We start from the raw sequence: 57,671 nt of genomic DNA, 5'->3' as shown, positions 1-57,671 counted from the left end.
GACCCGCAGCGGCTTCTTTGGTGAGCCAACAGAAAAATTCACGCAAGTGTTTAACATTGTGAATGAAGCTGTTGCCAAGGCATTGGCTGCAGCCAAGCCGGGTGTAAAGGCATGTGAAGTGGATCGTGCAGCGCGTGATCACATTACGCAGGCAGGTTTTGGCGCGTATTTTCTGCACCGTACCGGCCATGGTTTAGGGCTTGATGTGCATGAGCCACCATACATCACCGGCACATCTGATGTCGTTCTGGAAGAGGGTATGGTATTCTCGATTGAGCCGGGTATTTATCTGGCGAAAGAGTTTGGCGTGCGTCAGGAAGAGATCGTTATCATGCGCTCATCGGGCGCAGAAGTGCTCTCCGATATGCCACGCGATATGGTTGTGAAGTCAGCTTAACGATTAAGCTAACTAATTCTATTCATTAGATAATAATGCCGCTTTGCATCTGCATGGCGGCATTATTTTTTTGCTCATTAAAGCCTGAAACTCTGGCCTATACGGCTTTCCTTAACTGGAACTCTTTTGCACTTTCTCTTTCGGCTAGGCTTCCCGCGCCGGAGTGAAAAATGTCTGTGTGCAGACAATGCCGGCCAGTTTGGTTGTTATGCAAGGGAAGTGACCGTCATGAAGGGACAGCCCGCTCCGGAACTTAATATTGTACAATGGTTCAACACCACCACGCCGTTAGATTTAAAATCTCTGCGCGGAAAAGTGGTTGTGCTCCATACCTTTCAAATGCTTTGTCCGGGATGTGTTCAGCATGGTTTGCCGCAAACACAAAAGATAAGCCGCTTGTTTGCCGCACAGGATGTAGTGGTGATTGGCATCCACACGGTGTTTGAACATCATGCCGCGATGAGCCCCGTTTCGCTGGAAGCCTTCATCCATGAATATGGTTTGCGTTTCCCGATCGGCGTTGATCGTGCCGGCGAAGGCCATGCCATACCACAGACAATGGCTGCCTATAAGTTGCGCGGCACGCCAAGTCTGGTGCTGATTGATCGTCAAGGCATTATCCGCCATCACAGTATCGGTGCGGAAGACGACATGCAGATTGGTGCTGAAATTGCTTTGTTGCTTGCTGAAAAAAATAGCGGGCAGGAGGCAGCACAATGATTGCCAATATGACCGTTCTTCAGCGCAAATGGTCTGTCGCTATTCTCTTTGTCTTTGCTCTGTTGGGATTAGCCCTTGCGGTTGCCGGTCGCCATGATCCGCTGGCTGTACACGGCTTCATCATTTTAGCATTTTGTGTCGGATTTCTCTTTAAGGTTTTATCCGGTCTTTATGAGCCGGAACCATCTGCTGACAGTTTCAAACAATATTATGATGATCCAACGCGTGCCGGTATTGTGTTTTCTATTGCATGGGCGCTGCTTGGCATGTTTGTCGGTGTTTGGGTTGCAGCCCTTCTGGCATGGCCGGAACTAACCTTTGTGGAGCAGGCATGGGCAAGTTTTGGCCGTCTGCGTCCGATCCATACGACAGGGGTAATTTTCGGTTTTGGCGGTAATGGTTTGATTGCGACATCCTTCCATGTGCTGCAAAGAACTACCCGCGCGCGTCTGCCTGATCAGATCAGCCCGTGGTTTGTGCTGCTTGGTTACAATCTCTTCTGTATTCTGGCCGTAACCGGCTATCCGATCGGCATTACCCAGTCCAAAGAATATGCGGAACCTGAATGGTATGCCGATATTTTGCTGGTGATTGTCTGGGTTGTCTATTTCAGCATCTATCTCAGAACACTGCGCCGTCGTCAGGAGCCGCATATTTATGTCGCCAACTGGTATTATATGGCGTTCATTCTGGCTGTGGCCTTACTGCATATTGTCAATAATCTTGCTGTGCCGATTTCATGGGGACAGGCCAAAAGCTACTCGCTGTTTTCCGGCGTGCAGGATGCCATGACACAGTGGTGGTACGGACATAATGCGGTGGCCTTTTTCCTCACCGCCGGCTTTCTGGGGATGATGTATTATTACCTGCCCAAACGAGCGGAAAGGCCGGTTTATTCCTATCGTTTGTCGATCATCGGCTTCTGGGGCATCACCTTCCTTTATATGTGGGCAGGCTCGCATCACCTCCATTACACCGCTTTGCCGCATTGGGTGCAAACGCTCGGCATGACCTTTTCTATTGTGCTTCTGGTTCCCTCATGGGCATCGGCAGGCAATGCGCTGGCAACCCTTAATGGTGCCTGGGGCAAGGTTCGTGATGATGCAACATTGCGCTTTATGATGGTGTCGGCAGTTTTCTACGGGCTGACCACCTTTGAAGGCTCCTTCATGGCCATCCGTTCGGTCAATTCCCTGTCGCACTATACGGACTGGACTGTCGGGCATGTGCATGTGGGGGCGCTGGGCTGGGTCGCAATGATCACTTTCGGCTCGTTTTATGCACTGGTGCCATGGATGTGGAAGGTGAAAACCATGTATTCGCCCAAGCTCATTGAGGTGCATTTCTGGCTCGCGCTGACCGGCACCTTTATCTACATTTTTGCGATGTGGAATTCAGGCATTATTCAGGGTCTGATGTGGCGCACTTATAATGAAAGCGGCACGCTCAGCTATTCATTTATCGAGAGTATGGAAGCTATGCATCCTTATTACATTGCGCGTGCGGTGGGTGGTTTGTTCTTCCTCAGCGGTGCAGCCGTCTGTGCCTATAATATCTGGATGACGATCCGCATGGCGCGGCAGAATGCAGCAAGTGATCATTTGTCTGCCGATGTGCCAGCCCATGCCGTTTCCTTGCAGGCGGGGGAATGAACATGCCGAAACTGCATAAAAAACTGGAAAGAAGTGCCATCGGCTTTGTTGTCGCCATCATTGTTGTGGCCTCTATCGGTGGTTTTGTTGAAATCGCACCGCTTTTCACCATCAATGAAACGGTGGAAGACGTGCCTGATATGCGCGTTTACACACCACTGGAACTGGCAGGCCGTAATATTTACATCCGCGAAGGTTGCTATGCCTGCCACTCGCAAATGATCCGCACATTGCGCGATGAGGTGGAGCGTTACGGGCCTTATTCATTGGCGGTGGAATCTTCTTATGATCATCCGATGCTTTGGGGCTCAAAACGTACAGGCCCTGATCTGGCGCGGCTGGGAGACAAATACACCGATGCCTGGCATGTGGCGCATTTGATCAATCCGCGTGATGTGGTGCCGCAATCTGTGATGCCGCGTTATGGCTGGCTGATGAAAAATTCGCTGCGGATTGATGATCTATCCAACCATCTGGCGGCGCAGCGTGCAGTTGGCGTGCCTTATACGGATGCGATGATTGCCAATGCCGAAGCGGATGCTTACGGGCAGGCTCACCCAAATAGTTCGCGTGCTGAAGGCGTTGCCGAACGCTATGGCGAAAACACCAATATCCGTGTTTTTGACGGTGATGAAGAGCGCCTGACAGAGATGGATGCGCTTGTGGCTTACCTGCAAATCTTAGGCAAGCTGACAGATGCCGCGCATGTGGAAGCAGCGGAAAGATTGGAGGAAAATCATGGAAATTAGTCATGAGTTTTTCGTCGCCTTCTCGAAAAGCTGGGGTCTGTTTTATCTGATTGCGATGGGCATTGGCGTGCTGATCTACGCTTTGCGCCCGGCCAATCAGCAACAGTTTCAACGGGCAAAACACAGCATCCTAGATCAAGACGATCGTCCAAAGGCATAGTCGGGGCATTGTTATGGCAATTAAAAAACTGGATCCGGTGACTGGTCAGCACACGACCGGTCATGAGTGGAATGGTATTGAGGAATTGGATAATCCGGTTCCGCGTGTCGTAAAATTCTTTCTGATCGTGACGACGCTTTTTGGCATTGTTTATTGGGTGTTGATGCCTGCATGGCCGTTGGGTGTCACCTATACAAAAGGTCTGCTGGGCATTGATCAGCGCGATACGGTGACACAGAAAGTACAACAAGCAGCTGTTTCGCGCTCTGTCTGGATGAACCAGATCGCCGAAAAAGACTTTGCCGATATTTTGGCTGATACCGGTTTGATGGCTCATGTGGAGGCCACCGGCAGCACGCTTTTCGCTGATAACTGTTCGGTCTGCCATGGTACTGGCGGAACCGGGGGGCCCGGCTTTCCTAACCTCACGACTTCCAGCTGGTTGTGGGGCGGAGAGCCGGATGCCATTGCTGAGACAATTCGTGTCGGGATCAATTCCTCTCATCCTGAAACACGCATGTCTCAAATGTTGGCTTTTGGGCAGGATGATGTGTTGCAGCGCAGCGAAATTATGGATGTCGTTGCTTATGTGCGCTCATTATCCGGCTTGGAGCCAGCTGAAAAAGAGCCTGAAAAGATCAATGCCGGTGAGGCGATTTTTGCTGAAAATTGCGCCGCTTGTCACGGTGATGATGCGACAGGCAGCACCGATGTGGGTGCACCGGATCTGACAGATAAACACTGGATTTATGGCGGCGACCTGCAATCGGTTTATACGTCCGTTTCTTCCGGTCGTCAGGGACAGATGCCTGCTTGGGAAGGGCGTTTTACTCCGGTTGAAATCAAGCTTTTGACGGCCTATGTCAGCACGCTCAGATCGGCGGCACCATGACAATATTGGTGCCGAAAATCCGCAATCCATGGCGCGTAACAGGATTGTTGATCGCGCTCGCAGTGGTGGTGCTGTTTGTCGTCGCCAATGCGCATTTGATCCATGTTGCACAAAAATCGCAACCGGATTGTGTCCCTCATGCCAAATCAGGCAGCGACGGCGCGCATCGTGCCGCACGCTCCTCCTGTTGAAGGAGTAATCATTATGATGATTGAACAATTGGAGATGTCCGAACCGCCACTGGTTGGCAGTCGTAACCGTCATTTGCCCGTAAGTGCTGCGTTTGGCTGGCTTGCCGCCGGATGGCGCGATTTATGGCGATATCCAGTGGGTAGCCTGATTTATGGTGTGCTGGTGTTTGCCGTTTCCATTGCTGTTGTTTGGGGGCTGTTGCGCTTTCATCTGGATTACATCCTTTTTCCGGCCATCGCAGGTTTTATGGTCATCGGCCCTTTATTCGCGCTCGGACTTTATCAAAAGAGCCGTGATTTAGAGGAGGGCAAACCGGCAAGCTTTGCGAGTATGCTGATGGTGCGGGCGGCTTCCGGCTCACAGCTGTGGTTTACCGGTGTCATTTTATGCGGTCTTTTGCTGCTATGGATGCGCGCCGCGGTGATTATTTATGCGCTGTTTTTCGGTCTTAATCCTTTCCCGGGTGTGGAAGGTGTGGTGAAAATGCTTGCAACCACCCCTGAAGGCTGGGGTTTGCTGGTGACAGGCATCAGTGTTGGCGGGCTTTTTGCTGCTTTTGGTTTTGCCATCAGCATGTTTGCCATTCCGATGTTACTGGCAGAAGAAACAGATTGTTTTACCGCGATGGGCACCAGCATGTCGCTTGTCTGGAACAATTTGCACGTGATGCTGGTTTGGGGCGCGATTGTCGTTGCGCTTTTTCTGCTTAGCTTTGCCACCGGCTTTTTAGGCTTGATTGTGATTTTTCCGCTTTTGGGGCATGCCAGCTGGCATTGCTATAAGGCAATCAGATGACTTGTTGTTCGGCTGTTGATGCGGCCTCTTTACCAGATATAACAAGCGTGCTTGTTGAAGAGCAATTAATGGTCAGCCGCGAAGTGCGGCCGGGCGTTCGTGAAAGCGAATTGTCCGTCACAGGCATTCATTGCGCCAACTGCATCCGCGCTATTGAAAGCGGCATGATGAAGCTTAATGGCGTGGAAAGCGTGCGGGTCAACCTTTCCACCAAACGCGTCAATGTGCATTGGCAGGTCAAGCAAGCACCTGATCTGATAGCCGCTTTGACGCGGATCGGCTTTGCCGCCAATTTCACAGAACCGGAGCGCAAAGCGCGTGATCCAGAGCTCCGCCGTCTGGTCTTGGCGCTGGCGGTTGCCGGTTTTTGCTCAATGAATGTAATGATGTTTTCGGTTGGCGTCTGGGCGGGTGCAGATCCGGCCACTCGCCATGCATTTCATTGGATATCGGCATTTATCGCACTACCATGTGTGCTTTATTCGGGGCGCATTTATTTTCAATCGGCATGGGCTGCATTGCGTCACGGGCGCACCAATATGGATGTGCCAATTTCCATCGGCGTTATTCTGGCCTATCTGCTTAGCCTTTACGACACGATTTATAATGGCCCGCATGCCTATTTCGATGCAGCCACGTCGTTGCTTTTCTTTCTGCTGATCGGCCGCACATTGGATTATATGATGCGTGAAAAAGCACGCAGTGCGGTTGAAGGGCTGATGAGGCTGGTGCCCAATGGTGCGACCATTGAAAATGACGATGGCAGGCGTTCTTATCTGCCGATAGACCAGATCAAAACCGGTATGCGTATTGTGCTGGCGGCTGGCGACCGTGTGCCGGTTGACGGTGAAATTGTCGAAGGTGTTTCTGAATTGGATTGCGCAATTGCAACCGGTGAAAGCGCGCCCAGACATGTGGTTACGGGCATGAACGTTCAGGCAGGCATGCTTAATTTGAGCGCACCATTGATTGTCAAAGCAACGGCAACCGTCAAAACGTCATTTCTTGCCGAAATGGTTAGACTGATGGAAGCTGCCGAAGGTGGACGCGCGCGGTATCGGCGAATTGCTGACCGTGCGGCTGAGCTTTATTCGCCGGTTGTACATACGGTCGCCTTTGCTACTTTTCTTGGCTGGCTTATTGCTACGGGTGATTGGCATCAGGCAATTACGATTGCAATTGCAGTGCTGATTATCACTTGTCCTTGTGCGCTTGGCCTTGCAGTGCCTATTGTGCAGGTTGTTGCTGCGCGGCGTTTGTTTGAAAATGGCATTTTGGTTAAAGACGGCTCCGCCATTGAGCGGATGAATGCGATTGATACGGTTGTTTTTGACAAGACCGGCACGCTGACTTTGGGCAAGCCTGTTGCTGCTATTATGCCTGTGATGGCTGATAAGCTTCATATTGCAGCAGCAATGGCACGACAGTCCAGACATCCTTATTCAAAAGCGATAGCCGCACAACTTCACGCGGTGTCTGACAATATTTCTTTAGGGCAGATGAGCGAGCAATCAGGTTTGGGTATGGAAGCGCGCATTGGCGCTGACCTTTACCGTTTAGGGCGGGCAGAATGGGCGCTTGATGCTGAAGAGCTTGCGAATAATACCGGCACTGTTTTTTCATGTAATGGCAAACTGGCGGCCTCTTTTTTCTTTGAAGATATTTTGCGTCCTGATGCAGTGCAAACCGTTGAAATGCTGCAAAAAGCTAATGTAAAAATTGTGCTACTCTCTGGTGATGAAGAAAAAGCGGTTGCTCGTGTCAGTGATGATCTCGACATTGATGATTTTGCCGCGCGCTTATTGCCAGCGGACAAGGTCGCTCGCTTAAAGCACTTGGAAGAGCAAGGGCACCGCACATTGATGGTGGGGGATGGCCTCAATGATGCACCGGCTTTGGCGTCGGCTTATGTATCAATGGCGCCCGCCAGTGCGGCGGATATCGGACGCAATGCGGCTGATTTTGTTTTTCTGCACAAAAGTCTTGGTGCTGTGACTGCGGCTTTATCGATTGCACAAGGTGCTGCCAAACTGGTGCGGGAGAATTTCGCTTTGTCTATTCTTTACAATGCCATTGCTCTGCCGATTGCAATTGCTGGCTATGTCACGCCGCTGATTGCTGCCCTTGCTATGTCGGTTTCATCAATAATGGTGGTTGGTAATGCGCTGCGTTTGAAAACAGGGCGTGTGCAAAGAGTGACGAGGCAGACGAGCTCTGATGCCAAGGTTTTAAGATGAGCAGCCTTATTTTTCTGATCCCGATTGCATTGATTTTAGGCGGGGTCGCCTTGGCTGCTTTTTTCTGGACGCTCAATAATGGTCAATATGAAGATATGGAGGGTGCAGGCCACCGTATTTTTATTGATGATCAGGATGAAACAATTTCTAAGCCATGAGAAAAGCGCTGACGATAAATATGCAGGTTTTATGTTTAGGCTGTAATGGTTTTGGCTAATACTGATGTTTTCCTGATGCGTGCTATATTGGCCTTATTCATTGTTTGATCATTCAAAATATGACTTCACTGAGAATTAGTCACGCAGGAACTAATATTATCAGCTGTAAGCTGATTGTTTATCCATACGGATGTTTGGCTCAGAATAGCATTCATATGATTTTGACCCTTTAGGTCACTCATGCCATGATCATGGCCAGAGAGTTCCCAATAAGTCAGATTGCAACGGCTCTTCTGTTGAAAAGCTTCAACCGCTTGGCGGGCACTTTGAACCGGTGCAGACGTATCGGCACTACCATGCACCAATAAAATAGGTGCGTTGATCTTCAGCATGTCATCAAGTGCCTTATAATCAATGGAATTTGCCCAATATTTATAGCTGTAACCAAAAAGCATTTTATCGCTATTTTTGTTTTCTCGGACATCTTCGAATAGTGCATCAATATCAGGCCGTTGCGCAACTGGTACGTTATTTTGTTCCATATCCATCAAAATAGATGCTTTTACCTGTTCGCCAAAGGTCATGCCGCCGCCTGTTGAAATGAGGATGACACCATTGGCCGAAATGCGCGAGGCGACACGAGCGGCGATGTCGCCGCCTTCTGAACCGCCTAACAGAACAAAGCGGCCACTCCACCATTTCGCATCAGCCAATTCTTTGAAAACTTGTAAGTAATCAGCGACACGTTGATCATGCGTGCTGTTTTGATGGTATGCTTTAGGGCAGTTTTGAAAATATCCCTCTTCAGTTTTTGCCTGATAATTGGGATGAATGCCGTATTTTTCTACCGTAAGGCTGGCAAAGTTGCCAAAAGCAGAGCGTATCATCTGCATATTTTTATTGCGCGTTGTTGGTTCACAACCAGAACCTTGCATCAAAACAATCAGATCAACTTTACCCGATGATTTTTCGGGCATGTCCAAAGACCAGTAGATGGTGCTTTTATTAGGGCGCTTTGTTTCATGCATTTCAGCACTGGCATTGAGTGGGAACATCAACAGGCCAAAGGCTGCTGCCATGACTGTGCTGAAAATTTTAAAATGCATTGTAAAGCTCCTCAAGGATGCGTGAAGGCTCATCTAAAGTTACTGCGGCAATAATGTGTTTTCGCTTGCTAAAAAACGCCAAAATGACAAATCGCTCGACTATTATGCAAATTTAAAGCGTTTTAGAATAAGAAATAGTCAGCAATTTGTATTTCTTTATTTTTGTAAATCAACGCCTGTCAATGAAATCTCTTTTGGTTATAACCAACTGAAAAATAAGTAGATATTTCTATTCAAATTTATCATTCAGAAATGATTAAGTTAGACATTCTTCTATTTTGTAGAAAATAAAATGAATTAGTGAACTTAATTAAATAATTTTTAGCTTGATTTCTGCACTGTAGAATACTTCTATGAGCGCTATTGACTAATTGAATCGTGAGGTTTCGTGTTGTGCCTGGAGGAGGCAGATATCGTGATCTGACAAATAAACGTGGTGGCACAACAGTGCCCAGAATTTAAACAGCTATATTTTGCAACTGCCGTTTCAGAGAGGGAATTCTACACAAAATATCAGCTGAAATAACAAGCAACACGATATGGGAGGATATCATGAAGCCTGAACCGGGAGGAAACATCAATGCAGAAAGCCGAACTTTTACCTATGCCGATGCAACAACATTTGCTGGCGTAACTGCACCGCAACATAATAAATTACATCGTGTTCTGGGGCTGCCATCACTTGTATTTTTCGGCCTCGCCTATATGGTGCCACTGGCTATTTTTGATACTTATGGTATTGTAACACAAATAACTTTAGGCCATTTGCCTGCCGCTTATGTATTGACACTGGCTGCAATGTTTTTCACAGCCTATAGCTATGGCCGCATGGTTGAAGTTCTGCCGGCAGCAGGGTCTGCCTATAGCTATTCAAGGCATGCATTCGGCGGAAGAACCGGTTTTATGGTCGGCTGGACCCTGATGCTGGATTACATTTTCCTACCCATGCTGAACTATATTCTGATCGGCATTTATATGTCGGAATATTTCCCCGGCATTCCGGCTGCGTGGTGGATTATCGGTGCGATCTTGCTCGTAACAGTGCTGAATATTCTCGGCATTAAAGTTGTTGCGCGGATGAATTTCATCATTATCGGATTTCAGGTAATCTTTTTAGCTTTCTTTTTTACGCTCTTCTTTACCTCGATTGGACGTGAGGGTGCGCCCTCTTTATTGGCTCCTTTCTACAGTGAAAATATGAGAATCGGTGCCATTGTTTCGGGTGCTGCAATCCTCTGTTTGTCATTTCTTGGATTTGATGCCGTATCAACCCTGTCGGAAGAAACCAAAAATCCAAAGCGTGATATCCCGCGAGCAATCATGCTTTGTACTGTCGTGGGCGGATTGATTTTCATTCTGTCAGCATGGGCAGGGCATATTATCTTTCCTGACTGGCAAACCTTTGCTGATCCGGATGCGGCTGCGGTTGATGTTATGGGCAAAGCAGGCGGCGCCTTCATGGTAAGCTTTTTCACCGCCGCTTATATGACCGGAACCTTTGCCTCAACCATGGCCGCGCAAGCCAGTGTGTCGCGTATTCTTTACGCCATGGGGCGCGACCGTGTATTGCCTTACACCTTGTTTGGCACTGTGCACCGCACGCTTGGAACGCCTGTAAGAGCAACGATTTTCGTCGGGATTGTTTCGCTGATAGCTTTGGAAATTGATCTGGAACTGGCTGCCAGTATGATCAGTTTTGGAGCGCTGGCGGCTTTTTCTTTCGTCAATCTTTCAGTGATTAAAACCTATTTGTTTGATCAGGGAAAAAGACAGGGCAGCGATTTGTTGCGCTATGGTCTCTTGCCGGGCTTTGGCTTTTTGCTGACTGTGTGGCTGTGGACCGGACTTTCCAAAACGACCTTTACCGTCGGGATTATCTGGGTCGTTGTCGGGTTTTCTTATCTTTTATACCTGACACGGATGTTTAAAAAGCCGGTACCAAAACTGGATCTGGCAGACTAACTAAGCAGCTGACTTATAATATTTAATCAAGGTGCATTTGCTCACCGGGTTCTTGTCAGAATCCGGTGAGCCTTCTATAGTCAGGTCATGAGCGAAAAAGACAGCACTCTTCCTTCTTCTCCAACGGGGCCTAAGTTGAAAAACAACAAAGGTGCGCGTGGCTTATCGCGTGAGGCGATTGCCGAAGAGGCGCTGGCTTTAATGGAAGAAGGCGGAGATTCCGGTTTTACCATTCGCAAACTTGCAGCCCGCATGGGCTATGATCCGATGTCGATCCTCTATCATTTCAAGTCTAAAGACGGCGTATTACGCGCGATGGCTGACCGGATGGAAGGGCAAATTCGCCCCGCACCACCTGACAGGCCGTGGCGTGGCAGAATGCGCCATTTGGCCGATCAATATCGAAGCCTTGCCTTGCGCTATCCCAATAGTTTCTGGCTGATGCAGAAGTTTTTGCATACGGGGCACGCCGACTTTTTGCATATGGAAATGGTGCATGGCGCTTTGACCGAAGCCGGTATCAATGAGCGTGATATTCCGGCGCTTTGTCTTGGTTGGTATGGCTGCATTACCGGTCTGGCGGTAGGCGAAACCGGCGGCCTGATCCGTCCGGCAGAGGCTGTTGATATGGCTGAAGTGGCTGACTTGCCAGAAAAGACCTATCCGCTGCTTAAAAAAGCGATGCCGCTTTATAATGACCTCGCACCAAGCACGGTTTTCTCGCTCTCCGTTGAGGTTTTTCTCGACGGCATCAGAGAGAGAAGTAAGTTGCAAGGCGACTGATTAATCAGCTCATTAGAATGGAAGATTTTTCTTCGCTTTTGCGTCACTGATGTGTGGCATTTTACAAAGTTAAACATTTAAATCGTGGCAGATTTAACATCCGGTGCGCTTGTTTTCTCATCTTGTCCCGCGTGGCAGTAACGAGTTTTAACATTTATAATTGCCTGATAGTTGTTGCTTGACGTTATTATTTCTACACTGTAGGATTTAGTCAAGAAGACTGCATCGGAGGGATGAAATGAACATTTTAGCGGCAGCCAAGCCAGCAATCAAAAACGCAACTCAAGAGACTGACGTTCCGCGTTCCTTCTATGCAGCTATTTGCGATCTCAATGGTATTTTTCGTGGCAAGCGTTTGCCGGGTTCCAAATTATCCAGTGCGCTTGATGGTGGCACCCGTATGCCGATGTCATCCATTGGCGTGGATATTTGGGGGACGGATGTTGCAGGCACATGTCTGACCATGGAAAGAGGCGATCTTGATGGTATATGCCATCCGACAGGGCGGATTTTGTCTGATCTGGGCTGGGCAAAAGATGCAGACCAGCCGCTTTTGCATTTATGGATGAGCAAAGAAGACGGCAGTCCTTATTATGCCGATGCACGTCATATGCTTGCGGAAATTCTCAAGCGCTTTGCGGCACTTGAATTGCGCCCTGTAGTGGCAACAGAAGTGGAGTTTTATCTGCTTGATCCGGCCGCCGATCCTTCAAGTCCTGCATCCTTTAATGCGACAAACCGGTTAAGCAATTTCGACGATATTTATTCGATCTCAGAACTGGCAGAAACCTCTGCTTTTCTGGATGAAATTTATGCAAGGGCTGCTGCCTGTGATATTCAGGTGGAAGCGGCAACCGCAGAAGGTGCGCCACGGCAGTTTGAGTTTAATCTGCTGCATCAGGCAGATGCTTTAAAAGCTGCTGATGATACAATTCTTTTCAAGCAGATTATTCGCAATACTGCACAAAATCATGGATTCCGTGCCTGTTTCATGGCGAAGCCTTTCCAGTTTCATGCTGGCAGCGGCATGCATGTTCATTTTTCAATCATCGATAAAAATGGCCAGAATATTTTTGATGATGGCAGCGAAACCGGTTCTGATGCGCTGAAACATGCGGTTGGCGGGCTTTTGGACAGTATGGCCGAAATGACATTGGCCTTTGCGCCGCATTTAAATTCCTATCGCCGCTTATGTCCGGGTGGCTTAGCACCAACGACAGTGGCGTGGGGCTATGAAAACCGCACGAGTGCGCTGCGTATTCCGGCGGGGCCTTGCGTTGGCCGCCGTATTGAACATCGCGTTGCGGGTGCCGATGCCAATCCTTACATTGTGTTGGCAGCAATGCTGGGCGGCGCGCTTTATGGTTTGCAAAATAAAATGGCACCGGCAGCTCCTGTCAGCACCAATTCGCATGAACTGGATCTGCCATGCTTGGCACGCGACTGGAATGAGGCGCTCAGACAGTTTGAAAATTCCGCTAAAGTGAAGACAATTTTGCATCCGGAATTTGTCGAGGCCTTTGCAGCCTGCAAACAACAAGAGCAAGATATATTTGCAGCGCGAATTACGGAATTTGAATTACAAACTTATCGTACATCCGTCTAAGAGCATTGGTTAAGAGGAATAAATCATGACAGAATCTTACCCGCGCTCTTATTATGCTGCAACTGCCAACAAAACCGCACCTTTCCCTCGTTTGGATGGTGATCTGGATGTGGATGTCGCCATCATTGGCGGTGGTTTTACCGGTCTTGCCAGTGCTGTCGAACTGGCAGAACGGGGCATGCGTGTGGCTGTGCTGGAAGCCAATCACATTGGTTGGGGGGCTTCCGGCCGTAATGGCGGTCAGATTACCGGCTCGCTTTCCGGCGACAAAGCCATGGAGCGCGAATTTGCACGAACATTAGGCAAGGGTGCGCCGGAATTTGTGTGGAATTTGCGCTGGCGCGGTCATGATATTATTCGCAAGCGCATCGAAAAATATAATATTCAATGCCACCTGAAATTCGGCCATGTATTTGCCGCTTGGAAACCATCACATATTCCGGAACTGGAAGAGATGGAAAAGAATGCGCATTTGCATGGCATGGGCGATGATGTGCAGCTTTTACGTGGTGCGGATCTGGCGGAATATGTCGGCAGTGAAATTTACCATGCCGGTCTCATCAACCGGCGCAATATGCATATTCATTCACTGAATTTGTGCTTTGGTGAGGCTGATGCTGCCCGCAGTCTTGGTGCGCAGATATTTGAAGGCACACCGGTTGAAAAAATCATTTATGGCAAGCGTCCGGTGCTGCATACGGCCTTCGGGCGGGTCACTGCCGATAAAGTGCTGATTGCCGGTAACAGCTATCATAAACTGGCTAAAAGCAAGCTGTCGGGCATGTTGTTTCCGGCTTCTTTAGGCATTATTGCCACTGCTCCGTTAAGTGAAGAAATGGCTCGCAAGGTAAGTCCTAAGGATTTTTCAATTTATGATACGCGTTTTGTGCTGGATTATTATCGTCTGACAGCAGACAGGCGGATGATTTTTGGCAGCGGCACCAATTATAGCGGTCGTGACACAGATGGCTTAGCTGAATCTATGCGGCCGACAATTGAAAAAACACTGCCGCATTTGCGTGGTGTTGATATTGAATTTGCATGGCACGGGATGGATGGAATTTCGGTCAATCGTATTCCGCAGCTCGGCAATGTGACCGACAATGTTTATTATGCGCAAGGCTATTCCGGCCACGGTATTGCCACGTCACATATTGTCGGTGAAATCATGGCCAATGCCATTAGCGGTGATACCAGAGATTTGCAGGTTTTCGCCAATGTAAAACATTGGCGCTTTCCGGTTGGCCGCACATTGGGCAATATCGGTATGGCTGTCGGTATGTGGTATTTTCAAATGCTGGAAGCATGGAAAGACCGGGCAATTAAACGGCTCTAACTTGAGCCTCAACCATTAGACACATTCAAAATAACCACTGTTTTTGACAGGGGAGGAAACGATAATGAGCGCGCTGACATGTATTTCGCCGGTTGATAATCAGGTCTTTGCTACGCGTGAACCGGTTTCAATTGAAGTGGCGCGCGCTATGATCCGCCAAGGTAAAACGGCTGGTAAAGCATGGGCACAACGCCCGCTGAGTGAGCGCCGCGATATTGTGATGGCTGCAATACATCGTCTTGGCACCGAAAAAGACGATGCTGCCAATGAAATGGCGCATATGATGGGGCGGCCGATTCATCAGTTTTTTGAGTTTAATGGTTGTCTGGAACGCGCAACCTATATGGCATCGGTGGCTGAAGAAGCCTTGGCGCCAATCATTATTGAAAACAGCCTGCAATTTGAACGCCGTATTGAGAAAGAACCGCGCGGGCTTGTGCTGATTGTTGCGCCATGGAACTACCCTTATCTGACCACGATTAACTCACTTGTTCCGGCACTGATCTCTGGCAATGCCGTGCTGATGAAACATGCAACTCAAACGCTGCTGGTCGGGGAAAGATTAGAGCGTGTTTTCAAGCAAGCCGGTCTGCCGGACGGGGTTTTGCAAAATATCTATCTCGATCATGAAACCAGTTCGGCATTGATCAGTGAGGGGCATTTCGGCTTTGTCAATTTCACCGGCTCGGTGGGTGGCGGCAAAGCAATGGAACATGCCGCGGCTGGCACATTCACACCTGTTGGCACCGAGCTTGGCGGCAAAGATCCGGCCTATGTGATGGATGATGCCGATATGGATGCAGCGGTGGCAGCATTGATGGACGGGGCGTTTTTCAATGCAGGTCAATGTTGCTGTGGTATTGAACGCATCTATGTACATGAAACACGCTATGAGGAATTTATCGAAAAAGCGGTTGCAGAAGTTTTGCGCTTAAAGCTTGGAAATCCTTTCGATAAAGATACAACCATCGGCCCGATGGCTAATGTGCGTTTTGCGAATGAAATTCGCCAGCAAATTGCTGAGGCGGTTGAAGCAGGTGCCAAGCTTCACATTCCGGCTTCTGCTTTTCCGCTAGATGATGGCGCAGCTTATCTGGCACCACAGCTTTTAACCGATGTGACCCATGACATGCGGATTATGCAGGAAGAAAGCTTTGGCCCGGTGGTTGCAGTGATGAAAGTGGGTTCCGACGAAGAAGCGGTCAGGCTCATGAATGACAGTTCTTTTGGGCTGACTGTCAGCCTCTGGGGGCAAGATGCGGAGCGCGTCGCACATTTGGGAAAAATGCTGGAAACCGGCACTGTATTTATGAACCGTTGCGATTATCTTGATCCTGCCATTTGCTGGACAGGCTGCAAGGATACAGGTCACGGGGTGACGCTTTCTATTCTAGGCTATAATGCCTTGACCCGTCCGAAATCCTTTCACTTGCGCAAAAACTAAGGCGAAGGAAAAAAGAAATGCGGGTTTGTATTATTGAAACCGGTCTGCCGCCAGAAGAGTGTCAGACGGAATTTGGCACCTATCCGGTGATGATTGAAAATTGGTTGAAACCAGCATTGCCGGAAGCCAGTTTTGAGACAATATCGGTGGTTTCAGGTGAGAAACTGCCGGAAAATCCAGCTGGTTTTGATGCTTATGTGATCTCCGGCTCCAGACACGGTGTCTATGATGAGATTGAATGGATTGCGCAATTAGAGGCATTTTTAGTCCGTTTGCGTGATGCAAAAATGCCCTTATGCGGTATTTGTTTCGGTCATCAGATCATGGCGCAGGCCTATGGCGGCATTGTCGAAAAATCGGATAAAGGCTGGGGCTTCGGCACGCAAAAATATCAGCTTCATAATGAGGATAATCCGGTGCTTGTTTTGCATCAGGATCAGGTGGTGCAAGCGCCTGAAAGTGCCAAATCTGTTGGCGGTAATGAATTTTGCCCGCTTGGGGCATTGCGCTATGATTTTCCAGCACTTTCAGTGCAGTTTCACCCCGAATTTTCTCCAGCTTATATCGCCGATATGGCTAAGCGTTTTCGTGGCAGTCGTTTTCCGGAACATATCGCTGATGCTGCCTTGGCAGATTTGCAATCGCAAGCAAATACATCCGTAAAAATGGCAAATGAAGTGGCAGAGCTTTTCCGCCAAAATCAGCATTAAGTGCTGCGATTTAATCATTTAATCTGTGGCAAAGAGCAGCTTTCTGGTGCTCTTTGCTCCCATTGTTGACTTATCCGCATTATACTCTTTATTTGAAACATTGCTAATTATAGCGCCGATAAAAGTGAATGAAGAGATGCAGCATTAATGCCGGATAAAAATAGCATGTTGGGTGGCTTCATATCTGTTGGGCTGCATCTTGCTGTTCTTGCATTTTTGCTTTTGACATTGCCAATTCCTGCTTCAAATAATGTGCCTGACAATGTGCCGGTAGAGCTGGTGGAGCCACCAGCACCCCCAGCACCTGCTTCAGTTGAACAAATTATTGAAGAAAGCGCTGAAGCTTCACAAGCGCCACAAGCATTTGAATCTGCATCCAATACGGATGAAGAAAAGACCGAAGTCGAGGCTTTAACGCCTGTTGAAACGCCACAACCTGAAGCAAGTGAAACAGCTGAGGATAATGTGCCGCAACAGGAAGAACAGGCTCAGGTGAGCGAACCGGTTTTAAGTACTGAAAAATCTGACACTTCAGTCGGTAATCAGGAAAAACCAGCAAAAGCCATGAAAAAGGCTAAGAAAATTTATTCTGAGGGCGCACTTTCCGATCCGCGTGTAAAGCAGGCCTTGGGACAACTCTCATCGACAGAGCGGGTGAGCCAGATTTGCGGCATTGAAGCTTTGGAACAAATTCGTCATAACCGCCCGAATACGCCACCGGATATGATGGCGCGTAAAGGTGGAGTGCTGACAGAAACCAGTTTGAAAATGTCAGGCGGTGCATTTCGCAGCCATTCGAAATGGTATGAATTAGATTTCAACTGTGAAATTGATGCCGCTGAAATGAAAGTTTCCTCATTTCGTTATTCAATCGGCGATGCGATTGCTGCTGCTGAGTTGAAGAGCAGAGGTTTGCCGTTAGATTAAAATAGGCTGAGCTATTACGCCCATATAAGAATAGATAAATTATAGTTTGGGATGAGGGAACTATATGACGCTCATTGCGTTTTAAATCTATTACACTTTACATAATACCGGACTGGGCGTAGCCTTTGATTGCTTGTTTTTTGAGCAGATGCGGGCAAGAAATTTTAAAATGCAAATAGGTTATCGAGTTTTTGCCGGTAACCGTGGAGGATGAGATGTTGAAAGTTAGTTTGGCTTTGGCTGCTGTGCTTGCATTGGCGGCCTGTACCACAACAGAAAAAGATTTGAGCATCGGCACCGCTGCAGGTGCTGCAATCGGTGGTATTGCCGGTGGTGGCAAAGGCGCTTTGATTGGTGCGGCAGCAGGTGCGGGTACGGGTTATTTGGTACGTACTTTGCGTAACGGTAAATGCGAATATCGTGACAGAAACGGTCGTATTTACACAGCTTCCTGCAAACGATAATTTCTATAAAAATAAGCCCCGTTACATGATCTGTGACGGGGCTTATGATTTTTAAAATTCAATTTCTGTTTTCAAAACACAATATCGTCACTTGTCGTGCCCTATATTGAGCTTATGATTGCTTGCGGCTTTCATAATACAGGAGAACGATTATGACGAGCATACCAGTAAAGACGGCGAAACGTAGCGTTGTCGTGGATGGTTTTACCAATAGTATTCTGGACCCTGATGAGTCGATGCTCGGGCCTTTGCAAAGTGGTGGCACAATTATTGCCAACACCGCACCCGGCTGCTGGGGGCCGATGATTACGCCGCGTTTGCGTGGTGGGCATGAGGTGACAAAGCCGGTTTACATTGAGGGCGCCGAGATCGGTGACGGTATTGTTATCCGCATCCGGGATATTACTGTCACATCTTTGGCAACCGCCTCCGGCAATGATAGTGTTTCAAATGTTTATTGTTTAGGTGATCCTTTTGTCGCGGCCAAATGCCCGACCTGCGATGAGGTCTGGCCGGAAACCCATATTGAGGGTGTTGGGCAGGATTCCGTTCGCTGTAATAAATGTGGCAATCCGATTAAACCTTTCCATATGGAGCATGGTTACACGGTGGTTTTTGCGGAAACGCAGGATGTGGGGGTTACACTCCATCAGACAGCAGCTGAGCGTATTGCCAAGGACGCAAACCATTATGCTTCTCTTCCCGATCAATCGGTTCAGCACTCCATCCTCAATTATGCTCCGGCAGATCTGGTCGGCGCAATTGTGCGTATGCGTCCGTTTTTAGGGCAATTAGGCACAACGCCATCCAAAGCCATTCCGGATTCTCATAATGCCGGTGATTTTGGCTCGTTTTTGATTGGTGCTCCACACCCTTATGCCCTCAGCCAAGAGGAGCTTTTGCAGCATAAAACAGACGGCCATATGGATATTGATGCCGTGCGGGCAGGGGCAGTTTTAGTGTGCCCTGTCAAAGTGCAGGGTGCAGGTGTCTATATGGGCGATATGCATGCGTCCCAAGGCGATGGCGAGATTGCCGGCCACACAATGGATGTGGCAGGCAGCGCCACACTTCAGGTTGAGGTGATGAAGAATTACAATAATGACGGGCCTGTTTTATTCCCGCTTGTTGAGGATTTGCCACCACTTGCCAAGCCGTTCAGCACCGAAGAAAAGAAGCGCGCGGCTAAACTGGCTGAGCAATGGGGCGTGACAGAAGTGGAAGAGGTGGCTCCGATTTCTGTGATTGGCACTGCTGCTAATATGAATGATGCGATTGCTAATGGCTTGAAACGGGCGGCTAAACTTCTTGGCATGACTGTGCCGGAAGTAAAAAATCGTGCCACGATTAATGGTGGTATTGAGATCGGCCGCGATCCGGGTGTTATTCAGGTGACATTCCTTGCACCATTACGCGCACTTGATAAAGCAGGTTTAGGCGACATTGCCCGCCAGCAATATAATCTTTGAAATAAAAAAGCGGAGCTTCGGCTCCGCTTTTTTACCTCTTGCATGTATTTGATTATGCACCTTTTGCCAAAAACCGTGCGATCACAGCTTGGCTGCCTTCGTGCCATATAGCATTGAGACTTGCACTAAATGCTTCAACAACAGCAGCATTTTCACTCAAATCATCATAAATCTCACGCATTTCCAGCCATGCGACAGGATTGTTACGGGCTTCAATGGCGCATGCTTGCAAGCGATCCCAATTCGGATCATTGGGAGCAATATCTTTGCCATTTTCGCTCGTTCCAAAACAATAGCGACACCATAAAGCCGATAATAAAATCAAGCCTGATGCGTTGCCACCTTGAGCGATAACATCCCTGATTGACGGGATGATAAATTTGGGCTGGCGATTAGAACCGTCTAAGCAAAGCCGTCGTATGGTGTCACCAATATCCGGATTGGAAAACCGCTCTACGATCAGGTTTTGATAGGCTGCCAGATTTGTATCGGGTACAGGCGGCACAACCGGTAGAATTTCGGTGCTTTCAATATGGTCGAGGAAGGCGCAAATTTGATCATCCTGCATTGCCTCATGCACAAATTCAATGTCGCGCAAACCAGCCGGATAAGCGATAATCGCATGACCGCCGTTGAGAATGCGGATTTTCATCGTCTCGAAACGGTGCACCTGATCGGTAAAAGTAACGCCGACTTTTTCCAACGGCGGCCGGCCGGCCGGGAAATTGTCCTCCATCACCCATTGACGGAATGGCTCGCATGTCACCGGTGCTTTGTCGTCAACCCCAAGTGAATGGGCAAGTTCACGCTCACGCATGCCGGTTGCAGGCGTGATACGGTCCACCATACTGTTTGGAAAGGCCACATTATCAGCAATCCATTGCGCAAAATCCGGATCGGACAATGTCGCAAGTCCGACGACCGCATCGCGTGTGACATTGCCATTATGCGGAACATTATCGCAGCTCATGACGGTAAAGGGTTTATAACCGCGCTGAAAGCGCAGTTTTAATGCCGCAATGATGGCACCAAAAGCAGTTTCCGGTTGCTCAGGATGCGCACCATCATGAATAATATCAGCGTGACTTGCGGAAAAACTACCCGTTTTAGGGTCAATATAATAACCACCCTCCGTCACAGTCAGCGACACGATACGGATCGTTTCTGTTGCCATAGCTGCGATCAAGGATTGGTTCGCTTTTTCGACAGGTAAAAAGTCGATCATTGCACCGACAATGCGCGCATTCACACCGTCCGGATCAAGTTCGATGACCGATGACATGTAATCCTGCGTGGCCAAGTCTTCGCGCATCTGCGCATCATTGGCGCGCACGCCCGCGCCGATGATCGCCCATTCATGCCGTTCACCAAGATTGAAGAGGTCATCCAGATAAACAGCCATATGGGCACGATGGAAATTACCGCAACCAATATGGACAATCCCCGCTTTAAGTTCTGAGCGGTTATAATTCGGGCGTTGGATTTTTGCGGGCAGTTGATCAAGCGTTGCATTTGAAATTTTCATGTCAGCTCATCCAATTGCCGCCATCGACATTATATGTCTGGGAAACGATGTAATCGGCATCTTTTGAGGCAAGGAAAACCGCCATTCCGGTTAAGTCTTCTGCTTGCGCCATACGACCAAACGGTACTTCAGCGCCGACTATTTTTTTCTTTTCGCCAATAGGCCGGTTTTCAAATTTCGCGAATAGAGCATCGACCCCGTCCCAATGCTCGCCATCAACGACACCAGGGGCAATCGCGTTGACGTTAATGCCATGTTTGATGAGGTTCAAACCGGCCGATTGGGTCAAGGAAATGACTGCGGCCTTGGTGGCGCAATAAACAGCTACCAATGCTTCGCCGCGTCGCCCCGCCTGACTGGCCATATTAATGATTTTTCCGCCCTTGCCACGCTCAATCATCGAACGGGCGACAGCTTGCATCGTGAAAAGTGTTCCTGAAACATTGATCGCGAAAAGCTTGTCGTAACTTTCGCGAGTAATATCAACGATAGGGGCGAGATCAAAAAGCGCGGCATTATTGATCAAAATATCAATACCGCCCCGTTTTTCTTCAATAGTTTTAATCGCTTCATCAATGCTTTCTTGGCTTGTTACATCAAGATGAACAGCGAAAGCCTGCGGGCCTATTTCTTTGGCGGTGGCTTCGGCAGCAGCCAGATTGATATCGGCGATTGCCACATGTGCCCCTTCGGCCACGTAGCGTGCGGCAAAAGCCTTGCCGATGCCGCGTGCAGAACCGGTGATGATGGCGGTTTTATCTTTCAATCTCATGACAAGGCCAGTCCTTCGCTGTCAAAGCGGTGAATTTGATGTTCTTGCGGGCTTAAAAATACATGATCGCCGCTATGCGAGGTAAAAGCGCCATCAACGCGCACATTGACGAGGCCATGTTCTGTCTGGACATGCAGATAGGTATCGGAGCCCATATGCTCTGCGAGCGTGACAGTGCCTGACCATAAGCCCTCATCATTGCTGACGGTTATATGTTCAGGACGAATACCGATTGCATGTGCATCTTTGGTGCTGGCTGGCGCACCTTCAATGAAATTCATTTTAGGGCTGCCGATAAAACCGGCGACGAAGCGGTTTTTGGGTTTGTGATAAAGTTCAAGCGGAGTGCCGATTTGTTCAATACGGCCTGCCTGCATCACCACAATTTTGTCGGCGAGCGTCATCGCTTCAACCTGATCATGGGTGACATAGATCATGGTGGTTTTCAGTTTTTGGTGCAGTTCGGCAATCTCAAGGCGCATGTTGACGCGCAGAGCTGCGTCCAAATTTGATAATGGTTCGTCGAACAGAAAGGCAGAAGGTTCGCGCACAATGGCACGTCCAATTGCGACGCGCTGGCGCTGGCCACCGGAAAGCTGCCCCGGACGACGGTCAAGATAGGCTGTCAGGTTTAAGGTTTCAGCTGCACCTTCGACCCTTTTGGTAATCTCGCTTTGCGCCATTCCGGCCATTTTAAGCGGGAATGCAATGTTTTTGCGTACGCTCATATGCGGATAAAGCGCATAAGACTGAAACACCATAGCCAATCCGCGTTTGGCAGGTGCCAGATTGCTTGCATCTTTGCCATCAATTTGGATATTGCCTGATGATATATCTTCAAGGCCTGCAATAAGACGCAAAAGCGTGGATTTACCACAGCCGGAAGGCCCGACAAAAACGACAAACTCACCCTTATTAATGGCAAGATCCAATGGGTGGATAACCTGCGTGGAGCCAAAGCTTTTTGTGACGCTTTTGAGTTCGATCTGTCCCATATTTTGTTCCTTTAAACCGCTTATTTGACAGCGCCGAATGTCAGGCCGCGCACCAATTGTTTTTGGCTGAACCAGCCAAGAATAAGAATAGGGGCAATGGCGAGTGTAGAAGCCGCGGAAAGTTTGGCGTAAAATAGTCCTTCAGGACTGGAGTAGCTGGCAATAAAAGTTGTGAGCGGCCCCGCATTGGCGGTCGTCAGATTGAGCGTCCAGAAGCTTTCATTCCATGCAAGAATGATATTCAGCAGCAAAGTCGATGCGATACCCGGAATGGCCATTGGCGTGAGAACATAGATGATCTCGGCGCGCAAATTTGCGCCATCCATACGTGCTGCCTCCAGAATTTCCACCGGAATTTCTTTGAAATAAGTGTAAAGCATCCACACGACGATGGGCAGATTAATGAGTGTGAGTATCGCGGTGATACCAATGAGATTATCAAGCAGGCCAGCATCGCGAAACAGCATATAGATCGGTATCAGCACACCGACAGCTGGCATCATTTTGGTCGACAGCATCCACATCAGCACATCTTTGGTGCGCTTGCCCGGAACAAAAGCCATCGACCATGCGGCCGGAATGGCGATGATTAAAGCAACGACGGTTGATCCCAGCGAAATAATCACTGAATTGCGGAAATGCAGGAAGTAATTCGAGCGCTCTTGTACGGTGCGGTAGCTTTCAAGCGTCCAGTCGAAAAACAGGAATTTAGGCGGACTGGCAATGGCATCGGCCTCCGTTTTGAACGACGTCAAAATGGTCCAAAGAATTGGAAAGAAAATGATCAGTGCGATGCACCACGCCAAAAGGGTGAATGCAAGATAACGTTTGGTGCTGGTGTTACGGTTGCTCATCTCACATCTCCAGATTGCGACCGATCATCCGCATCAGGAAAATCGCAACTATATTTGCCAAAATAACCGCAACGATACCGCCAGCCGAACCAAGCCCGACATCAAATTGCAGCAGTGATTGTGCGTAAACGAGATAGGTCAGATTGGTGGAAGACGTGCCGGGGCCGCCATTGGTTGTCACCAGAATTTCTGCAAAAACAGATAACAGGAAGATTGTCTGGATCAGGATAACGACGGTTGTTGCACGCGCCAGATGCGGCAGCATGATATAATAAAACCGTGAAACTGGTCCGGCGCCGTCCATTTCGGCTGCTTCCAATTGTTCGCGGTCAAGTGATTGCAATGCGGTCAAAAGAATAAGCGTTGCAAAGGGCAACCATTGCCACGCCACAATAATGATGATCGACAGCAAAGAATATTGCGCAAGAAAATCAATCGGCGCGAAACCAAGACTGCGTGCAGCCCATCCGAATAAACCGTTGACCGGATTAAAAAACATATTTTTCCATACCAAGGCCGACACCGTTGGCATGATAAAGAAGGGTGCAATCACCAGCACACGAACGATGCCTTGTCCAAACATCGGTTGATCCAGCAATAAAGCCAGCAAAGTGCCGCCGATTGTCGTGATGGCCAGCACGCCAAGCACCAGTATTAATGTGTTGAAGAGGGCAGGCCAGAAGGCAGGATCGGTGAAAAAATAATGGTAGTTTTCAAAACCTGAAAAGCTGACCGCATCAGGCATTAAAAGATTATAGCGCAGAAATGAAAACCAGATGGTCATGGCCAGCGGTACGATCATCCATAATAATAGCAGGATGACAGCAGGCGAAATCATCAGGCGACTTGCCGAGCGTGATGCTTGTGTGGCCATGGGTTTTTACCCTTGTCTGAACTTTCATGATTGTAAACGATGATGTATCGCGTAAAAAAATCATGATGGAATGTCGTTGATTGCCGGAATGCACAAATGCGGTTTTCATAGCCGCATATAGCGAAAGACACGCCCCTTCATTTGACTGAAAGGGCGGGTCTTTGAATTGTTTGCGCTTACTTGATGTAACCACCGCGTGTCATTTCGCGGGTTGCCAACTGCTGTGCAGTGGCTCTGGCCGCATCGCCGGTGACACTGCCTGCCAGCGCTGCCGAAAACTGCTGTCCGACAGCTGTACCAATTGCCTGATATTCGGGGATGGCGACAAACTGGCCACCCGTATAAGGCACATCCTGAACGGATGGTGTTTGTGTATTGGCTGCCATGATTGCATCCAATGTCACTTTGGCAAATGGTGCCGCCTTCAGATATTCAGGATTTTCATAAAGTGAAGTACGGGTGCCTGGCGGTACATTGGCAATGCCTTCTTTTTCGGCAACCAGATCAAGATAGGCTTTCGATGTTGCCCAAGCGACAAATGCCTGTGCTGCATCGGCTTTCTTGGAGGTTTTTGGAATAGCAAGGTTCCAGGACCAGAGCCAGTTACCGTGATTATCGATGCCTTCACCGCTTGGCGATTTGGCAAAACCGACCTTATCGGCAACGGTTGAATCTTTCGGATTGGAAATGAACGAGGAAGCAACCGTTGCATCAATCCACATGCCGCATTTACCGGTCTGGAACAAAGCCAATGTTTCGTTGAAACCGTTGGAAGATGCACCTGGAGGGCCAAAATTGGTCATCAGGTCAAGATATGTATCAATGGTTTTTTTCCACTCAGGACTGTCAAACTGTGGCTTCCAGTCCATGTCGAACATACGGGCACCCATGGAGTTGGACATGGCTGGCAACAGCGCCATGTTTTCACCCCAGCCAGCTTTACCACGCAAGCAGATGCCAAAAACACCGGCGCCTTTGTCGGTCATTTTTTCTGCTGCTTCACGCACGAATTCCCAAGTCGGGTTTTCAGGCATTTTCAGTCCGGCTTTTTCCATCAGATCAGTGCGATACATCAGCATCGAACTTTCTGCATAAAACGGCACCGCATAAAGCTTGTCGTCCAAGCTGACGGATGCCGCAACGGCCGGCAGAATATCTGCGGCGTCGTAGTCGTCACCAAGCTTTTCAAGTGGCAGAAGCCAGCCTTGTTTGGCCCAAATCGGCACTTCATAATTGCCGATCGTTAGGACATCATATTGACCGCCCTTTGTAGCAATATCTGTCGTGACACGTTGACGAAGTACATTTTCTTCTAACGTGACCCATTCGACATCAATGTCTGGATGAAGTGCTTTAAACTCGGACATAAGACCCTGCATACGGATCATGTCACCATTATTAACAGTTGCGACCGTGATGGTTTCCGCGCTTGCCGCTACCGACAGTGCAGCCATAAAACCGGCGCCAACCAATCCACGTATAGTTACCGACATTTTACCCCTCCCAGAGAATATTGAGCAATTATTCGATCGTTGGTCAAATATTCGACAGCGACACAATTCTGTCAAGTTCTATTTCTGGAAATGCCTGTAACAAAGCTGTAACCTCATACAAAAGCATAAGGAACCAAGCATCGCGATCGTTAGATCACGACTGAAGGATGGTTTGAAATTGTGAAATAAGCGGGCAACGAGATGGCTTGGCCGAGTCGTTTTATCCGCTGATATTATAAACGGGCACTAAAGCAGTGCCGTCGCAGTTGCCTCATCGGTCACCAGACCATTGATAATACGCCCGTTGAGCGCACCGCGTATGGCATCAATTTTACTGGCACCTGCCGCAATGCCGACAGCTAAGCGCTCTAATCTCGGCTCCACACGAATTCCGGCCATCCGGCCATGAATTTCACTGTCGATATAATGACCATTGGCATCATAAATATGTCCGGCGACTTCACCGATCCCACCAAGGGAGCGCACTTCGCTCAATTCTTGCTCGCTGACAAAGCCGTCAAGGAAGAGGGGAGCCTGATTGTTCATCTGGCCAATGCCGACAAAAATCGCATCGGCTTTTCGCCCCAAACGATGCACTGCCTGCACAGGTTTTAAAGCAAGAAAGGCATCACGTTCTTCGCGATTGCTGCTGATGACAGGAACCGGCATTGGATAATGCGGAGCATTCAAACGCGATGCGATATAGAGAATAACTTCAAACATGGTTGCAGAACCATCAATTGAAATATTTCCGATCAGCGACACTAAACGGTGCCTGTCGCAGGTACCTTCCTGCAATTCATCAGACATCGCACGTAACGCGCGGCCAGTGCCGACACCGATGACCTGCGGCTCTGCCCGCGCTAAAACTTTTTCAAAAAGCGACGCCGCAGCAGGAGCGATAACACGGGCTGGATCAGCGCTTACGCCGAGCATGGGCGCAACACGACATTCAATAAGCCCGTAACGATCACGTAATCGGGCTTCTAATTCCAAGCAAGCCGCGAGCGGATGTTCAAGTCTTACTTTGATCAAGCCATTGGCAACAGCACGGCTGACAAGACGCTGTGCGCGTTGGCGCGAGATGCCCATTTCGGCAGCAATCTGGTCTTGTGTCATGCCACCGGCATAATAAAGCCAACCTGCACGTGCAACAGCATCGTCGGATTTCAAATCGCTATCAGGTCGGTTTATCGGGGCAGCACTCATTGAAATTTCTGTTCTAATAATCGCTGGAAATTTGAAAAGTCATCAAACCGGAAGTCAGGCCGTGCATCATCCGATTCGTAAAGATCTTGCCCTTTCATATGACTTCCCCCTGTAAAGTGCCAGACTTTCATGCCTGCCGCGCGCGCAGCCCTTATACCGTTAAGGCTGTCTTCAATTACAAGACAATGCTCAGGCAAGACCTTCATCTTGGCGGCGGCATGAAGGAAAAGATCGGGCGCAGGCTTACCGTTTGCAACCATGCTGGCAGTAAAAAGCCGGTCGGCTGTTAAGCCGCGCAAACCGGTCAGCTCCAGTGATTTCTCGGCACGGGGCAAACTGGATGAAGTGGCCACACACCATGGTAACGTGGCAGTGCGCAACACCTGCTCAACACCAGGAATGACCTCCAGCATTGTATCAAAAGCTTTTAAAAGCTGCTCACGATATTGATTTTCAAAGGAAGGCGGCAGTTCAACGCCGAAATCCGAACGAATGGTAGAAAACACCGTTGGATAGCTGCGCCCCAGAAAATGTTTTGCCACATAATCGCGATCTATATCGATGCCGATTTTCGAGAGTTCTTTGATCAGCATTGTGGCGCTGATAATTTCACTATCAATTAATACGCCATCACAATCAAAAATGATGAGATCAATAATTTTGACCACCTCGTCCTCTTACACCCTGACCAAAGACTACATCATGTTATGCAAAACGTGAAAGGCAAATAATCTGCCAGAAGTTACGAAAAAGACGTCGGATTTTGGCATGGATTTCCAATAATCTTATCCTTTATCGAAATTCTTTTATTGATAGGCAAAAGCTATCAATAAAAGAATTTTAATTGATTTGGAAAATTGCAAAATAACCACTATATGCACTGCAGACACCATTCTGATAGGAGTGCATCAATGGCAAACGTAAATACACAGATCAAACCTTTCCTCGCGCAGGCCTACCGTCAGGGCAAGTTCATTTCCGTGACTGAAGAAGATGTATTGGGCAAATGGGCCGTCTTTTTCTTCTATCCTGCCGACTTCACTTTTGTTTGCCCGACAGAATTAGGTGACGTTGCAGATCATTATGAAGAACTGCAGAAAATGGGTGTGGAAGTTTATTCCGTGTCAACCGACACACATTTCACCCACAAGGCATGGCACGATTCTTCCGAAACAATCGGCAAGATCAACTACACCATGCTTGGCGATCCAAGCGGTGTTGTAACCAACAACTTTGGCGTTATGCGTGAAGGCCAGGGTCTTGCAGACCGTGCAACTTTCATCGTTGATCCGGATGGTATCATTCAGGCTATGGAAATTACTGCTGAAGGTATTGGCCGTGATGCGTCTGATCTGGTTCGTAAAATCAAAGCTGCGCAGTATGTCCGTGCGCATCCAGGTGAAGTTTGCCCTGCAAAATGGCAGGAAGGCGAAGCAACTCTTGCTCCTTCACTCGATCTGGTTGGCAAAATCTAATTTTGTTCAAACATTAAAACTCAGGCGGCTGGCTCCCACAGCCGCCTGATGACTGTCATCGTTTTTTTGTAGAGGAATAAAGTATGCTCGATACGAACTTGAAAACCCAGCTCAAGGGCTATCTGGAACGTTTGGTTCGTCCGGTTGAAATCACGGCTTTTACCGGTGAGGATGCTAAATCACGCGAGCTGATGCAGCTTCTTGAACAAATTCGCGAACAGTCCGATAAAATTACCATCAAGCATGGCGAAATCGCAGGGGCGCGTATTCCCTCTTTCGCACTCAATGCGCCAGGTGAAGATATTCATCTGACGTTTGCCGGCCTTCCGCTTGGCCATGAATTTACCTCACTGGTGCTGGCACTGCTTCAGGTTGGTGGTTATCCGCCAAAGGTTGAGCAGGCGCTGATTGATCAGATCCGTAATTTAAAAGGCAATTTCCGTTTTGAAACTTACTATTCGCTGTCTTGTCAGAACTGCCCGGACGTTGTGCAGGCGCTGAATTTGATGGCTGTTTTGAACCCTGGCATTGAGCATGTCGCCATTGACGGCGCTCTGTTTCAGGAAGAAGTTTCTGAACGTCAGGTTATGTCTGTCCCGTCGATTTTCCTCAACGGTGAAGTATTTGGCTCTGGCCGTATGGGCGCAGAAGAAATTCTGGCTAAAATTGATACCGGTGCCGGTGCGCGCGCTGTCGAAGCAATCAACGAACAAGCACCTTTTGATGTGCTGATTGTTGGTGGCGGTCCTGCCGGTGCGGCGGCTGCCGTTTATGCGGCACGAAAAGGTATCCGCACTGGCATTGTGGCTGAGCGCTTTGGCGGTCAGGTGCTGGATACGATGTCGATTGAAAACCTGATTTCTGTGCCGCATACGGAAGGGCCAAAGCTTGCCCGTGCGCTGGAAGAACATGTTCGCCAGTATGACGCAGAAATTATCAATGGCCAGCAGGCTGTGAAGCTTGAGCAGATTTCAGCTGGTTTCAAAGTAACACTGGCATCAGGCGCAAGCTTGACCGGTACTTCGGTTATTTTGTCGACCGGTGCACGCTGGCGTAAAATGAATGTGCCGGGTGAACAGGATTATATTAATAAAGGCGTTGCCTTCTGCCCGCATTGCGATGGCCCTTTGTTTAAAGGCAAGAAGATTGCCGTGATCGGCGGCGGTAATTCGGGTGTGGAAGCAGCCATTGATCTGGCAGGTCTTGTCAGCCACGTCACACTGATTGAATATGATAAAGTTCTGCGTGCTGATGATGTGCTTCAGCGTAAGCTGAAAAGCCTGCCGAATGTAACGATTTTGACGTCTGCCAAAACCACTGAAGTGACCGGTGATGGCAAGCGCGTCACTGGCTTGGTCTATGAAGACCGCGTCAGCGGTGAAGTGCATAAGGTTGCGCTGGAAGGCATATTTGTGCAGATCGGCCTCGTGCCGAACACTGAATGGCTTAAAGATACATTGTCGCTCAATGAACGCGGTGAAATCATTACGGATATTTACGGCTCCACTTCAGTGCCGGGTGTGTTTGCTGCGGGTGACTGTACAATTGCGCCTTATAAGCAAATTGTGATTGCGATGGGTGAAGGTTCGAGAGCATCGCTTGCCGCTTTCGACTATCTGATCCGTTTGCCAGCGGAAGAAAAGGCGGCTTAAAGCCGGCTTATTATGAACCTTCGTGATCTGGAATATTTAGTTGCGCTGGCCGAACAGCGCAACTTTCACCGTGCGGCTGAAAGATGCTTTGTGAGCCAGCCAACGCTGTCGACACAAATTCGCAAGCTTGAGGAAGAGCTCGGTGTTGCTTTATTTGAGCGTTTGCCGCGCGGTATCATTTTAACGCAAGCCGGTGAGGCTGCGGTTAAACGGGCGCGCACTGTCCTTCATGAAGTGGCACAAATACGTGAAGAGGCGGAAGGTTACGCCAAATCTGGCACACAGCGCCTGCATTTAGGCGTGTTTCCCACTCTCGGGCCTTATCTTTTGCCCCATGTCGTAACACGCTTTATGCGTAGCTTTCCTTCCATGGAAATTTTGCTGACGGAAGAAAAAAGCACGGTTCTCATCCAGCGTTTGCTGGACGGGCAGATCGATACCGCTTTGCTGGCACTGCCAGTGGATTATCCGCAGCTGACAGGTGTTAAGCTTTTTAACGAGCCGTTTCGGCTGGCTGTGCCAGCGAAAGACGCGATGGCAAAGAATGAAAAATTGTCATCCAGCGCTTTATGCGGGCAACGTGTTTTGTTGTTGGAGGAAGGGCATTGCCTGCGGGATCAGGCATTGGCACTGTGTCATCGTTATGGTGCGCATGAGTATGATGATTTTCGCGGCACCAGCCTTGAAACTTTACGGCAGATGGTCATTGCTGGTATGGGACTGACATTGTTGCCGCAATTGGCTTGCGGCAAACAAGGAGCTGACCAACAAATCTCTTATCTGCCTTTGGAAACGGATGATTTCCGGCGTGAGATTGGCCTGTATTGGCGAAATTCCAGCAAAAAGAACGATGTTATGCGCAAACTTGCTGCTTTGATTTCGCAAGTTGGGTCTGAAATTATGGATGCTTCAATCAAGCCTTAAAGCGATCCATTGCAGTTAAGCGGATTGATAGTGGCTCGGCATCTTTCCAGCGGTAAATATCTGTGCGCAGATAATCCAGTTCAGCCGCATAGTCGGTTTCATCTACTTCCGTCCACCACGCTTTCGGGCGCCCATCTGTGCCATCAGACCAACGATAGCCTCTTTTTTTTAAATGATCTTTTAAATCAAAGGGGCTGTTTTCGGCATAAATGCGGATGCGAGATTCGCGGCTTGCTTGTAGAAGCTCGGCAAAGGGAATTGTTTTGTTGCGTCCGACCGGTTGCACCATAACTTCCAATAAAGCATGGCAATCATCAGTGGCGCGGTGCCCGTTATGAAAAAGACCTGCTTGTCCGACTAAATAGCCAAGCTTGCTGCCCTCAAAGCCAAGATCAGCCCATTTAATTTCCGCAACAGAACAAGCCCATGCCTTTGATGCAAAGAGGGGGGAGAGTTTTTCGCAAAATGGCCGGTCAAATTTGGCATTATGGGCAATGATTAAATCTGCCGGTGCAATCATGGCCTCGATTGCTTTAATGTCGAGCACTTGTCCTTGCACCATTTCATTGGTGATGCCTGTAATGCGGGTGATCTCGGCAGGTATAGGAATTGTTGGCTGCTGCAAGCCGTTGAACACGCCAACCACATCACCAAAACTACCGTCATCATTATAGGTAAAGGCGACGGCACCAAACTCGATGACCTGATCTGTCTGATGGCTGAGGCCGGTTGTTTCCGTATCAATGACAATGGCCAATTTTTCAAACGGGCTGTCTTGTCTTGCTATAATCGGGCGTGGGGTTAGTTGGCGCAGAATACGAAAGCGGCCAGTTTTTTCTAACCGGCTTGCCAAAGCTTCATCCGTATCGACGGGTTTTGTCTTTGATTTTACCTGTGATGAAAGTGTTGATTGGGTGTCCGCTAACTGATCTGTCTGGGCGTCAAACATATCGAATTGGCTGGCAGTCGATTTCATATTACAGGCTTTCATATCGGCAGTGGTATATATAAACATGGTTAAGGCAGTGCTCTATAACATAAATATGTGCTGTTTGAGACCTGCCTGTTGATTTTAACCACATCTTGAGATTGATTTAGTTTCCTCTCCAATAAATACGTTTGACTTGCAATGTTTTTTAAAATTTGAAAAGCGTTCAATAATATGTACTATTATACAATAAGATCAGTATATATTTATATAATGGTGTTGCATCTGAGGTTATACAAGTATGAGTTTTATTCTGCCAATTGTATGTTTGTGAGGAAAAATGCATTTAGCCCCTAACAATACCCTGCAAAGCACAGATTGTGAGCCTAAAGCAGATACAAAATTAGCTAGCAAACTGAATGCGTTGAACATGTTTCCTATTACGCAAACATCAATTTTTATGAATAAGGACATTCATATTGTCCGCTCGAGTCATGAAATGGCAGAATCTTCAACAGTTTGTTTTGCCTTGACAGAGGAAGCCCCCTACCATTTTACCTATGGAGCAGGATCGGGTTTATGGCTTATGATGCCATTAAATATTGCCAATGCTAAGGTCAGGTTTAACGATCTTGAGGAAAATTTCACTATTGCTCCCAATGATGTTTTTATAAACAGTAATCAGGCGCCCATTGATTTTCACCTGGAAAACTCCATCACAGCTTTTCATGTTTTTATAAAAAGTAGTTTGGTGGAAGAGGCTATTGGAAAGTTTTATCAATCGGGTAAGTATAAAATTTTGTTTCCAGCTAATATTGCTAGAAGTAATTCTACCATTAGCATGCTGGTGCAATCACTAAGAAATACTTTAAAAAATTCCGCGCAAAAGAGTGAACTCTTAATGGAGTATATAGCGCGTGCATTGGTTGTAGAGTTTTTACGTAAATTCAGTGAAGAAGCGCTTGAACCAGCATTTGATGGTGTAAATGATGCGCTAAATCCAAGTCAATTAAAGCGCGTAGTTGAATATATTGACGCCAATCTTACCAGCAGTATCAGAACAAATGATCTTGCCGCGATTGCAGGTGTAAGCCGTACTAATTTTATCAAGCGTTTTAACTCATCAATGCATTGTACGCCTGCGCGGTATATTTTTTTAACCCGTATCAAGCGCGCTCGTAAGCTTTTAAAGCAATCTGATTTATCAATCTCATTTATTGCCGTGGCTTGCGGCTTTTCAGATGTTGCACACTTATCAACGTCCTTCCGGCGCGAGACTGGTGTCACCCCCAGTGTGTTTAGAAAAGAGCGTCATGCAGAAGAAGATTAATATCTCTTTTCCGTACATATTTTTGGCCATGTGAATGATAATGTCTACTCGTCACTGGAATGAGAGCTTCTAAAAGTTTGATATTAGCTGGCTTCGGTACAATTGAGTTTAAACTTGACAAAATGATGCAACTATTTATGTCATGGCTTTTAGGCAAAGCGATCTGAGATCCAATTACCCAAAAGCCATCACCCAAAATGGTTTCGTAAAAATTGCGTCAGGTTTAGCATTGGAAGTGAAGTTGAATGGTGCAAGTCCGGCAACAGCTTGTTGAAGTGCGGCGGAGACGCTTGTGTCATCCATAATATGCTCTGACGATGAAGATCCTCATGCGTCCCTCACTCAGATTATTGAACACTCCTATGGAGAATTGAAAGCTTACGCACGCCGTAAAGTCGGCGATGATACGATTGCGGAAGAACTGGTGCAGGAAGCCTGCCTGAAACTGGTAACATCAACAGGCGAACAACCACTTAATCCGCGTGCCTATCTTTATCGCATTGTAGGCAATCTCGTCGTCGATCATTATCGCCGTAAGGCTCGTAATAATGCCAATTTTGTGCTGTCAGAAGCGACAGATCCGGCAGATGAACGCCCTGATGCCGAGCGCGAAGTAATTGCGCGGCAGAGGCTTGCTATTCTGGTTCAGGCGGTTTCAGAGCTACCGCCGCGTTGCCGGGAGTGTTTTGTTTTACGTCGTTTTGACGATTTATCCCATGCAGAGATTGCTGAGCGTATGAATATCACGCGCAGCGCAGTTGAAAAACATTTAGCGGTGGCCACGGTTTATTGCGCGCGGCGTTTGAAGGCTCATGAATAATTTTAACTTATACTTGCGGTTTTCATATTTTGAAACGTCTTATCAAGTGACCGTTTATAATAACTGGTCTGTACTTTCCTCGGATGATGGGGCAAGCCGGTCATGATGTCGGATAAGGTTGAAACAGATAAATTGCAGGAAGCTGCTGAATGGTTTTTTCGGCAGGACGGTGGGCCATTATCGGCAACCGATGAGGTGCTTTTTCAAAATTGGCTGATAGCGAGTGAAGAAAATCGAGCGGCCTATGCAGAAATTTCCGGTACATGGCATGAGCTTGCTCATGTGCCCGATATATCGTCTGCGCCTCATCTGTCGCCATCAATCATTACAAAAAACCATTGGTTTCGTGCACCAATGCCGGTTGCTGCTGTTTTTAGCTGTTTTTTTCTGTTGCTCGGCGGCGCATGGTATAGTGATTTTGCAACGCGTATCTCTGCTGATGGCTATACCGAAACAGGGGAAGTGCAAACCCTGCATCTGCCTGATGGCTCCACTGCCGAGATGAACAGCGGCACTGCGATTGCCGTTCACTATTCATCAAGCGAACGGCGTTTACGTCTTCTCAAAGGCGAGGCTGTTTTTACAGTCAGTGCCGATGCGCAGCGCCCATTCGTGGTTGAAGCCAATGGCGGTGAGGCAACCGCACTGGGCACGGTCTATGCCGTGCGTGATGATGAGAAGGGGGCTACAGTTACGGTTGTAGAAAGCCATGTAGCAATTGCTGCTTTGCCGGAAGGGCAGAATGTGCGGCTTGGCCCTGATCAGCGGGTTTCCTATCAAAATGGCATAATGTCTGCGGTTCAGTCGGTTGATGCGCAATCAGAAACCGCATGGAGACGCCATAAGCTGATCTTTGTTGATAAGCCGCTTGGCGATGTGATTGATGAGTTGAACCGCTATCATAAAGGCATGATCCGCATCGTTGACAGTTCCATCAGTACCCGACGGGTAAGTGGTGTGTTTGAAACCAATGATATTGTTGCTGTCATTGATACTCTCAAAAAGTCCTTTGGTTTCAATGATACCAGACTTGGAAATCTGGTGATTTTAATCCACCTATAAAAAATTTTATTATTTGTTGATTTTTTTACTCCGGTTTTATCGAGCCCAAACGTCATAGCCACCGAAAGCACATTCACCCGGTTTCGGGGTGATATAGGAAGACAGGGGCTCTTGATGAATTCTCGATTTGCAATGCCGCGTTGCGGGCACTCCCGATTGTTTGCATTGTTGATGGCAACAGTGTCTGTTGCTGTGTTGCTGCCGGCAACAACGCAACCGGCCATCGCGCAGCAGAAAACAGCCTCTGTGCAACATTCCATCCCGGCTGGCCCGTTGCCGCAAGCGTTAAACCGTTTTGCTGATGTTTCCGGCTTACAGCTTGTTTATGATGCAGGTGTTACCAGCAAGTTGCGCACCAAAGGCTTTAACGGCAAAGGCACAAATACCGAAATTCTATCTGCGCTTTTGTCGGGCACCGGCCTTATCTGGCGCTCAACAGGTGCAAATTCCGTCACCATTGAAAGCCCTTCCGTCGCCGCAAATGCGGAGGGCGTGGTTTTAGCAGATGATGGTTCTATCAATCTAAACACGATTACAGTCAGCAATGGCGGCATTTTGGGCAGCCATGCTGATACTTATCAAACTGCGGGTTCGGTCAATTATATTTCCGCGCAGGAAGTTGAGCAAAAACGCGGAACATCAGTTGGCGATTTTATCTCCGGCATTCCGGGGGTTTTGAATGGTGACAGCCGAAATTCCGGCGCGCTTGATGTTAATATTCGCGGCCTGCAAGGGCAGGGTCGCGTGCCGGTTGTTATTGATGGTGCAAGTCAGGAACAAACCGTTTACCGCGGCTATAATGGCGCACGCTCTGGCAGCTTTGTCGATCCTGATTTTATCAGCGAAGTTTCCATTGAAAAAGGCGCCAGTGGCGCAGCGGATGCGAATGGTGCCATTGGCGGTGTTGTTCGCATGACAACGCTGGGTGTGCATGACATTCTATTGCCGGATCGTCAGTTTGGCGTGCGCGTGCGTGGCGGGTTCAATACCAACAGTACTTCAGCACCAGCTGTGATGACCGAAGGCGGTATGAAAGGTGGGTGGTACCAGCCTGGCACACAACCTAACCTTCGTGATGGCGGTAATATGGATCGGCCATCTTTCTTAAACCCAACCGGTGGAAATGGCAGTGTCGCGGCGGCCTTCAGCTCGGATTTTGTTGACTTTGTTGCGGCATATGCCAAGCGCAAAAACGGCAACTATTTCTCCGGCAAACATGGCAGCGGCCAGCCATATTTTGTTGATAAAAGTACCGATCCGGATTTTCCGAATATTGGCTTTGATGGCCTGTCGCCTTGGAAGGGCGGAGAAGAAATTCTCAACACCTCCATGGAAAATGAATCCCTCTTATTCAAGGGTAACTTCCAGCTTGGCATTGATCACGCATTGGAGCTGAGCTTCATGCGCTATACCAGTGAATTTGGTGAAATTATGCCGACACGTATCGGCACACACACCAGTGCTATTGGGGTTTTCCAATCAGAGCCTGATACGCTTGACCTTAAAACCTATAATGCCCGCTATCGTTGGTCGCCCGAAAGTGATCTGATTGATTTGAAAATCAATGCATTCCGCACCGATATGGATCATCGCGCAACCAATCTGTTGCCGGGTTGGGGTGGAGTAGTGTCGACATCGGTCAACTATGCGCAAACCATTCGTAACGGGATTAATGTTTCCAATGAAAGCTTAATCGAAGCTGTACCAGGTGAGTTTCGTCTGGAATATGGCGGCGGCTGGCAACATGAGACGCTTGGACTGCCAAAAGACATTGATGATAAGCAATGGGTTATCAACCATTCAGAGTTTCCGCCACGTTCCGGTAAACGCACCGAGAAAAATGTTTTCATGAACGGTAAGTGGGAAATCAACCCGCAATGGAAGGCAGCAGCCGGTATTCGTTATTCCAGTTTCCGCACATCTGATGACAATAACAGCATGAAGATGATCGGCAATTGGCCGAACTTTGAATATGAGCTTATTCCGGGCAAGGTGACCCATGTTTCGGGGCATGGCATCTCCAATCATGCGTCACTGAACTGGGAGCCGCTGGATGATTTGCAGCTTTATGGCCGTTATTCAGACACAGTTCGTATGCCGAGTATTTTTGAAACGCTTAAAGGGTTCTCAACGGCTTATCTTCCGGCAGGACTTGAGCCGGAAAAGGCCAGAAGTTTCGAGTTTGGTGTCAATAAAACCTTTGAAGATCTAACCGGTAACAGTGACCAGTTCCGTGTTCATGCGGCTTATTATAATAACCATATCAAGAACTATCTGACGCGTTCGAATGTCATTTATGACGAACCGATTGCAGGTTATGTGGGTGGTCTTGGTATGATCAATCTGGATTATGCCAAGATGGCTGGTATCGAGCTGAGCGCTGATTATCAGATTGGTAATTTTACCGCGCGTTTAGGCTGGAACCATACAATAACTTCGCGCTTTTGTGCCAATCCGGGTACTTTGTGGCAGCAGGAGGCGCTTTGTAGCGAAGGCGGTTTTGCCAATAGCTATGCGCTGCAGCATGTGCCACCAAAGGACACTGTAACGCTGGAGCTTGGTTATAAAATGTTTGATGATCGGTTGATGCTTGGTACGCGTGTTTCGCATTATTCCCATCGTTTTACTGAAAGCACGACTGCAACCCAAAACGAAATTCAGCCGGGAAAGTGGAAGCCTTACACATTGGTTGATGTTTTTGGCAGCTATAATTTCAATGAAGCAACAAGGCTGGATTTCGCAATCGATAACCTGACGGACAGATATTATATGGATGCGCTTAACGCGGCTCTTATGCCGGCACCAGGCCGCACCTTCCGCCTCAACATGACTGCAAAATTCTAAAATCATCTTCCAAGAGGGAGTACATGTCTCCCTCTTGGAATACATAGCTCAAAGCCATTATTCATTTATCTCACACTCGCAGAGAGGCCTGAGAGAACGCCCATCCAGCCAACAGCTTCGGCCACATTGGCGCAATCAAAGCTAATCGTGGTTGCATCTGTGCGTTTCGCACATGGGATGATTGCCATCTGATCGGCAAGCAGAGGAGAGTTCATGATGAACTCTGCATGGATGCATCCGGTAAATGGTTTCCAAGTCTTCAGTTCATTTTTACGCTCAACAGCTCTTTGGGCTAAACCCCGGATCAGGGCGCGGGCATTATGCACAGAGATCTGACGCGCAGCGCGATTGCCGAGAGCGGTTTTAACGGTTGCAAATTCTGCATTCGGAAAGAACGGGCGGTTTTCTAATTCTGTTTGATCATCGCCGCTGATTAAGGCAACAGGGACGCCCAGTTCACCGGCATAAGCGCCATAAAAACCGGGCTCACCAACGATATGCCCATTGAGCTTAATTGTGCGGAAGGCAAAGCCATTGGTGGTATGCGCCAACACACCATATTGTGCAGCGCTTGCATGGTGGCCAGTGAAAAACAGCATATCAAAGCTTTCATCCAGTCCGGCTGCCATATTAAATTTCTTTGGGCGCCCCAGAATAAGCTCTGCTGAAGGATGCAACAATTCAGGAATAATATTGACCATCGGACCATGAGAGTCATTGACCAGAATGTAGTCTGCGCCACCCGCTAAAGCACCTTCAATGGCAGCATTGACTTCTTCTGTCATCAAACGACGAGCACGTTCATATTCAGGATTTCCAGGTTGTCCTTGCTGTGAAGTTACGACACCAGCAACACCCTCAATATCCGCACAAATATAAACTCTCATCTCGTCCTCCGTTTTTTAAATGCCTGTTATTCATGCCCTCACAAAACAACAGAATATGAAATGAGTACAGCAGTTTCACCTATAAATTCAATAGAGTTACCATCGACTGCTCTATCAGGCTGCATTGCTATGATGTTCAAACTCCTAACTTGAAAAAGAAATTTCGCAACGCATGGTGAAAAAGATTTTCAAAATTATATATTTTTGATAGGATTTTTATCATCTGAAGTTGAAGGGGAAATCAGTGACACTTGCCGCGCTCATTGAAGCACAGTGGATAAATTTAACAGCCAATCAGCAAAAAATTGCTGATTATGTGCTGACTAATCCTTTTCCTGTCGCAACAATGGGTATTGAGGAGCTTGCAGCCGCAACAGAAACCTCAACAGCGACGATTACCCGTTTTGTCAAAGCGCTAGGGCTTCATGGTTACACCGAGTTTCGTAACCATGCTGTGCAAGGTTATCAGTCACTGTTGAAGCCGGTTAAAAATGTCGATCGTGCCCGTCACATTCCGCCCAAACGGGTTGTGGAAGATTCCTTCGCCAATGCCGTCAAACTGCTTAAAAACATCTCTCAGCAGGCTGATAATCCGGTTTGGGAAAGCACAGCACTGCGTATTTTAAGTGCACAGCGCATTGCGTTTTTAGGCTTTGGCATTAGCGGTAATTTATTACAGCTTTTTGCTGACAGGTTATTACCTTTCAGCCGTGCGCAAATCATGCTCACTGGTGACTGTGGCCTTGAGCGCGTTGCCTTAAAAGCGGCTGGCCTGACCCCAGACGATCTGCTGATTGCCATGGCTTTGCCTCGTTACTCGCAAGCAACCGTTGATTTCATGAAAATTGCACGTGGACGTGGCGCTTATTGTGTGGCGATCACGGATGGCGCAAATTCCCCATTAACGGCTCTCAGCAACGAACAAATTTTCATTCCAGCTGAGCATCCGGTTCTGCATGGATCCGGTATTGCTGCTTTGGCGGCGTTTGAGGCTATTCTTGCCATTCTGGCAGCGCATCATCAAAGCGTATCGGATGCTGTCTCATACACCCGTTTTCTGATGCCTTATTTTTATGCGGATGATGATGGCATCTGCAAAACAAACCCACGATCTCTTAAAACCATCTGAGGAATATGATGTCTGAAATTACTCCCGTAATTGCACTTCATGGCGGTGCAGGAACCATTTTGAAAGCCAATATGACGCCAGAGCGTGAAGCTGAGTATCATGCAGGCCTGAAATCCTGTCTGGAAGCTGGCTTGAATGTTCTCAAGCAAGGCGGCAGTGCGCTTGATGCGGCAACAGCTGCTGTTATGGCGCTTGAAGACAACCCGCTTTTCAATGCCGGGCGTGGTGCTGTTTTAACCACAGATGCAACCCATGAAATGGATGCGGCTGTTATGGATGGCGCTACACGCCGTTGCGGTGCGATTACCGGTATTTGCGGCCCAAGACATCCGGTTTTGGCAGCACGTGCGGTGATGGAAAAAACCGAGCATGTGTTTCTTGCAGGTGAGGGTGCCAAGCGTTTTTGTAAAAATGCAGACCTTGAAATGATGGAACCGGAGTGGTTTTCAACGCAGCAGCGCCTTGATGCTTTGAATGCGGAAATGGAACGCCGCCGTTTAGGCCTGGCAGATGATGGTGATCCAGCACGTAAGCACGGCACAGTGGGTGCTGTTGCGCTTGACAAGCACGGGCATATTGCAGCGGCAACATCAACCGGTGGCATGACCGCCAAAACACCGGGCCGTGTTGGCGACAGTCCGGTTATTGGTGCCGGCACTTGGGCAGATGATAAAACAGCTGCGATTTCTGCGACCGGTCACGGTGAATATTTCATTCGCTGGGCAGTTGGTCACGAGATCGATGCACGTATGCGTTGGGCAGGCCAGAGCCTTGCACAGGCTGCCGGTGATGTTGTTGAGGAACTGGGCGAACTTGGTGGTTCCGGCGGTTTGATCGCCGTTGATGCGAAAGGTAACATTGAATTACCATTCAACAGTCCGGGAATGTATCGTGCATGGTGTGGTGCTGATGGTGTCATCCATACCGGCATTTACGGTAAGCAAGACTAAGCCATCTTAATATATCCCTCCGCAAAATATTATGCGGAGGGATTTTTATGAACTTGTGTGAATTTAAGCTAAAAATTTTGCATTTTGAGTTTATGCATAACGTGACGGATGCTGATGGTTTTTTAGGGTAATATGAAGTAAATAACATAGCGAGGCCGTAATTTGTTAATGATCGTCAATAATATAATGCAATAATTAATGTTAATAAAACTACAGTTGAGAATAATATACTAAATATATTTATCGTTTTTCTTTTCATCGAAATGTATATTTGTTTTTCTCTATCTGTATTCTTTTGTAAATAGTAAAAAAATTCTTTAAGGCCTATAATGTTAGGTTTTTGACAAGACGCAATTGCAGCCAATTGAATGGGTGAGCCACCATAATGGATGAGGGTTTCTGCAAGCTGTTGAAGTCGTAATTGGTAGTGTTGTTGAAAAGAGAAAAAATGTGCCGCAAAACTGAAAGTCGCATGACGCATTACCTGGTGTCTTGCATTATGTATGCGTTCAAACATTTGAGATTCAATTTTATTTTGTTGCTTGTTGAAGTCTCGAGCTAAATTTTTCTTATACTGTTGAATATTTGTATGTTTGGTCGATAAGAGGTTTGCTCCGAGCATAGCGCTGTTCTGTGGATTATTTTTGTGATGAAAATAATCGTTGAAACCATCAATTGTTTCGGCATCATTAATCAGGCTATAAACTGGGGGTATATAACCGATAATCTCATAAATTATCTGCATGTTTTTTAACAATAAGGCTTGGGTATTGTTCCAAGTTGTTTCATGCTTGATCGTATTGCCATCAAAAACAATAACGAGTGCATTCAATGGAATAATAGCTTTCCTTTTTCTTAAATGCTGAATTAAGTTTGAAAATTCCGAGCATGAGGTTATTCGGTTATTTTCAATAGAAATTCGAAATTCAATATAAATATGAAGTTTAGACTCTATAAAGCACAGGTTTTGATCTGAGTGAAAAACAATGGTGCTGCTGTTTTTGTCAGGTGGGTGGAGGGTGAGATTTCCGATAATTGATTGCGTATGAGCGCGGCTAAAATTGGCAACTAAAATTAACTGTTTATGCTTATTGAGTAGTGATTTACTATATTTGAGAAGAAATTCAGAAAGTGTTTTTTTCTCATCCTCTGATTGTTTTTGGCCTCTGGTGTTTGGTCTTGGGGAGTATGCCTTTAAAGGTGAAAAATATAAAAGCAATGTTAACCAGAGCATGAGAATGATGATAATTGCATATGTGGGATGTGTTGAATTTTTGGAGGGAGCGAGTTTTTCCCATGTGAATAAGTCCCACCAATACCAGCAAGCAATAGATATTAATAATAACCAGACAAAGCTCAAGGTGAGCCATAAATATAATGCCAAGTTTTTTTTAAAGTGTAACATATAAAATCATTCGATATAAAGTTAAAGCATATTATTAATCTTGGGACTAAGATAAATTTCTATACGGCGGTTAAGTGCGCGACCTTCAGCTGTTTCATTGCTGGCGATTGGCTTAAGGTCGCCTTTGCCAATGGCAGTGATAGGTATGTTCGGCATTGAGGGCTGTAAAAGTGCGGCAATCATTGCAGCGCGCGCTTGTGACAAAATTTGGTTGGATGCAAATTGTGCGGAATGGATAGGTTGACTATCGCTATAACCCATCACGACGACTTTTTGTGCTATTATAGTCAGTGCGGCCGTAATGCGTTCAATGAGTGGTGATACCTTATCGTCTAGCATGTCTGATGCTGACGCAAAAAGTGGACTTTTAAGAATACGTATACGGAAATTACCATCAATATCAGTCGTTACACTTATATCTTTATTTATAATTTCTGGTTGTAAAAGTTGACTTAATCGAGGGGTTTCTTTTACTTCTTGTATAGATGGTTCAATTTTTATTTTGTTAATATTAGAAGATTTTGCGTATGTTTGTAGATATTGAAAACGTCTAGACAATTCATCGGCGCGGTTCACTGGTGGATGAATAATTGTGTAAAAAATACCAATAAAAATTGCATTAAAAATTAATAATATAATTAAAATAAATGTTATGTTATTAAATTTTCTTTTTAATTTTTTATTAGAATAATATTCACTGTGGCAGCCGATGGTCGCAAGTTTATCATGATTTTCTGTAGAAAGTACTTGATAAAGACGATCTAGTATATTTTGTTTTTCTTGTTGAGTCTTGTCAATAAGACGTAATCGCCCTTCAAAACTGATCGAGAGACAATAATAAAGCAGCAGTAAAATTGGTTTGTTGGGTTTCTTTAAAGCGAGAGCCTTTTCAATAAGTTCAAAAAAGCGGTTGCCGCTGTTTATATCCCTATGAAAATGCGCGGTTAATCCACATTCTGCCCAACGGGTTCTTATCTGCATGCTTTGACCTAGAACTGCGTCATCAATCGTTGCGCATAAAATATAGTGAGCAGTTTTGTTGTCTTGCTGATTGATTGCTAAATCAGTCAGTGTTTGTCGATAGTGGGCAAGCATTCTGATGGATGTTTTGCGTAAACTATTGATGTCAAAACTATGTATTAGCAAATGTTTTTGCTTGAGAGAGCTTACTACATTCAAAATTGGTACTGCATGGCGAACAAGATCAGGATGTGTCTCTTGCCCAAAACGATAATGTAGAAAGCCTGATCGTACAATTGACGGTGAATGATTTGGTTTTAGTGAATGGTTCATTTTTTTAGCAGCCATATTTTCATTTCAAGCTCTGGGAAGCTTGCTGCTAGATGGAAGGCAATCGCTTTAGATTTACGTAAACACTGCCACAGTTCATTGTTTTGGTTCAGTTCAAAATAAGTTGTGGCGGGTTGATAAGGTAACTGTCGCGGTACAGTACTTAGCCTTTGTAAGGGAATACCAATGATAGATGCTTTAACCAGTTTAACGATTTCTTCAATAGGGCCGATTTTAATCTGTCCGGGCAAGCGATAACGTAGTTCTTCTTCACTCAGTGTTGATTGAACAGCCAAAATACAGGCACAATCATCCAACAAGCTCGGCTTGTTCAAAATACCAATGTAAAGTCCGAATTGTTTCTTAACTAGATTAATTGCTGTTATACGGTTTTCCAATACTGTGCCCAGATTATGACGCAAAATATTTGCAAGTGTATGAAAGCAATTCCATAAATCGTCGTGGTTATAAGTTGGCAATAAGGCCGGTCGTTTGTTGGCTTTGGTAAATGCGGCCAAGTCTCCTACAAGCTGCAAACAGATTCTGAATAGGTCGAGCGGATGTGTCTTGCTTGCATGTGCAAGTGCATGAGCAAGTTGAGGGTCTGCACGATTTAAGGCTGATAAAAATAAAAAATCTGCAGTTTCCGTAAGGTTCAATTGTTCCGGATTGGTAATTCTTTCTGCAAGAGCGTCGGCGCGTTGAGATATTAACGCACTGATTTCTTTTATGAAACTTACGAAATAGGGGGTTGATCGACAATTCAGAGACGGTGGGATGAACTCTTCATCAATAAGGATGGATTTGTCTGAGTTAACATCTAGCACTCGCGCAATTTCCAGCGTGCAATAGGTTCGCACTTGTGTGTCAGTATCAACAGACCGACTACATAGAAGCAGAAGGTTATATTGTCCGACGTTAATAGGAGCTGTTAGGTGAATATCACCACTTGCATCTGGTAGTTCTATTTCGTTTGCTATTATGCGAGTTTGCAATAATGCGTTTTTGTCATCATCCGTAGAATGTAAAAAGGCCTTGTTGCAACTCTCCCTACGTGCGAGTGCTAGATAAATTGAGCAATGCCCGCTATTAGGCTCGAGGGAGAGTGGTAGTGGAAGAGATGCATCTATTGGAGTTTCAATCAGACTCCCATCCGGCAATATAGCTCGTAATTGCAGTAATTTAAATTCACCCTGTACTAATGCACCTCTATCAATTTCTAGATCGCAAACGCCCCAGAAATATTGTGGTTGCATTGTCAGGTTTTGATAGTGAATTCGTTCTGTCCAACGCTCTGTTTGCTGAAAATGTTGAGGACGTAAAAACATGCCTTCAGTCCAGATGACTCTGTTTTCATGCTGCATAGCACATGTCTTTCGATGTCGTGTGAGAAATTACTTCGCTTTTAAAAATTGCCTCGTCATGATCCTGGCATGGTTGCTTATTATGAAGCCACATACCTTGACCAAGCTTTTGCTTTCCATTGAGCTTGGCCTTGGGAGTTTCACATTGTTTCAATACCAACTGAATATCAAAGGTTAATCCAAAACCGCAATAGTACTGCGTTAAGGCCACAAGCAGGGCAAAATCTTGTGTTTGCGGCAAAAATTTAAGAAAATGCTGATAGTTTAAGGGGCCTAAAATAAGACGAAAATGACTGGCAGCATGCTTCGTATATTGGCCGATGGTAACGTCTATCCCTAGACGGTAACTGCCATTTAATGGGCTTTGTTCTTCATGATTGATGAATTGCTTGTGGACTTGAAATTCTTTGATTGTAATTGGGATGGAAAATTTTTCTTCTAATATGGCTTTAAGGCTTGCAGCATTACGGTTATTAGTTGCAAACAAAGTTGCAAAATGGATGCTTGTATCTTTTTTTATCAGATTTTCTTCATCATATTTACTGCCTGCCAACGCTAATATAGTGTTGAAAAACGGATTATCGCACTGTTTATAGATGTGATGATGTGATTTGTACTTTACTGTAGCACTTATAAGCAAGTCAGCTAGATTACGATGAAAAAGAGAAAGAAAATCCGTATAAGCATGATTACGGTTAGAGACTTGTTTAAGGGCGCTTTCTTCATAGAATGGGGGCAGGCATCCGGATGCACCAATTAACGACGCTATTGTTGTGATGATCTTCCCATCGCCTTCAAGCTTAAGCACCGTGGGGCAAAGCATGAGATCAAGTGGCATGAGAACGGCATCCTCCGGCAACATCTCCCGCGATTTTTTGTAATAGTTAATTGCTTCAAAAGCTGAGTTGGATAGCGATACATTGTCTGCTTGCATAAGGCGTATCTTTCAGACCGCATATTGTAGCGAAGTATGAAAGGGAAAGCGAACTACAGCTATGCTTTGTCTCCCGTTCCATGCTGTTACTCGAGCGGAACTATTGATTGATGTGTAAAAATTTAAAAAACGATGCAGCACAGTTGCAAAAAGATATATTTCGGGTGCGCTTAAAGAATTATCTGTGAAGTAAATGTTGAAATCTGTTGCTGCAGCAAAGCCACCTTGTTTGATACGGCAAAGTGTAGAGCGTGGCACAATGCTTTGAATGTTATGAATATATTTATCTGCCTCAGCATCATTCGGACGTTGATAAAGGTAAAGGATATCTTTTAAAACTTGTTCATTTTTGCAGCCAGTATGGATATAGCCATGGCGTAAATGCGCAATGAAGGGCCAAAGCTGTTCACCGGATAACGGTTTTAAAGCTGGTGCGGTGAATGGTATTAAACATTGTGCTGTTTCTACGTTCGAGTGAGGTTTTGCCGGGCTTAATTCCAGCGTGCCAGCATTGTATGGTAGTTGCAGTGGTAATAAACCGTTGGTGCAAAATGCTTCTATTTTTGTGACAAATTCTTTGCCGTTTTTTAGCGCGTGGCCGCTAAAATTGATGGCGATATCATCATGTTCATCGGCGTATGGCTCTCTAATAATTTGCCAAAATAGTTGGTTTTTTTGGCTGTTAGTGTTTGATTGATAAATAGACTGACAAACAATGGGCGGCTCTTGGCTACTAACGGCACTAATCTCAAGAATTGAATGTATTTTACGGCTTTGCCTAAAACGGTAATCTGGCACTAAAGCTGTATGTTGGCGATTGGAGCTAATTTGTAGAGGTTCACATTGTTGCTTAAACAAATTGACTACTGGTGTCGTGTTGAGGGTGATATGTTCAGGCAAAAAGTTTTTGTTGAGTGCAGCATTGGTACGGTCAAAATAAATTGTCAGCTCAAGTGCTTTGGCTGTGGAACATTCTGACCATTGCTCTAATCCATTGAGCGTAAAAAATAGAAACTTTCGTTTAAGAATGAAAAACTCAGATAGCAGGCGAAAGCCGGCATTAAAGTTGGGGCTAACAGGCAGAAGGCTTTCATCATCTGTAAAGCCTGTTGGCTGAACGTAATTTGCTGATAACAAATGCGATGTAGATTGGTTGTCCGGATCGGAGATTTTCACGCCAATGGTATGCTTGCAGATCTCCATATAAAGAGTACTAGCTTGTTCGAAAGCACCAGAAAGGTGGAATTTTAAATCCTTTAATCCGACATTGGCCAAAAAAACATTGGTTTTCAAAGGCTGAAGTGTAATTTTTAAGGCACTTTGAGCACCTGCAAATGACTTTTTTGAGGCTGATTGTAGGCTCGGATGATAGGCTATCGTGCTAACTTTAGCGGGCACCAGATCAACGACTTGTGTTGTGCGAAAACGACACCTATCACCTTGAATTGTTTCGCTTTGTAACTCCAGCCCGCGTGGGACTCGTTGCACGTTCGTTAGATCGGGAGTAGGCATCAGATTGACCAGCCCCATAGCCGGTAGGGGACATAAAAGATGCGGATAAAGTGCTTCAAGCAATCCGGCAGATAACTCAGGAAAACTATCATTTAGTTTGTAGCGGATGCGAGCTGCAGTGAATGCAAAACTTTCAATCAATCGTTCAACATGAGGGTCGTCTGCCACCCCCTCCGCTAAACGCAGCTTATTAGCAGCTTCAGGATGTTTATGTGCAAAGGCATTTGCCTGTTGTCGGAAGCTTTGCAATTCATCATGATAGAGTGCCAGAAATTCTTTCTGCATATGGCGGCTCCAGTTGAATGATATAAGTTGAAAGGTTAAGAGCGGACCGAAAGATTAAAGGGTGTGGATCATGGGGTTGCTTGAGCTCTGTTTCAATGATGAGTTCGAGTTGTCGCGGTGAGGTCGTTGGTCTCTCGGCTATTTTAATATTCAGGTGCTGCAAACGAGGTTCGTAAAGTTTGATCTGTTTTGTTAAAGTCTCTAGAAACAGATTACGTGAAGCCGTATCCTCTGTATTAATTGTCGTTATTTCCGGTAGACCATAATAGGTGAGAGCTGTGAGGCCGTCTGAATTGGCAGTATTTCCGATTGAAAATTGGCGAGTATTGAACAATGCGTTTAAGTTCAACCTGATATTTTCTACTATATCTTGTGAGTTTTCGGTGTTGTCTTGGCACAGACGCTCAAATACAGATGTTGTAAATGTTAGAGAGCTCATGCTGATTGAGCAGGATGTAAACGGGTTATAGCAAGCGCCGGTGCATCGATTATCAAGCGAAAACTTGCATGAAGGCTGTCAAAATTCAAATATGGCTGTAAGTCTAATATGCAGTTAAATAGACCAGGGCGTCCAGCAATTTCATGAATGCTGACTTTGCAATCACGTAAAGGATATCGCGCTCGCAAATTCGGGTCGTAATTATTACCTGCAAGAGTGTAAGTTAATAACCAGTCTTGTAGACGTTTTTGCAAATTTTTATTGTTAATAAATTTGCCGATCTCAGTGCGCATAATAATTTTTAAGAAATGCGCAAAGCGAGAAACACAGAGTACATATTGTAGCATCACAGAGAGTTCCAGATTTTCATGTCCGCTATTCTGTTTTTTGGTGGGCGGTAAAAACAAACTTTGACTAGTATTAAAAACAATGCCTTCCAATAAATAAGATGTTGCTACAGGTATGAGCCCGAAAGCACAAAATTGTTGTTGCTGATCTGTGGTGAGGCGTATTTCTACAGGTGGTTGGCGCAGAATATTGTCTATTTCATTGAGTGGTCGATAAGGCTCCAATAACGTTTCATCTATATAGCCTCCTTGTGGTGATATATCCCGAATGCCGTGCAACTCAGCAAACCATCCATGGCGGATGAAATTATTCATTACATTAAGAGCAAAAGCAAAAGCAGCGTTACCCCAGCACAAAGTAGCCCCATCGTCAGCAACGGCTTCATCAAAAGCAAAGCCAATTGTTCGGTGTAGTTCATTTTTTTTGTAAGGGTTTCGCAATAAAATACGTGGAGCTACCAATCCTATAAAACGCGCATCCTCGCGTTGCCGAAAGCATTGCCACCGTATAAATTCGTGTGATTTTATTCGGCCTAGCAGATCGGGCAGACGGTTTAATTCTTGATAGTTTGTGAGTGTAACACATGACGCTGCCGCACCTGCTATAAATGGACAAAATGCGGCTGCCATAATGGATGCTACAACTGATAATGTTGCAACCACTTGTTCATTACCAGCTGTGGAGGGGCCTAGCGTATAATCACCAATGATCAAGCCAAAAGGTTCGCCACCGGGCAGGGCAAACTCTTGATTGTAAATCTGCTCGAACAACCATGTTTGTTCCGGGTTTCCACGGTCACAATCATGGATGATTTCTGCCCAATTGGCTGGCAGAAGTTTTAAACGCACTGTTTTGCTTGACGGTAATGATTGAGCCAGCAACATTAAACCACGCCAGCGAGCCTCCATCGCTATGAATTGCGCAGCATGCAAAATGACGTTTACTTGTGTGTTAACGAGATGATCCAGATGTGCAATTATCTGCTCACCGCAACCTGCTAATTGCTTTAGCTTGTCGTAAATGTGAGCGCTGTTTGACATGATTTTTAGTTTTTTGCAGGAATGCGTGCCACAAGGCGGAGCGATGTGGTTAATTCTTCCATTTGTAACCATGGGCGCATCCATGCGATTGCATTATAGACACCCGGTTTGCCAGGCACCGTCTCAACACTGATGTTGGCATCGCGTAACGGATACTGGGCGCGTGTTTCCGCACTTGCCTCATCGTTGGCGTTGACATAATTGGCGATCCAGCGATTGAGCCAAAGCTCGCAATCACTCGCTTCCATGAAAGAGCCAATTTTGTCACGTCCTAACACCTTCAAAAAATGTGCAAAGCGTGATGTGGCTAAAATATAAGGCAAACGCGCAGAAATTGCAGCATTACTGGTAGCGGAATAATCGTCATAAATACGTGGCTTTTGTACGGTTTGCGCGCCAAAAAACACAGCATAATCAGTGTTTTTATAATGGCAAAGCGGTACAAAGCCAAGCTTTCCCAGCTCCGCGTCTCTTCGGTCAGTGATGCCTATTTCGGTCGGGCATTGTAAATCTAAATCACCATTGTCGCTGACAAATGTATAAAGCGGGAGGTTTTCTGCTTTACCACCATTTTCGGCACCTCGGATAGCTGTGCACCACCCATTGCTAGCAAATGCATTGGTTAAGCGTGCGCCATAGACATATGCGGCATTCATCCAACAATAGCTCTCATGGGGTAGCTGACCTTGCGCAAAACTTGCAGTTTCATCAAAGTTGAAATCTTCGATCATCAGTGCTTTAGGGGCATAAGGTAATCGTGCCAATACACGCGGCATCGTTAAAACCATGAAGCGTGAATCTTCGGTTTCACGGAAATTACGCCATTTAGTATATTCGGATGTCTCGAAAATTTTCGCCATATCACGCGGTCGGCTTAGTTCACGATAGTCGTCAAAGCCAAACATTGAAGGGGCGGCGGCTGCAATAAAAGGTGCGAATGAAGCCGCAGCAACACTGGAAATATTGCGCATTAATTCAATATCTTCAGCAGAATTATCGAAACTATAATCTCCGATCAAAGTGCCTATCGGTTCTCCGCCTGCTGTGCCAAATTCGGCCTCATAAACAGCCTTGAAAAAATGTGATTGATCAAACTCAACAGCACGATTCAGATCTTTATGTAATTCTTGTTTTGATACATTCAGTAAACGTATTTTCAGCTGTGAACCAGTTTCGCTGTTTTGCACCAGATAGTGCTGACCGCGCCAGCTGCCTTCAAGTTGACTGAATTGCGGTGTTTGCATAATTGCTGCCAATTGCTTAGAGATTAAAGCATCCAGTTTGTTGACCGCGTCACGTATAGTTTGAGAAAAGTTACGGTTAAAGAGAATTGCTCCGCTCAGGGCTTGATCAGTCAGGGTGCGCATTAAGCTTTCAACGCGCTCTGGTGTTGTTTGTTTAGTGGCAGAAATAATTTGTGGTAGTAAAGTCTGGTTTTCAATTTCCGGTGTATCAGTCAAATCCGTTTGGGGGGCTGTATTCATTCTGAAATATCCTGCTGAGAAATCATTACTATTCAGATATGGTCGCTGTAATTTGCGAAGTTGATTGCTCGTCTCCTTCGCGAGCAGCGAGCTCGGAAGCGATTTTTTCTAAGTCGTCTTTGTTTTGTAGTAAATTCTCAAGCATAGCTTCTAGATCCATGGAAAGATCAGCTTTGCTCATGAGATCGCGCAGCATATTGCGGATTTCAAGTAACTTCTTTAATTGGGGAACTTGCTCAACGATAGCAGCTGGTTCAAAATCGCTCATACGGTTGAATTGCAAGGAAACTGCAAGTTCAGTATCATTATCTTGCAGTTTATTAGGTACTCTTAGCGTAATAGCAGGTGAGATATTACGCATCACATCATCAAAATTATCACGATCGATATGTACAAATTTTCGCTCGTTGAATGGTTTAGATTTGTCTCCGGCATTGCCTGAAAAATCCCCCATGACTCCAATAACAAATGGTAGTTCTTTTTCTACGGTTGCTCCTTCGGTTTCTACTTCATATTTGATATGTACCCGCGGCTTACGAATTCGCTCAATCTTTCCGTATATATCAGTCACGTCTGTCTCTTTTCTATTGATTAATCTTCAGGGATATGAATGCCGGCCGTAGCGAGGATGCCCCGTCGCGCGACATCATCATGAAGAAGCTCCTGCAGCATTTCAGAAAAAGGTAAGCGCCCACGGCGGATTAATGTTTTTAATACCTGCGAAATGGGAGATTGCGGTTCATTTTGATGGAAAAAAAGCGCAATACTTTCCAGAATAAGGAAAGCCTGCTCACGGTTTTGAATGGTGAAGTTCGCTGGCATTACAGGAAAATTGTTTTCTGTAATTATTTGAGCCGTTTTATTGCCGGTAGATGCTGCGGGCTCATATTGAGTGCCGCAAAGATCGTTAATGGCATGAACACATTCGTGCAAAACGGCCAGAAGGTTGGCAGATGCCGGCGAGGTTTCTGGTAATAAAAGTTCGCATTGGGCGATCATTGCTCGATAGTGCTGAATACACGATAAAATATTCTCGCGTTGCTCCAACACGGCCGCATGACCGGCATTATTTATAGCTTGATTGAGGACGTGAAAGGCATCACCCTCACGATCTTTAATGCTTGTTTGATAATGCCATAAATTATAGGTGCCGTATCGTTGTTGAGGAATAAACGGACATAGGCGCAATGCCTGAATTAAAACACCTTCACCACCTTCACCGCTGAGTTCTGAAATGGAAGCTAACCAATATTGAGGCATATCAATTGCCGATTCAACAGAGGTTAGTGTTGTCCCAAATGTCTTTAGTTGATTGGTTATTGTTTGAAGAACATCCGAGAGGCCGGAAAATCCTTTTAGTCTTAATGTGCTTTCTATAAGCCAACTATAAAGTTCTAAATCGTAACAATTCATAGTGAAAAGTCGTTGTAAAAGCTCATAAATTTTATTCCATTCATCTAAAACTTGACTGGAAATATTCCCATATTTTTCTTCTTTCCGCGCAGACATACGAAGATCTTTCACAGCGCAGTAAAGCTCATACGTCTCTGGGGTCCGTCGTGGATTGACTATTTTACGATGATCAGGGGTAATATTCATTTTTACCGTCATAATATTAGTATTAATCTATCTGTAGACGGAAATATAAGCGCTACAATTACAATTATTATTGGGTAATTTATTGTTATTTACGAAGAAATTTTTTTCTCATAAATTTTTAAAATTAATTAAATTCTATGATAATTTATGGAGTATTTATGGGGATTTATCTTAATATTGAAGGTGCAGAAGGTGATGCTTCTCACGAGAAACACAAAAAGTGGATTGATGTTGGTTCTATAAATTTTAATATTAGTCGTTTTATAACAAGTAAAACTGGCGCAATAGCGAGCCGTGAAGGTTCTCAGCCAGCATTTTCAGATATAAATTTAAGTAAAAGGTATGATAAGTCTAGTATTAAACTAAAGCAAATAGCCGCTTCCGGGTTGGCGTCTAAAAAGGTTGAGATTCATTTTGTGACCACAGGTGATCCAGGTGAAACCTATCTTGAAATTACATTAAGTAATGTTTTAATGTCGAATTATACGATGAACGCTGCTGGTGCTTATATGCCGGAGGAAAATTTTTCGCTTAATTTTACAGAGATTGAGTGGAAATTTACTGAGTTCGATGCTGAGAATAATGCCAAATCACCTTTGGTGACTGGTTATAACTTAGCGACTTGTAAAGTGAAATAATCAGCTCGGATTAGCGTATAGATTGGTATTGGTAGCCACTAAGTTGGATAAACGGTGCTTATTTTATAATGCGGATAAAGCAATGTTTGATAGTGATCAAAGTAATTATGATACCAAAATACGTTGTCTTGCACTGAAACTAAATACAAAGAATAATTTTAATTTACATGTTGAAACAGCGAAGATCAGTGATGGTATTGGTAAGCTGTTTTCTGCAGAGATTGTATTTGATTGTGAAGCAGTAGATTCGCCTCGAGAGCTGATCGGCAGTCCTGCGGAAGTCGAGTTCAATTTTGTTTCAGGTCTCAATAAATTACGATCACGTCGCGTGTTCAGTGGTTTAATAACCGAGTTTCAAATTTTATCCACCAAGATTCGCGGGCGTTTACAATGCAGCGTGATCATTCAACCTGTTTTGTGGCGCCTAAGTCAATCAACCGACTATCGCATTTGGCAGAATATGAATGCTGTCGAGATTGTTGAAACATTGTTAAAGGAATATAATATTCCGGCAGCGGATTTTCGTCTTCATGGTGAAGTTTTTCCAGAGGAATATAGTGTTCAATTTGGCGAGACTGACCTTGATTACATGGTACGCCGCTTGGAAAATGCAGGGTTGTTTTGGTGGTTTCATCATGATGGCAATATGCATAAATTTTGTGTAGGTGATCAACCTTCATCATGGATTAAAGCGCAGGATTGGGCAGGTGATGAAGCGGTTTTTTATCTTAATGAAAATCAAAGTGGGCCAGATTTAATTAAGCAATGGCGAGAAACCTATCGGTCAGTTTCATGTGTGTGTGCAAGTGCAGACTGGAACTTTGAAATGCCGGAAGCGGCGATCACCGCGCAAATACCTGCCCTTATCCGCACATTTGATCCTGTGGAGAAGGAAACATATTTGTTCCCGACAGGTGCCCGGACTGTTGAGGATGCTGAACGTCTTCAAAAATTACGAATATCTGCAGATGAATCGCGTCATTGCATCATTGCGGGGCACAGTACAGCTCATGAGTTTGCACCGGCGCAAATATTTACGCCTGCTTTTCAACAAGGTGGTCAACTACCCGGCCATGTAGTTATTGAGATTGTTCACCATATTAAATCGGCTTCACCCTTATCGGGTGAGGAGGAGCCAATTTATTACAATGAATTTAAAGCTATATCAGCAGAAATTGCTTATCTGCCTATGTTAAATGCAACAAAGCCTCATATTGAGACGACCCAAATTGCGATTGTTGCGGGCCCCCAAAATGAGCAAATTCATTGTGATCAATATGGCCGTATTAAACTTTGGTTCCCTTGGGACAAACGTGCCAAAAAAGATGGCTCAGATACGTGCTGGGTAAGATTGGCACAAGTTTGCACAGGTCGAGGCTGGGGCAGTCAGATTATTCCGAGGATTGGCTCGGAAGTATTGGTATCTTTTTTAAATGGTAATCCAGATCAGCCGGTCGTGACAGGTATGATCGCAAATCCGATAAGGATGCCAGCGTATACCTTACCTGACGCGAAGTCACGCCTGACAATCCGTACTCAAAGTTATAAAGGAGATGGGTTTAACGAGATTTCTCTCGAAGATGGCGCTGGTCGGGAAAATATTTTTACACAAGCTCAAAAAGATCAAACACAGGTTGTGAGAGGGAGTTCTTGTCAGCGTGTCAATCGTCATAAAATTAATCATATAGGCGGTAATGAAACTAAAAATATTGGCGGAAATTGTAAAATGGAAACTGCAGGTTCTGTTTTAATTGCTGTTGGCTCTTCAGGTTCCCGTGTCAGAGAGGAGTATAATAAAAAGGCTACCTTAAATCAAAAAACGATTAAACTGTTGGATGAGGGGTGTGCTCTTGGTCAGGGTGCGGCGCATCATGGTTTTAGGGCGATGGCGAGTGTTCTTCGTGCGCACAAAATGGGCTTTTGGGCCGTAGAAACAATTAGTAAGTATGATGAGTTTCTCGCAAATGATTCCGCTATGGACGCTGGTTTAAAGCTAGCAGAATTAGGTGATGAAATAGGTACTGATTATGACAATGCTTTTCAAGGAAATGGGGAGCAACACATAGTTGTCAGTCGTCTACGATCTACTTCGATTGGTGAAGCTTGTGTTGAACAGGTCGGTGGTGGCAAGCTTGTTCATGTCGGTGACGTTTTTCACACACATACTGGTCGGCAGCACCTAGTAAGTGTTGGTCAAGACTTATCGCTTTTGAGTGGTCAAACAACGTTGGTGGAAGCAAAGAAGATAGACATTTTCGCTGATGATCATGTGCGATTATCGACGCCTGGTGGTTATATTGAGTTGCATCAAAAAGGCATCACGATACACGGATTGAAGATTGATATTCAAGGTAACCATGTTGATTTTCAAAAAGGTGGGGGCGGGAAAGGGACGACCAAAACGGTACCATAAGATTTCGAGGAAAAACTATGACGAGTATGTCTGTTGCATTGCAAGGTCACAATCATGTGTGTACTAAAGTAGAGGTGCTGGCTGGTGTAACAGTACCTCATGTTGGAGGGCCAATTATTAATGTGCAGCAAAGTTTTGTCACGGTGTATGGTGTGCCAATCGCAACAGTTGCCGGTCAAGCTGTTTGTACGGGAGTAGGGCAGCTTGACGAAATACAGGCAGGCTCAACAATCGCTACTATTAATGGAACAAAGATCGCTCGGCTTGGTGATCGGTGCCAGCATGGTGGGTTAATTGTTGAGGGTATCCACTGGATTTTGTTTATTTAGAATTAATATTCGGGGGGATTGGTTCATGCTTGGCTGAATCAATGGCTTCGTAGTGCGACACTAGATGGTTACATCTAGACGTTATCGGGACTGCCAATACGTAAAGCATTTTTATTGTATGTTGAGTTTTTTCTTGATTGTAGCTGAGTTTCTACAAGTGAACCGCCCCGTGTTTTCCGGAGGGTAATTTATTCGATAATTATGCGACTTTATCAAAGGTTTTCATATTTGCATAGAAAGCCTCCTCGGCTTCTGCAGGTGTGATATATCCAATTGGCTCCAGCAAACGTTGATTATTATACCAATGGACCCAATTAAGGGTTTCCCATTCAATTTCTCGCATTGATTTCCATGGTCCCCCTTGGTTGATGACCTCTGTTTTGAACAGGCCGATCACACATTCAGCTAAGGCATTGTCATAAGCGTCGCCAACGCTACCGACTGAAGGCTCTATCTGAGCCGCAGCCAGCCGCTCGGTATATTTCATCGAAAGATATTGAGATCCGCGATCCGAGTGGTGGGTCAAAGCCTTATTCATAACGGGTTTGCGCTGCCAGATGGCTTGCTCCAACGCATCAAGAACGAGTTGAGTTGTCATTGAACTAGAGACACGCCAACCGACTATTCTGCGAGCAAAAACATCAATGACAAAAGCAACATAAACCATTCCTGACCAAGTGGGACAATACGTAAAGTCATAGACCCATAGTTGATCTGGTTGCTGTGCATTAAACTGGCGGTTGACCTTATCAAGTGGACAGGGACGAGTTTTATCAGGATTGGTAGTAATGGTTTTCTTTCCACGCATCACACCTTTCAAACCAAGTTTTCGCATCAAACGCTCAACCGTACAACGCGCGACATCATGCCCTTCTCTGCGCAAGGCATGCCAAATTTTTCTAGCTCCATAGACCTTGCGATTTTCCGCATAAACCCTGCTGATCTCACTACACATGACTGCATCGGATTTGGCGCGATCTGGTGCACGCGCAGGATCGCGGGCAATACGGACTCTGTCATAATATGTCGATGGGGCGATCGGCAAAAGCCTGCAGATAGGCTCGACCCCAAATGAAGAGCGATGATCTTCGATGAAAGCAATCATTTGC

At 46.3% G+C, this 57,671-nt stretch carries 53 protein-coding genes and 1 other annotated feature (1 of these 54 running past the window's edge); of the genes, 31 read left to right on the top strand and 22 right to left on the bottom strand.

Features of this window, described 5'->3' with window-relative positions:
• The 10 genes from ABDZ76_RS14665 to ccoS form a co-directional block, all read left to right on the top strand.
• Nucleotides 1–397, top strand: partial view of a M24 family metallopeptidase gene (locus ABDZ76_RS14665; protein ID WP_343806946.1) — the 3' portion only. The gene continues 704 nt to the left of window position 1, outside the view; 397 of the gene's 1,101 nt are visible here — the last part of the coding sequence; the start codon falls outside the window, past its left edge; it ends in the stop codon at nt 395–397.
• 228 nt (nt 398–625) lie between these two features.
• Nucleotides 626–1,117, top strand: a complete 492-nt coding sequence (locus ABDZ76_RS14660; protein WP_343806943.1) for a peroxiredoxin family protein — start codon at nt 626–628, stop codon at nt 1,115–1,117.
• Nucleotides 1,114–2,769: a cytochrome-c oxidase, cbb3-type subunit I gene (ccoN, locus tag ABDZ76_RS14655; protein ID WP_343806940.1), complete on the top strand. Its 1,656-nt coding sequence runs from the start codon at nt 1,114–1,116 to the stop codon at nt 2,767–2,769. Before ABDZ76_RS14660 ends, ccoN begins: the two co-directional genes overlap by 4 nt.
• Before the next feature lie 2 nt (nt 2,770–2,771).
• Nucleotides 2,772–3,518, top strand: a complete 747-nt coding sequence (ccoO, locus tag ABDZ76_RS14650) for a cytochrome-c oxidase, cbb3-type subunit II (protein ID WP_343807060.1) — start codon at nt 2,772–2,774, stop codon at nt 3,516–3,518.
• A complete protein-coding gene (locus tag ABDZ76_RS14645; RefSeq protein WP_343806937.1) occupies nt 3,508–3,678 on the top strand; it encodes a cbb3-type cytochrome c oxidase subunit 3 in 171 nt (56 codons plus the stop codon). The genes ccoO and ABDZ76_RS14645 overlap by 11 nt, the downstream gene beginning before the upstream one ends.
• Before the next feature lie 13 nt (nt 3,679–3,691).
• Entirely contained in the window at nt 3,692–4,570 is an 879-nt protein-coding gene (ccoP, locus tag ABDZ76_RS14640) for a cytochrome-c oxidase, cbb3-type subunit III (protein ID WP_343806934.1), read from the top strand.
• On the top strand, nt 4,567–4,761 hold the full coding sequence (locus ABDZ76_RS14635; RefSeq protein ID WP_343806931.1) for a hypothetical protein: 195 nt from the start codon (nt 4,567–4,569) through the stop codon (nt 4,759–4,761). Before ccoP ends, ABDZ76_RS14635 begins: the two co-directional genes overlap by 4 nt.
• Before the next feature lie 13 nt (nt 4,762–4,774).
• The gene (locus ABDZ76_RS14630) at nt 4,775–5,557 is read left to right on the top strand and encodes a DUF2189 domain-containing protein (RefSeq protein WP_343806928.1); all 783 of its coding nucleotides are present in this window, start codon (nt 4,775–4,777) and stop codon (nt 5,555–5,557) included.
• Entirely contained in the window at nt 5,554–7,794 is a 2,241-nt protein-coding gene (locus tag ABDZ76_RS14625; protein ID WP_343806925.1) for a cation-translocating P-type ATPase, read from the top strand. Before ABDZ76_RS14630 ends, ABDZ76_RS14625 begins: the two co-directional genes overlap by 4 nt.
• Nucleotides 7,791–7,952, top strand: coding sequence for a cbb3-type cytochrome oxidase assembly protein CcoS (gene ccoS / locus ABDZ76_RS14620; protein WP_343806922.1), 162 nt, complete (start codon nt 7,791–7,793; stop codon nt 7,950–7,952). The genes ABDZ76_RS14625 and ccoS overlap by 4 nt, the downstream gene beginning before the upstream one ends.
• Nucleotides 7,953–8,077: 125 nt before the next feature.
• Here ccoS and ABDZ76_RS14615 read toward each other — a convergent pair whose 3' ends face one another.
• Entirely contained in the window at nt 8,078–9,031 is a 954-nt protein-coding gene (locus tag ABDZ76_RS14615) for an alpha/beta hydrolase family protein (protein WP_343806919.1), read from the bottom strand.
• 579 nt (nt 9,032–9,610) lie between these two features.
• Between ABDZ76_RS14615 and ABDZ76_RS14610 the strand changes: the two genes are divergently transcribed.
• The 9 genes from ABDZ76_RS14610 to ABDZ76_RS14570 all read left to right on the top strand — a co-directional run bounded on the left by ABDZ76_RS14610 (nt 9,611) and on the right by ABDZ76_RS14570 (nt 19,759).
• A complete protein-coding gene (locus ABDZ76_RS14610; RefSeq protein ID WP_343806916.1) occupies nt 9,611–11,020 on the top strand; it encodes an APC family permease in 1,410 nt (469 codons plus the stop codon).
• A gap of 135 nt (nt 11,021–11,155) precedes the next feature.
• Entirely contained in the window at nt 11,156–11,803 is a 648-nt protein-coding gene (locus tag ABDZ76_RS14605) for a TetR/AcrR family transcriptional regulator (protein WP_343806913.1), read from the top strand.
• 238 nt (nt 11,804–12,041) lie between these two features.
• Nucleotides 12,042–13,409 carry a glutamine synthetase family protein gene (locus ABDZ76_RS14600; protein WP_343806910.1) on the top strand — a complete coding sequence of 456 codons (1,368 nt, stop codon included), beginning with the start codon at nt 12,042–12,044 and terminating at the stop codon, nt 13,407–13,409.
• Between the two features lie 25 nt (nt 13,410–13,434).
• The gene (locus tag ABDZ76_RS14595) at nt 13,435–14,745 is read left to right on the top strand and encodes an NAD(P)/FAD-dependent oxidoreductase (RefSeq protein WP_343806907.1); all 1,311 of its coding nucleotides are present in this window, start codon (nt 13,435–13,437) and stop codon (nt 14,743–14,745) included.
• Nucleotides 14,746–14,809: 64 nt separating this feature from the next.
• Complete coding sequence (locus tag ABDZ76_RS14590) at nt 14,810–16,189, top strand: aldehyde dehydrogenase family protein (protein WP_343806904.1); 1,380 nt, start codon at nt 14,810–14,812, stop codon at nt 16,187–16,189.
• 17 nt (nt 16,190–16,206) lie between these two features.
• A complete protein-coding gene (locus ABDZ76_RS14585; protein ID WP_343806901.1) occupies nt 16,207–16,899 on the top strand; it encodes a type 1 glutamine amidotransferase in 693 nt (230 codons plus the stop codon).
• Between the two features lie 147 nt (nt 16,900–17,046).
• The gene (locus ABDZ76_RS14580) at nt 17,047–17,826 is read left to right on the top strand and encodes a DUF930 domain-containing protein (protein ID WP_343806898.1); all 780 of its coding nucleotides are present in this window, start codon (nt 17,047–17,049) and stop codon (nt 17,824–17,826) included.
• Between the two features lie 215 nt (nt 17,827–18,041).
• The gene (locus ABDZ76_RS14575; RefSeq protein ID WP_343806895.1) at nt 18,042–18,290 is read left to right on the top strand and encodes a YMGG-like glycine zipper-containing protein; all 249 of its coding nucleotides are present in this window, start codon (nt 18,042–18,044) and stop codon (nt 18,288–18,290) included.
• A gap of 152 nt (nt 18,291–18,442) precedes the next feature.
• On the top strand, nt 18,443–19,759 hold the full coding sequence (locus ABDZ76_RS14570) for an acetamidase/formamidase family protein (RefSeq protein WP_343806893.1): 1,317 nt from the start codon (nt 18,443–18,445) through the stop codon (nt 19,757–19,759).
• Between the two features lie 52 nt (nt 19,760–19,811).
• On the opposite strand, the gene ABDZ76_RS14565 is transcribed toward ABDZ76_RS14570, so the two are convergent.
• From ABDZ76_RS14565 to ABDZ76_RS14530, 8 genes are all read right to left on the bottom strand, one after another.
• Nucleotides 19,812–21,284, bottom strand: coding sequence for a mannitol dehydrogenase family protein (locus ABDZ76_RS14565; RefSeq protein ID WP_343806890.1), 1,473 nt, complete (start codon nt 21,282–21,284; stop codon nt 19,812–19,814).
• Nucleotide 21,285: 1 nt separating this feature from the next.
• Nucleotides 21,286–22,056: an L-iditol 2-dehydrogenase gene (locus ABDZ76_RS14560; protein WP_343806887.1), complete on the bottom strand. Its 771-nt coding sequence runs from the start codon at nt 22,054–22,056 to the stop codon at nt 21,286–21,288.
• On the bottom strand, nt 22,053–23,051 hold the full coding sequence (locus tag ABDZ76_RS14555; RefSeq protein WP_343806884.1) for an ABC transporter ATP-binding protein: 999 nt from the start codon (nt 23,049–23,051) through the stop codon (nt 22,053–22,055). The genes ABDZ76_RS14560 and ABDZ76_RS14555 overlap by 4 nt, the downstream gene beginning before the upstream one ends.
• 20 nt (nt 23,052–23,071) lie before the next feature.
• The gene (locus ABDZ76_RS14550; protein WP_343806881.1) at nt 23,072–23,905 is read right to left on the bottom strand and encodes a carbohydrate ABC transporter permease; all 834 of its coding nucleotides are present in this window, start codon (nt 23,903–23,905) and stop codon (nt 23,072–23,074) included.
• A 1-nt stretch (nt 23,906) separates the two neighbouring features.
• Nucleotides 23,907–24,779, bottom strand: coding sequence for a carbohydrate ABC transporter permease (locus tag ABDZ76_RS14545; protein ID WP_343806878.1), 873 nt, complete (start codon nt 24,777–24,779; stop codon nt 23,907–23,909).
• A 176-nt stretch (nt 24,780–24,955) separates the two neighbouring features.
• Nucleotides 24,956–26,272: an ABC transporter substrate-binding protein gene (locus ABDZ76_RS14540; RefSeq protein ID WP_343806875.1), complete on the bottom strand. Its 1,317-nt coding sequence runs from the start codon at nt 26,270–26,272 to the stop codon at nt 24,956–24,958.
• A gap of 246 nt (nt 26,273–26,518) precedes the next feature.
• Nucleotides 26,519–27,481 carry a sugar-binding transcriptional regulator gene (locus tag ABDZ76_RS14535; RefSeq protein ID WP_343806872.1) on the bottom strand — a complete coding sequence of 321 codons (963 nt, stop codon included), beginning with the start codon at nt 27,479–27,481 and terminating at the stop codon, nt 26,519–26,521.
• Entirely contained in the window at nt 27,478–28,149 is a 672-nt protein-coding gene (locus ABDZ76_RS14530) for an HAD family hydrolase (protein ID WP_343806869.1), read from the bottom strand. Before ABDZ76_RS14530 ends, ABDZ76_RS14535 begins: the two co-directional genes overlap by 4 nt.
• A gap of 243 nt (nt 28,150–28,392) precedes the next feature.
• Here ABDZ76_RS14530 and ahpC point away from each other — a divergent pair, with 243 nt between their 5' ends.
• The 3 genes from ahpC to ABDZ76_RS14515 all read left to right on the top strand — a co-directional run bounded on the left by ahpC (nt 28,393) and on the right by ABDZ76_RS14515 (nt 31,532).
• Nucleotides 28,393–28,956 carry an alkyl hydroperoxide reductase subunit C gene (ahpC, locus tag ABDZ76_RS14525; protein WP_184224240.1) on the top strand — a complete coding sequence of 188 codons (564 nt, stop codon included), beginning with the start codon at nt 28,393–28,395 and terminating at the stop codon, nt 28,954–28,956.
• Nucleotides 28,957–29,039: 83 nt separating this feature from the next.
• Nucleotides 29,040–30,608 carry an alkyl hydroperoxide reductase subunit F gene (gene ahpF, locus ABDZ76_RS14520; protein WP_343806862.1) on the top strand — a complete coding sequence of 523 codons (1,569 nt, stop codon included), beginning with the start codon at nt 29,040–29,042 and terminating at the stop codon, nt 30,606–30,608.
• A 12-nt stretch (nt 30,609–30,620) separates the two neighbouring features.
• On the top strand, nt 30,621–31,532 hold the full coding sequence (locus tag ABDZ76_RS14515; protein ID WP_343806859.1) for a LysR substrate-binding domain-containing protein: 912 nt from the start codon (nt 30,621–30,623) through the stop codon (nt 31,530–31,532).
• Here the strand turns inward: ABDZ76_RS14515 and ABDZ76_RS14510 are convergent.
• The gene (locus ABDZ76_RS14510; RefSeq protein ID WP_343806856.1) at nt 31,522–32,508 is read right to left on the bottom strand and encodes a 3'-5' exonuclease; all 987 of its coding nucleotides are present in this window, start codon (nt 32,506–32,508) and stop codon (nt 31,522–31,524) included. The genes ABDZ76_RS14515 and ABDZ76_RS14510 overlap by 11 nt on opposite strands.
• Nucleotides 32,509–32,800: 292 nt before the next feature.
• Here ABDZ76_RS14510 and ABDZ76_RS14505 point away from each other — a divergent pair, with 292 nt between their 5' ends.
• The 4 genes from ABDZ76_RS14505 to ABDZ76_RS14490 all read left to right on the top strand — a co-directional run bounded on the left by ABDZ76_RS14505 (nt 32,801) and on the right by ABDZ76_RS14490 (nt 38,516).
• A complete protein-coding gene (locus ABDZ76_RS14505) occupies nt 32,801–33,790 on the top strand; it encodes a helix-turn-helix domain-containing protein (RefSeq protein WP_343806853.1) in 990 nt (329 codons plus the stop codon).
• Between the two features lie 292 nt (nt 33,791–34,082).
• Nucleotides 34,083–34,610: an RNA polymerase sigma factor gene (locus tag ABDZ76_RS14500; RefSeq protein WP_343806850.1), complete on the top strand. Its 528-nt coding sequence runs from the start codon at nt 34,083–34,085 to the stop codon at nt 34,608–34,610.
• 102 nt (nt 34,611–34,712) lie between these two features.
• A complete protein-coding gene (locus tag ABDZ76_RS14495) occupies nt 34,713–35,672 on the top strand; it encodes a FecR family protein (protein WP_343806847.1) in 960 nt (319 codons plus the stop codon).
• A 114-nt stretch (nt 35,673–35,786) separates the two neighbouring features.
• Complete coding sequence (locus ABDZ76_RS14490; RefSeq protein ID WP_343806844.1) at nt 35,787–38,516, top strand: TonB-dependent receptor; 2,730 nt, start codon at nt 35,787–35,789, stop codon at nt 38,514–38,516.
• Between the two features lie 65 nt (nt 38,517–38,581).
• Here the strand turns inward: ABDZ76_RS14490 and ABDZ76_RS14485 are convergent, their stop codons facing one another.
• A complete protein-coding gene (locus ABDZ76_RS14485; protein WP_343806841.1) occupies nt 38,582–39,403 on the bottom strand; it encodes a M55 family metallopeptidase in 822 nt (273 codons plus the stop codon).
• Nucleotides 39,404–39,647: 244 nt separating this feature from the next.
• Between ABDZ76_RS14485 and ABDZ76_RS14480 the strand changes: the two genes are divergently transcribed.
• Both ABDZ76_RS14480 and ABDZ76_RS14475 read left to right on the top strand, forming a co-directional pair.
• Nucleotides 39,648–40,532, top strand: a complete 885-nt coding sequence (locus tag ABDZ76_RS14480; RefSeq protein ID WP_343806838.1) for a MurR/RpiR family transcriptional regulator — start codon at nt 39,648–39,650, stop codon at nt 40,530–40,532.
• A gap of 8 nt (nt 40,533–40,540) precedes the next feature.
• Nucleotides 40,541–41,482, top strand: coding sequence for an isoaspartyl peptidase/L-asparaginase family protein (locus ABDZ76_RS14475; protein ID WP_343807057.1), 942 nt, complete (start codon nt 40,541–40,543; stop codon nt 41,480–41,482).
• 175 nt (nt 41,483–41,657) lie between these two features.
• Here the strand turns inward: ABDZ76_RS14475 and ABDZ76_RS14470 are convergent, their stop codons facing one another.
• From ABDZ76_RS14470 to ABDZ76_RS14430, 10 genes are read right to left on the bottom strand one after another with little or no spacing between them, the layout of a single operon-like run.
• A complete protein-coding gene (locus ABDZ76_RS14470; RefSeq protein ID WP_343806835.1) occupies nt 41,658–42,887 on the bottom strand; it encodes a type VI secretion protein IcmF/TssM N-terminal domain-containing protein in 1,230 nt (409 codons plus the stop codon).
• 21 nt (nt 42,888–42,908) lie between these two features.
• Nucleotides 42,909–44,195 carry a type IVB secretion system protein IcmH/DotU gene (gene icmH / locus ABDZ76_RS14465; RefSeq protein WP_343806832.1) on the bottom strand — a complete coding sequence of 429 codons (1,287 nt, stop codon included), beginning with the start codon at nt 44,193–44,195 and terminating at the stop codon, nt 42,909–42,911.
• Nucleotides 44,177–45,541 (bottom strand): type VI secretion system baseplate subunit TssK, encoded by a 1,365-nt coding sequence (gene tssK / locus ABDZ76_RS14460; protein WP_343806829.1) that lies wholly within the window; start codon nt 45,539–45,541, stop codon nt 44,177–44,179. Before tssK ends, icmH begins: the two co-directional genes overlap by 19 nt.
• On the bottom strand, nt 45,531–46,475 hold the full coding sequence (gene tssG, locus ABDZ76_RS14455) for a type VI secretion system baseplate subunit TssG (protein WP_343806826.1): 945 nt from the start codon (nt 46,473–46,475) through the stop codon (nt 45,531–45,533). Before tssG ends, tssK begins: the two co-directional genes overlap by 11 nt.
• 12 nt (nt 46,476–46,487) lie before the next feature.
• The gene (gene tssF / locus ABDZ76_RS14450; RefSeq protein ID WP_343806823.1) at nt 46,488–48,272 is read right to left on the bottom strand and encodes a type VI secretion system baseplate subunit TssF; all 1,785 of its coding nucleotides are present in this window, start codon (nt 48,270–48,272) and stop codon (nt 46,488–46,490) included.
• Nucleotides 48,241–48,711, bottom strand: coding sequence for a type VI secretion system baseplate subunit TssE (gene tssE / locus ABDZ76_RS17685; protein ID WP_374844728.1), 471 nt, complete (start codon nt 48,709–48,711; stop codon nt 48,241–48,243). Before tssE ends, tssF begins: the two co-directional genes overlap by 32 nt.
• Nucleotides 48,708–50,171 (bottom strand): type VI secretion system contractile sheath large subunit, encoded by a 1,464-nt coding sequence (tssC, locus tag ABDZ76_RS14445; protein WP_343806820.1) that lies wholly within the window; start codon nt 50,169–50,171, stop codon nt 48,708–48,710. The genes tssE and tssC (ABDZ76_RS14445) overlap by 4 nt, the downstream gene beginning before the upstream one ends.
• On the bottom strand, nt 50,105–51,583 hold the full coding sequence (tssC, locus tag ABDZ76_RS14440) for a type VI secretion system contractile sheath large subunit (RefSeq protein WP_343806817.1): 1,479 nt from the start codon (nt 51,581–51,583) through the stop codon (nt 50,105–50,107). The genes tssC (ABDZ76_RS14445) and tssC (ABDZ76_RS14440) overlap by 67 nt, the downstream gene beginning before the upstream one ends.
• 28 nt (nt 51,584–51,611) lie before the next feature.
• A complete protein-coding gene (tssB, locus tag ABDZ76_RS14435; protein ID WP_343806814.1) occupies nt 51,612–52,154 on the bottom strand; it encodes a type VI secretion system contractile sheath small subunit in 543 nt (180 codons plus the stop codon).
• A 20-nt stretch (nt 52,155–52,174) separates the two neighbouring features.
• Nucleotides 52,175–53,182 carry a type VI secretion system protein TssA gene (locus tag ABDZ76_RS14430; RefSeq protein ID WP_343806811.1) on the bottom strand — a complete coding sequence of 336 codons (1,008 nt, stop codon included), beginning with the start codon at nt 53,180–53,182 and terminating at the stop codon, nt 52,175–52,177.
• A 158-nt stretch (nt 53,183–53,340) separates the two neighbouring features.
• Between ABDZ76_RS14430 and ABDZ76_RS14425 the strand changes: the two genes are divergently transcribed.
• The 3 genes from ABDZ76_RS14425 (at nt 53,341) to ABDZ76_RS14415 (ending at nt 56,562) form a co-directional block, all read left to right on the top strand.
• Complete coding sequence (locus ABDZ76_RS14425; protein ID WP_343806808.1) at nt 53,341–53,820, top strand: Hcp family type VI secretion system effector; 480 nt, start codon at nt 53,341–53,343, stop codon at nt 53,818–53,820.
• An 82-nt stretch (nt 53,821–53,902) separates the two neighbouring features.
• Nucleotides 53,903–56,233 (top strand): type VI secretion system Vgr family protein, encoded by a 2,331-nt coding sequence (locus ABDZ76_RS14420; protein ID WP_343806805.1) that lies wholly within the window; start codon nt 53,903–53,905, stop codon nt 56,231–56,233.
• Nucleotides 56,234–56,250: 17 nt separating this feature from the next.
• Complete coding sequence (locus ABDZ76_RS14415) at nt 56,251–56,562, top strand: PAAR domain-containing protein (protein WP_343806802.1); 312 nt, start codon at nt 56,251–56,253, stop codon at nt 56,560–56,562.
• 199 nt (nt 56,563–56,761) lie between these two features.
• Here the strand turns inward: ABDZ76_RS14415 and ABDZ76_RS14410 are convergent.
• Nucleotides 56,762–57,671, bottom strand: a 910-nt coding sequence (locus ABDZ76_RS14410; RefSeq protein WP_343806799.1) for an IS3 family transposase, incomplete at its 5' end; no start/stop codon positions are given.
• Nucleotides 57,593–57,669 (bottom strand) — a sequence feature (AL1L pseudoknot). (Overlaps the previous gene by 77 nt.)

This window comes from Paenochrobactrum glaciei (assembly GCF_039522165.1).
Taxonomy (GTDB): Bacteria; Pseudomonadota; Alphaproteobacteria; order Rhizobiales; family Rhizobiaceae; genus Paenochrobactrum; species Paenochrobactrum glaciei.
This window is presented reverse-complemented; position numbering and strand designations above follow the sequence as displayed.

Coding starts and splice junctions, on each gene's coding strand:
- ABDZ76_RS14660 (WP_343806943.1), top strand. CDS start 626: ATGAAGGGACAGCCCGCTCCGGAACTTAATATTGTACAATGGTTCAAC.
- ccoN (WP_343806940.1), top strand. CDS start 1,114: ATGATTGCCAATATGACCGTTCTTCAGCGCAAATGGTCTGTCGCTATT.
- ccoO (WP_343807060.1), top strand. CDS start 2,772: ATGCCGAAACTGCATAAAAAACTGGAAAGAAGTGCCATCGGCTTTGTT.
- ABDZ76_RS14645 (WP_343806937.1), top strand. CDS start 3,508: ATGGAAATTAGTCATGAGTTTTTCGTCGCCTTCTCGAAAAGCTGGGGT.
- ccoP (WP_343806934.1), top strand. CDS start 3,692: ATGGCAATTAAAAAACTGGATCCGGTGACTGGTCAGCACACGACCGGT.
- ABDZ76_RS14635 (WP_343806931.1), top strand. CDS start 4,567: ATGACAATATTGGTGCCGAAAATCCGCAATCCATGGCGCGTAACAGGA.
- ABDZ76_RS14630 (WP_343806928.1), top strand. CDS start 4,775: ATGATGATTGAACAATTGGAGATGTCCGAACCGCCACTGGTTGGCAGT.
- ABDZ76_RS14625 (WP_343806925.1), top strand. CDS start 5,554: ATGACTTGTTGTTCGGCTGTTGATGCGGCCTCTTTACCAGATATAACA.
- ccoS (WP_343806922.1), top strand. CDS start 7,791: ATGAGCAGCCTTATTTTTCTGATCCCGATTGCATTGATTTTAGGCGGG.
- ABDZ76_RS14615 (WP_343806919.1), bottom strand. CDS start 9,031: ATGGCAGCAGCCTTTGGCCTGTTGATGTTCCCACTCAATGCCAGTGCT.
- ABDZ76_RS14610 (WP_343806916.1), top strand. CDS start 9,611: ATGAAGCCTGAACCGGGAGGAAACATCAATGCAGAAAGCCGAACTTTT.
- ABDZ76_RS14600 (WP_343806910.1), top strand. CDS start 12,042: ATGAACATTTTAGCGGCAGCCAAGCCAGCAATCAAAAACGCAACTCAA.
- ABDZ76_RS14595 (WP_343806907.1), top strand. CDS start 13,435: ATGACAGAATCTTACCCGCGCTCTTATTATGCTGCAACTGCCAACAAA.
- ABDZ76_RS14590 (WP_343806904.1), top strand. CDS start 14,810: ATGAGCGCGCTGACATGTATTTCGCCGGTTGATAATCAGGTCTTTGCT.
- ABDZ76_RS14585 (WP_343806901.1), top strand. CDS start 16,207: ATGCGGGTTTGTATTATTGAAACCGGTCTGCCGCCAGAAGAGTGTCAG.
- ABDZ76_RS14580 (WP_343806898.1), top strand. CDS start 17,047: ATGCCGGATAAAAATAGCATGTTGGGTGGCTTCATATCTGTTGGGCTG.
- ABDZ76_RS14575 (WP_343806895.1), top strand. CDS start 18,042: ATGTTGAAAGTTAGTTTGGCTTTGGCTGCTGTGCTTGCATTGGCGGCC.
- ABDZ76_RS14570 (WP_343806893.1), top strand. CDS start 18,443: ATGACGAGCATACCAGTAAAGACGGCGAAACGTAGCGTTGTCGTGGAT.
- ABDZ76_RS14565 (WP_343806890.1), bottom strand. CDS start 21,284: ATGAAAATTTCAAATGCAACGCTTGATCAACTGCCCGCAAAAATCCAA.
- ABDZ76_RS14560 (WP_343806887.1), bottom strand. CDS start 22,056: ATGAGATTGAAAGATAAAACCGCCATCATCACCGGTTCTGCACGCGGC.
- ABDZ76_RS14555 (WP_343806884.1), bottom strand. CDS start 23,051: ATGGGACAGATCGAACTCAAAAGCGTCACAAAAAGCTTTGGCTCCACG.
- ABDZ76_RS14550 (WP_343806881.1), bottom strand. CDS start 23,905: ATGAGCAACCGTAACACCAGCACCAAACGTTATCTTGCATTCACCCTT.
- ABDZ76_RS14545 (WP_343806878.1), bottom strand. CDS start 24,779: ATGGCCACACAAGCATCACGCTCGGCAAGTCGCCTGATGATTTCGCCT.
- ABDZ76_RS14540 (WP_343806875.1), bottom strand. CDS start 26,272: ATGTCGGTAACTATACGTGGATTGGTTGGCGCCGGTTTTATGGCTGCA.
- ABDZ76_RS14535 (WP_343806872.1), bottom strand. CDS start 27,481: ATGAGTGCTGCCCCGATAAACCGACCTGATAGCGATTTGAAATCCGAC.
- ahpC (WP_184224240.1), top strand. CDS start 28,393: ATGGCAAACGTAAATACACAGATCAAACCTTTCCTCGCGCAGGCCTAC.
- ahpF (WP_343806862.1), top strand. CDS start 29,040: ATGCTCGATACGAACTTGAAAACCCAGCTCAAGGGCTATCTGGAACGT.
- ABDZ76_RS14515 (WP_343806859.1), top strand. CDS start 30,621: ATGAACCTTCGTGATCTGGAATATTTAGTTGCGCTGGCCGAACAGCGC.
- ABDZ76_RS14510 (WP_343806856.1), bottom strand. CDS start 32,508: ATGAAATCGACTGCCAGCCAATTCGATATGTTTGACGCCCAGACAGAT.
- ABDZ76_RS14505 (WP_343806853.1), top strand. CDS start 32,801: ATGCATTTAGCCCCTAACAATACCCTGCAAAGCACAGATTGTGAGCCT.
- ABDZ76_RS14495 (WP_343806847.1), top strand. CDS start 34,713: ATGATGTCGGATAAGGTTGAAACAGATAAATTGCAGGAAGCTGCTGAA.
- ABDZ76_RS14490 (WP_343806844.1), top strand. CDS start 35,787: ATGAATTCTCGATTTGCAATGCCGCGTTGCGGGCACTCCCGATTGTTT.
- ABDZ76_RS14485 (WP_343806841.1), bottom strand. CDS start 39,403: ATGAGAGTTTATATTTGTGCGGATATTGAGGGTGTTGCTGGTGTCGTA.
- ABDZ76_RS14475 (WP_343807057.1), top strand. CDS start 40,541: ATGTCTGAAATTACTCCCGTAATTGCACTTCATGGCGGTGCAGGAACC.
- ABDZ76_RS14470 (WP_343806835.1), bottom strand. CDS start 42,887: ATGTTACACTTTAAAAAAAACTTGGCATTATATTTATGGCTCACCTTG.
- icmH (WP_343806832.1), bottom strand. CDS start 44,195: ATGGCTGCTAAAAAAATGAACCATTCACTAAAACCAAATCATTCACCG.
- tssK (WP_343806829.1), bottom strand. CDS start 45,541: ATGCAGCATGAAAACAGAGTCATCTGGACTGAAGGCATGTTTTTACGT.
- tssG (WP_343806826.1), bottom strand. CDS start 46,475: ATGCAAGCAGACAATGTATCGCTATCCAACTCAGCTTTTGAAGCAATT.
- tssF (WP_343806823.1), bottom strand. CDS start 48,272: ATGCAGAAAGAATTTCTGGCACTCTATCATGATGAATTGCAAAGCTTC.
- tssE (WP_374844728.1), bottom strand. CDS start 48,711: ATGAGCTCTCTAACATTTACAACATCTGTATTTGAGCGTCTGTGCCAA.
- tssC (WP_343806820.1), bottom strand. CDS start 50,171: ATGGTTACAAATGGAAGAATTAACCACATCGCTCCGCCTTGTGGCACG.
- tssC (WP_343806817.1), bottom strand. CDS start 51,583: ATGAATACAGCCCCCCAAACGGATTTGACTGATACACCGGAAATTGAA.
- ABDZ76_RS14430 (WP_343806811.1), bottom strand. CDS start 53,182: ATGAATATTACCCCTGATCATCGTAAAATAGTCAATCCACGACGGACC.
- ABDZ76_RS14425 (WP_343806808.1), top strand. CDS start 53,341: ATGGGGATTTATCTTAATATTGAAGGTGCAGAAGGTGATGCTTCTCAC.
- ABDZ76_RS14420 (WP_343806805.1), top strand. CDS start 53,903: ATGTTTGATAGTGATCAAAGTAATTATGATACCAAAATACGTTGTCTT.
- ABDZ76_RS14415 (WP_343806802.1), top strand. CDS start 56,251: ATGACGAGTATGTCTGTTGCATTGCAAGGTCACAATCATGTGTGTACT.